The sequence below is a fragment of the Pirellulales bacterium genome (assembly GCA_033762255.1).
In the GTDB taxonomy this organism is placed as follows: domain Bacteria; phylum Planctomycetota; class Planctomycetia; order Pirellulales; family JALHPA01; genus JANRLT01.
On record JANRLT010000053.1, the window covers coordinates 1 to 57,671 of the forward strand.

General features: G+C 55.4%; 41 protein-coding genes and 1 tRNA gene. 20 read left to right on the plus strand and 22 right to left on the minus strand.

Annotation, left to right across the window (positions count from 1 at the left end):
• From SFX18_15170 to SFX18_15200, 7 genes are all read right to left on the minus strand, one after another.
• Positions 1-303: hypothetical protein (locus SFX18_15170; protein MDX1964492.1), on the minus strand; the 303-nt coding region annotated here is incomplete at its 3' end.
• An 88-nt stretch (positions 304-391) separates the two neighbouring features.
• The gene (gene pheT / locus SFX18_15175) at positions 392-2,431 is read right to left on the minus strand and encodes a phenylalanine--tRNA ligase subunit beta (protein MDX1964493.1); all 2,040 of its coding nucleotides are present in this window, start codon (positions 2,429-2,431) and stop codon (positions 392-394) included.
• A 342-nt stretch (positions 2,432-2,773) separates the two neighbouring features.
• Positions 2,774-3,505: a class I SAM-dependent methyltransferase gene (locus tag SFX18_15180; protein ID MDX1964494.1), complete on the minus strand. Its 732-nt coding sequence runs from the start codon at positions 3,503-3,505 to the stop codon at positions 2,774-2,776.
• A gap of 117 nt (positions 3,506-3,622) precedes the next feature.
• Positions 3,623-5,305 (minus strand): peptide MFS transporter, encoded by a 1,683-nt coding sequence (locus SFX18_15185; GenBank protein MDX1964495.1) that lies wholly within the window; start codon positions 5,303-5,305, stop codon positions 3,623-3,625.
• A gap of 162 nt (positions 5,306-5,467) precedes the next feature.
• The gene (locus SFX18_15190) at positions 5,468-6,751 is read right to left on the minus strand and encodes an endonuclease/exonuclease/phosphatase family protein (protein ID MDX1964496.1); all 1,284 of its coding nucleotides are present in this window, start codon (positions 6,749-6,751) and stop codon (positions 5,468-5,470) included.
• Between the two features lie 320 nt (positions 6,752-7,071).
• Positions 7,072-7,587, minus strand: coding sequence for a MogA/MoaB family molybdenum cofactor biosynthesis protein (locus tag SFX18_15195; GenBank protein ID MDX1964497.1), 516 nt, complete (start codon positions 7,585-7,587; stop codon positions 7,072-7,074).
• Between the two features lie 110 nt (positions 7,588-7,697).
• The gene (locus tag SFX18_15200; protein MDX1964498.1) at positions 7,698-8,825 is read right to left on the minus strand and encodes a hypothetical protein; all 1,128 of its coding nucleotides are present in this window, start codon (positions 8,823-8,825) and stop codon (positions 7,698-7,700) included.
• 324 nt (positions 8,826-9,149) lie between these two features.
• Here SFX18_15200 and SFX18_15205 point away from each other — a divergent pair, with 324 nt between their 5' ends.
• Positions 9,150-11,165: a tetratricopeptide repeat protein gene (locus SFX18_15205; protein ID MDX1964499.1), complete on the plus strand. Its 2,016-nt coding sequence runs from the start codon at positions 9,150-9,152 to the stop codon at positions 11,163-11,165.
• Here the strand turns inward: SFX18_15205 and SFX18_15210 are convergent.
• The 3 genes from SFX18_15210 to SFX18_15220 all read right to left on the minus strand — a co-directional run bounded on the left by SFX18_15210 (position 11,147) and on the right by SFX18_15220 (position 15,334).
• Positions 11,147-12,667 (minus strand): hypothetical protein, encoded by a 1,521-nt coding sequence (locus SFX18_15210; GenBank protein ID MDX1964500.1) that lies wholly within the window; start codon positions 12,665-12,667, stop codon positions 11,147-11,149. The two genes, SFX18_15205 and SFX18_15210, sit on opposite strands and share 19 nt — an antisense overlap.
• Before the next feature lie 69 nt (positions 12,668-12,736).
• Positions 12,737-14,290: a PEP-CTERM sorting domain-containing protein gene (locus SFX18_15215; GenBank protein MDX1964501.1), complete on the minus strand. Its 1,554-nt coding sequence runs from the start codon at positions 14,288-14,290 to the stop codon at positions 12,737-12,739.
• 675 nt (positions 14,291-14,965) lie between these two features.
• Positions 14,966-15,334: a hypothetical protein gene (locus SFX18_15220; protein ID MDX1964502.1), complete on the minus strand. Its 369-nt coding sequence runs from the start codon at positions 15,332-15,334 to the stop codon at positions 14,966-14,968.
• A gap of 230 nt (positions 15,335-15,564) precedes the next feature.
• Here SFX18_15220 and SFX18_15225 point away from each other — a divergent pair, with 230 nt between their 5' ends.
• Positions 15,565-15,756 carry a hypothetical protein gene (locus SFX18_15225; GenBank protein MDX1964503.1) on the plus strand — a complete coding sequence of 64 codons (192 nt, stop codon included), beginning with the start codon at positions 15,565-15,567 and terminating at the stop codon, positions 15,754-15,756.
• 819 nt (positions 15,757-16,575) lie between these two features.
• On the opposite strand, the gene SFX18_15230 is transcribed toward SFX18_15225, so the two are convergent.
• A complete protein-coding gene (locus tag SFX18_15230) occupies positions 16,576-17,562 on the minus strand; it encodes a pre-toxin TG domain-containing protein (GenBank protein MDX1964504.1) in 987 nt (328 codons plus the stop codon).
• A gap of 601 nt (positions 17,563-18,163) precedes the next feature.
• Positions 18,164-19,555 (minus strand): coproporphyrinogen-III oxidase family protein, encoded by a 1,392-nt coding sequence (locus tag SFX18_15235; GenBank protein MDX1964505.1) that lies wholly within the window; start codon positions 19,553-19,555, stop codon positions 18,164-18,166.
• Positions 19,556-19,848: 293 nt separating this feature from the next.
• On the opposite strand from SFX18_15235, the gene SFX18_15240 reads away from it, so the two are divergent.
• Entirely contained in the window at positions 19,849-20,895 is a 1,047-nt protein-coding gene (locus SFX18_15240) for a class I SAM-dependent methyltransferase (GenBank protein ID MDX1964506.1), read from the plus strand.
• A gap of 67 nt (positions 20,896-20,962) precedes the next feature.
• Complete coding sequence (locus SFX18_15245; GenBank protein MDX1964507.1) at positions 20,963-21,319, plus strand: hypothetical protein; 357 nt, start codon at positions 20,963-20,965, stop codon at positions 21,317-21,319.
• A gap of 218 nt (positions 21,320-21,537) precedes the next feature.
• Here SFX18_15245 and SFX18_15250 read toward each other — a convergent pair whose 3' ends face one another.
• Positions 21,538-21,798 (minus strand): addiction module protein, encoded by a 261-nt coding sequence (locus SFX18_15250; GenBank protein MDX1964508.1) that lies wholly within the window; start codon positions 21,796-21,798, stop codon positions 21,538-21,540.
• 634 nt (positions 21,799-22,432) lie between these two features.
• Here SFX18_15250 and ppdK point away from each other — a divergent pair.
• Positions 22,433-25,057, plus strand: a complete 2,625-nt coding sequence (gene ppdK, locus SFX18_15255; protein ID MDX1964509.1) for a pyruvate, phosphate dikinase — start codon at positions 22,433-22,435, stop codon at positions 25,055-25,057.
• A gap of 2,276 nt (positions 25,058-27,333) precedes the next feature.
• Here ppdK and SFX18_15260 read toward each other — a convergent pair.
• From SFX18_15260 to SFX18_15270, 3 genes are all read right to left on the minus strand, one after another.
• On the minus strand, positions 27,334-29,400 hold the full coding sequence (locus SFX18_15260; protein MDX1964510.1) for a helicase C-terminal domain-containing protein: 2,067 nt from the start codon (positions 29,398-29,400) through the stop codon (positions 27,334-27,336).
• Positions 29,401-30,099: 699 nt separating this feature from the next.
• Positions 30,100-31,407, minus strand: a complete 1,308-nt coding sequence (locus tag SFX18_15265; protein MDX1964511.1) for an NAD(P)/FAD-dependent oxidoreductase — start codon at positions 31,405-31,407, stop codon at positions 30,100-30,102.
• A gap of 715 nt (positions 31,408-32,122) precedes the next feature.
• Positions 32,123-32,195 (minus strand) — tRNA-Ala (locus tag SFX18_15270).
• Between the two features lie 976 nt (positions 32,196-33,171).
• On the opposite strand from SFX18_15270, the gene SFX18_15275 reads away from it, so the two are divergent.
• Both SFX18_15275 and SFX18_15280 read left to right on the plus strand, forming a co-directional pair.
• Complete coding sequence (locus tag SFX18_15275; protein ID MDX1964512.1) at positions 33,172-33,822, plus strand: sigma-70 family RNA polymerase sigma factor; 651 nt, start codon at positions 33,172-33,174, stop codon at positions 33,820-33,822.
• Between the two features lie 369 nt (positions 33,823-34,191).
• Entirely contained in the window at positions 34,192-35,892 is a 1,701-nt protein-coding gene (locus tag SFX18_15280; GenBank protein MDX1964513.1) for a serine/threonine-protein kinase, read from the plus strand.
• Between the two features lie 536 nt (positions 35,893-36,428).
• Here SFX18_15280 and SFX18_15285 read toward each other — a convergent pair.
• From SFX18_15285 to SFX18_15295, 3 genes are all read right to left on the minus strand, one after another.
• A complete protein-coding gene (locus SFX18_15285) occupies positions 36,429-36,728 on the minus strand; it encodes a hypothetical protein (GenBank protein ID MDX1964514.1) in 300 nt (99 codons plus the stop codon).
• Between the two features lie 186 nt (positions 36,729-36,914).
• Complete coding sequence (locus tag SFX18_15290) at positions 36,915-38,297, minus strand: acyclic terpene utilization AtuA family protein (protein MDX1964515.1); 1,383 nt, start codon at positions 38,295-38,297, stop codon at positions 36,915-36,917.
• 151 nt (positions 38,298-38,448) lie between these two features.
• Complete coding sequence (locus tag SFX18_15295) at positions 38,449-40,782, minus strand: serine/threonine protein kinase (GenBank protein MDX1964516.1); 2,334 nt, start codon at positions 40,780-40,782, stop codon at positions 38,449-38,451.
• 905 nt (positions 40,783-41,687) lie between these two features.
• On the opposite strand from SFX18_15295, the gene SFX18_15300 reads away from it, so the two are divergent.
• A complete protein-coding gene (locus tag SFX18_15300) occupies positions 41,688-42,728 on the plus strand; it encodes a WYL domain-containing protein (protein ID MDX1964517.1) in 1,041 nt (346 codons plus the stop codon).
• A gap of 328 nt (positions 42,729-43,056) precedes the next feature.
• On the opposite strand, the gene SFX18_15305 is transcribed toward SFX18_15300, so the two are convergent.
• Genes SFX18_15305 through SFX18_15315 form a run of 3 tightly spaced genes read right to left on the minus strand, consistent with a single transcriptional unit; the run spans position 43,057 to position 46,596 of the window.
• Complete coding sequence (locus SFX18_15305) at positions 43,057-44,538, minus strand: aminotransferase class III-fold pyridoxal phosphate-dependent enzyme (GenBank protein ID MDX1964518.1); 1,482 nt, start codon at positions 44,536-44,538, stop codon at positions 43,057-43,059.
• 15 nt (positions 44,539-44,553) lie between these two features.
• Positions 44,554-45,360 carry a metallophosphoesterase gene (locus SFX18_15310; protein MDX1964519.1) on the minus strand — a complete coding sequence of 269 codons (807 nt, stop codon included), beginning with the start codon at positions 45,358-45,360 and terminating at the stop codon, positions 44,554-44,556.
• 42 nt (positions 45,361-45,402) lie between these two features.
• Positions 45,403-46,596, minus strand: a complete 1,194-nt coding sequence (locus SFX18_15315) for a M20 family metallopeptidase (GenBank protein MDX1964520.1) — start codon at positions 46,594-46,596, stop codon at positions 45,403-45,405.
• 787 nt (positions 46,597-47,383) lie between these two features.
• Here SFX18_15315 and ndhC point away from each other — a divergent pair.
• From ndhC to nuoH, 12 genes are all read left to right on the plus strand, one after another.
• Positions 47,384-47,779, plus strand: a complete 396-nt coding sequence (ndhC, locus tag SFX18_15320) for an NADH-quinone oxidoreductase subunit A (protein MDX1964521.1) — start codon at positions 47,384-47,386, stop codon at positions 47,777-47,779.
• Positions 47,770-48,336, plus strand: coding sequence for an NADH-quinone oxidoreductase subunit NuoB (gene nuoB / locus SFX18_15325; protein MDX1964522.1), 567 nt, complete (start codon positions 47,770-47,772; stop codon positions 48,334-48,336). Before ndhC ends, nuoB begins: the two co-directional genes overlap by 10 nt.
• A 125-nt stretch (positions 48,337-48,461) precedes the next feature.
• Entirely contained in the window at positions 48,462-48,965 is a 504-nt protein-coding gene (locus SFX18_15330) for an NADH-quinone oxidoreductase subunit C (protein MDX1964523.1), read from the plus strand.
• Between the two features lie 83 nt (positions 48,966-49,048).
• Positions 49,049-49,414 (plus strand): four helix bundle protein, encoded by a 366-nt coding sequence (locus SFX18_15335; GenBank protein ID MDX1964524.1) that lies wholly within the window; start codon positions 49,049-49,051, stop codon positions 49,412-49,414.
• Between the two features lie 63 nt (positions 49,415-49,477).
• The gene (locus SFX18_15340) at positions 49,478-50,707 is read left to right on the plus strand and encodes an NADH-quinone oxidoreductase subunit D (protein ID MDX1964525.1); all 1,230 of its coding nucleotides are present in this window, start codon (positions 49,478-49,480) and stop codon (positions 50,705-50,707) included.
• 241 nt (positions 50,708-50,948) lie between these two features.
• Positions 50,949-51,470, plus strand: a complete 522-nt coding sequence (locus SFX18_15345) for a DUF3806 domain-containing protein (protein ID MDX1964526.1) — start codon at positions 50,949-50,951, stop codon at positions 51,468-51,470.
• A 242-nt stretch (positions 51,471-51,712) separates the two neighbouring features.
• Positions 51,713-52,231, plus strand: coding sequence for an NAD(P)H-dependent oxidoreductase subunit E (locus SFX18_15350; protein MDX1964527.1), 519 nt, complete (start codon positions 51,713-51,715; stop codon positions 52,229-52,231).
• Positions 52,232-52,277: 46 nt separating this feature from the next.
• Positions 52,278-53,627 carry an NADH-quinone oxidoreductase subunit NuoF gene (gene nuoF, locus SFX18_15355; protein MDX1964528.1) on the plus strand — a complete coding sequence of 450 codons (1,350 nt, stop codon included), beginning with the start codon at positions 52,278-52,280 and terminating at the stop codon, positions 53,625-53,627.
• Between the two features lie 35 nt (positions 53,628-53,662).
• Entirely contained in the window at positions 53,663-54,331 is a 669-nt protein-coding gene (locus tag SFX18_15360) for a nucleotidyl transferase AbiEii/AbiGii toxin family protein (GenBank protein ID MDX1964529.1), read from the plus strand.
• 64 nt (positions 54,332-54,395) lie between these two features.
• Complete coding sequence (locus SFX18_15365) at positions 54,396-56,051, plus strand: 2Fe-2S iron-sulfur cluster-binding protein (GenBank protein ID MDX1964530.1); 1,656 nt, start codon at positions 54,396-54,398, stop codon at positions 56,049-56,051.
• 70 nt (positions 56,052-56,121) lie between these two features.
• Positions 56,122-56,289, plus strand: a complete 168-nt coding sequence (locus SFX18_15370) for a DUF433 domain-containing protein (protein ID MDX1964531.1) — start codon at positions 56,122-56,124, stop codon at positions 56,287-56,289.
• A 109-nt stretch (positions 56,290-56,398) separates the two neighbouring features.
• Positions 56,399-57,637: an NADH-quinone oxidoreductase subunit NuoH gene (gene nuoH / locus SFX18_15375; GenBank protein ID MDX1964532.1), complete on the plus strand. Its 1,239-nt coding sequence runs from the start codon at positions 56,399-56,401 to the stop codon at positions 57,635-57,637.
• Positions 57,638-57,671 lie beyond the last annotated feature (34 nt).

The following is a 57,671-nucleotide window of genomic DNA, read 5'->3' on the forward strand; positions in this document are numbered from 1 at the left end:
CAAGCTGTGATAAAACAGCACATAGGTCCCTTTCCAGGTTTCGACCCAGGGTTGTTGTTTCATGCCCAGCACAAATAGCAAAAAGTTTGCCAGTCCGCTGACCAATAAGATACCGATGGAGGCCATGACGACTTTGGACCAGCGGGCCGCAAGACTTGCCTGCAATTCGCCGCGCTGTTCGACGGGGAGCGAACTCAACACCGGCACCAGCGCAAAGCGGGCATAAATCGCCCCCCCCGCCGCGGCAAAAGCCGCCAGCAGATGGAGAATCCGTAAAATCAAATTTACATAGTCAAATTGCATGTTCGTCATTGAAAAAATAGAGGAATCTGGCCCCGCCAACGACAATATCTTCCAGCATGATCCCGCTGTTTTCGCGGAAGAACGCTGGTCAAGTTCGCAATTCCGCCTGATGGCGGTCCTTACAGGCCGCGACCACCTGTTCACACACGGCGTCCGCCTCGCCACTGGTTAGAGTGGCAGTTTGACCGCGCAAGTGCAGGGAAAACAACAAACTTTTTAATCCCTGGCCCAGCTTGGTCGCATCGCGCCAGGTATCGCGGTATTCCAAGCGTTCCAGGTTTGGCCCGGCGTGGCCGCGGACCGTTCCCGCCACGTCATCCCAGCGGACACTTTCCGCCACCACCAAATTGATATCCCGCGATACACTAGGATACGGTGATAGCTCGCGCGCCGTGGGTATCAAAATGGCCGCGTCAATCAGGGGTGCCAACCGCAATTCCGCCACGGTTGTGGCGGACCGCAATTCGAACGACTTAAGCCCCGTTTTGCTGATTTCGCCCAGGACGCCCACGCGCATGGGTTGGCCGTCCGGACCTGCCAGAAATAACTCCGCCCCCCGTCCCGGAGCGAACAACGGGTCATTCCAGCTTTTTACCTGTAATAATAACCGTGGATTGAGTCGGGCTAGGCACGCCTCGATGAGTCCCTTTACTTCCAAAAAATCCCCGCCGCCGCAGAGGGCCAGCAGGAGTTCTTCTGCAGGTAGCGTGCGACCGTCCGCGGGTTGGGGCCAATAAACTTTGGCGGTTTCAAAAAGTTCGATTGTGGCGTTGGCCAATGATTCATTGATTCGTCGGGCAATGAGCAAGCTGGGAATAAGGCTGCGACGCAAGCGATCGGCCCGCCGCAGCACGGGCACGCCCGTTTGCAGGGGTTCCGCCGCACACCACGGGCTAAAGGCCTGGCTGGCGGCTTCCTCGACCGCGCTTAGGGTTAATGCCTCGTCAAAACCCGCCCCGACCAGCACTGTGCGTATTTTACTGATCACCCGATCCTGGGCTGTGCGGGCCGAAGGGACCAGCGGCACCGCGCGGTCCTCGGGGATTTTCTCGTATCCATAGATACGGGCGACTTCCTCGATCAAATCAATCTCGCGCGTCAGGTCCCGCCGCCAACTGGGGGGCGCAACCGTTAGCGCGGATTCCGAGTGCGAAATTTCCCGCAGACCCAGTTGGGTCAAAATTTGCCGGACGGTCGCGGTCGGTACATCGATCCCCAACACCCGGGGAATTTGAGCCAGCCGCAAGGTCACCGGCACAATCTCGGGATCGGTTGGTCCGACCGTAATGGCCCCTTCGGCCAATTCTCCTCCCGCCAGTTGCAGGATTAACTCGCAACAGCGGCGGCTGGCCCAATCCACCCCCGCCGGGTCGAGTCCCCGCTCAAACCGATAAGATGAATCGCTGCGCAGAGCCAAGGCACGTGATGTCGTCCGCACGCTCAGCGGATCAAAGAGCGCCGCTTCGATCAAGACCTCCGTGGTGCTGGGGGTGATTTCCGTTTCCGCTCCGCCCATGATCCCGGCGATAGCCACGGGTCGGTCCTGGTCGGCGATGACGCACATTTCCGGCGTCAGTTTATAGTTGAGGTGGTCGATGGCGGCGATGGTCTCTCCCGTGTTGGCCCGGCGCACGATGATTTGCCCGCCGCGCAATTTGGCCAAGTCAAAAGCATGCAGCGGTTGACCACACTCCATCAGCACAAAATTGGTGATGTCCACCAAATTATTGATGGACTTGATTCCCAAGGTGGCGAGACGCTCGACCAGCCAAGTGGGACTAGGCCCAACCTGGACTCCCCGGATTACCCGCGCGATATACCGGGGGCAGAGGTCGGGGGCTGCTAACTCCACCCGGGCCAAGGTCTTTAGGGGGGTTTTTCCCACGGGGAGTTGCGCCGCGGGAATCCGCAGGGATTGATTCCAAAGAACCGCGGCCTCGCGCGCCAGGCCAATATGTCCCAGGCAATCGGGACGATTGCTGGTAATTTCCAGGTCGACGGCAAAATCCTGACCGACTGGCGTGGAGGATTCGTGGTTGAAACCAGCCAGCATCATGCGGAGGGCAAAATCGGCGACGGAGACCCCTGGCTGGACGTAATCTTGCAGCCAGTTCCAGGAGAGAATCATGGGGGGAGAGGAAAATGAGGGATCATAGGGGGACCGCCAGCCATCACCAAAAGGGGCGGTCCATCCGCACGTAAAACCGTTAAGTATGGCGGGGGAAAGAAGTTCGGGCAAGCGGGTGGCCGTTACCCAGAAAATTTTCACAATCGAATACAAACAGTATTGAGCCGCTTCAAGGGAAAACTTGAAATACAGATCTCCATGAATTTATTGATTTTCGCTGATCAGCTATTGCATGAATTCCCTTTGATTAGTGCAGATCAGTCCAATCTGCCTCAGCAGTGTGCTAGGTATTTCAGTTGCGGGAAGATATGTCAATTCACTTAATGCAGTTCTTTTTGGCTTTTATTTTCCCCCCACCCAGGTCCAGTGCCGGTCGCTGGTAAGTTGCACTCCCGCGGGATCCTGGCCTAGGCTAGACACGATTTCCCGGACCTCGTCCAGGGTCAAGGCCGCGTGCAGCGAGTCGCGAAATAGCGCCGTCTGATGGGCGTTGCACCCGGCGGCGTACAGCGCGACCAGTTCATCGACCCGCGTGGCGGTATCGGGCCGGGCCAAATCCCGGATAAAAATGGTTCCATCGGGGCGGCATAGTCGCAGCGCTTCTTTGAGCAATCGCTCTGGTTGTGCCAAATGATGCACAATGCTATTGGACATTACCACGTCAAACATGGCGTCGGGATAAGCCAGATCCTTGCAATCCCCCTGTGAAAGCTGGATGCGTTCGCGCAGGCCCGCGATTTCGATATTGCGGATGGCGATGTGCAGCATGCTGACCGCGGCATCCACCGCCAACACCCGCGCGGGGGGGACTTGTTGACAAAGCAAAATAGGGATCCGCGCTGTGCCGGTCCCCAGGTCGATTACATCAAGCGTCGGGGCGGAAGGACTCCATTCGGGAGTTTCGCTGGTGGCAGCGGGTGAGTGCTCTGCCCCCGTTAGTAAACCCACCGCACCCACCTGCGCTAGCAAATCCGCGACAAACCGTTCATTCACCGCCCGATGGTCCATGGCGTCATAGTCCGCCGCATCGGCTGGCTGGTCCATCACCTCGGGTTCGAGCGTGCGGGAAAGCATGAATCAAAGTGAGAAGTATGAATGCAGAATGATGAATTCAAATACATATAAAAGCAGCACAGTCGCTTTGCTTATGATTGCAAAGAATTATTCGTAATTGGTAATTCGTAATAAACCTTACCCCTCTCCGCGCTTGCCCGCGATCCAATTTAAGAGTGGCGAAGCAATCAGCGTTAGCACGCCCATCCCCAGCGAGGTCACCACGAACAGCATAAAAAAGTCCGCTCGCCCGCCAAAGTTCCAGGGCATTTGAATTTCCCCTTTTTCAATCGCCTCCACTTGGGAAGCGATCAAACCCCCGACCAAATTCGCCACAAAGCTGGAGATAAACCAAATACCCATGAGGAGCGAGACAAAGCGCACGGGGGCCGCGCGACTCACGTACGATAAACCAGTTGGCGAAATAAATAATTCACCAATCGTGTGCAAAATATAACAGCCAATAAGCCAGCCCATGCCAGCTTGCACGCCGGGAGCGGCGGCGATGTTTCCCGCAATTACCATGAGCACAAAGCCCAATCCCAAAAATATCAAGCCAATGGCAATCTTCACGGCTTGCGTGGGATTCTTCTGGCGATAGCTAAGGTAACTCCAAAATACCGCCATAATGGGACTAAGCACAATGATAAAAAACGCATTGACCGATTGAAACCAAGTGGCCGGAACAGTCCAATTACCCCAACTAAACCATGTGGACATATCATTCCACATCCATTTCGCCCACGGCACAAACAAAGTGCGGTCGGTCTTTTCGTCGGTAAACACATTGATACTGCTCCCCGCTTGTTCAAAGGCGAGCCAGAAAAAGACATTGAGCACCATAAAGATAAAGATCGACGCGACGGGCCCGCGGTCTTCTGGTTCTTGTTGCCACACAAAGTTAGCCGCGGCCGCCAGGATCCCAATCACGACAGTGCCGATAATCAAACTCATGACTAGGGGATTCTGCTTTGTAAACTCCTGGACCTCTGTTTGGAAAGTATTGAAATATCCTTGGAAATAGGCATAGCCCACCATACCACTTACCAACACGGCCACCGGCACCCAAACCAGCGTTTCCCACATCCCGCGTCCCGGCGGGGGAAGTCCGACATCCCACAGATAATAAGGCCGCGCTGCCAGGTAAACCACCAATCCCAGGATCATCCCCACTGCCGCCGCGCCAAAGCCCCAGTGCCAGCCGACTGTTTCCCCCAGCGTACCGCACACAAACGCGCAAATGAACGCGCCTAGGTTGATCCCCATATAAAAGATCGAAAACGCGCTGTCGCGACGAGGGTCTTTTTCACTATATAACTGCCCCACCATGACGGACACGCATGGTTTAAAGTGTCCCGTGCCAATGACAATCAGTGCCAGCCCAAAGATGAAGATCGACATCCCCAGGTGGTTATGCGCCCAATCCCCCAAGCCGGAAATGCCCAAGACCACATGCCCCAAAGCGATCAGCCCTCCTCCCAGGACCATCGAGCGATGCGTGCCGATCAGCTTATCCGCAATCAACCCGCCAATGATGGGCACCAGATAGGCCAGTCCAGTGTACCAACCATACAGCGTACTCGCCTCAGCCTCGCTCCAACCCCTACCGGGATTAATCAAGCCGGAGGCATCGGGAACCATCTCTGTGCTGCGCTTCAGATACAGGACTAGCAACCCCCGCATCCCATAGTACGAAAACCGCTCCCACATCTCGACGACAAACAGCACGAACAGGCCCATTGGATGACCCAGGAACGTACCCGATTGTGCGGGTGCCAGAGGAGTCGCTTGTGGGCTTTGATAAGGATTGCTGGGTGGCATGCGGCGACAATCTTTTAGAACGGGGGAACACAAAACTTACCAACGGGACACACGCCCCTAACCCTTCAGAATCTATCGCATTTTCTCGCTTCCGGCCAGTTGCCTCTTGAAAAGAGAAGCATCATCCCCCCAAATATAGGCATTTTTAAGCCATCCGTCCTTTCAGCGAAGGGGAGCCAATGGCGAGCCGGTCCCAGGAAGTTGCGTTCCAACGCCGGGCGAACGGCCCCCTTCATAGATGCTGTATTCCGCCCAGACCGGCCGATGGTCCGACACGGCCAGCGCCGCATCCTCCGCCAGGCCAAATTCCGCCGCGTAATCCACCACCCCCCAGCGGCGGGTGTATTCCTCGGTCGCGATCACCGAATACACCAGATTATCGTACGTCCGGTTCCCCCGGGTGTTGGTCGGCACGCCCACGACCACCGGCGCATAACCGGGGACGCGTCCCAGCTCGCCCAGTTGCTTTTCGCTGGCGTTCAGATCGCCCAGCAGGATCACGTCGTCCTCGTTGCGGCCATCATTGCGCACCGCCTGCACCACCTGCGCGAGCGCGTTGACCTCTTGGGCCACTTCGTCCGGATCGGTGTGAATGTTAATCAGGGTAAAGGTAAACGCCAGTTGGGGGGGGGCGTTTCGCGCGCGAAAGCAACAGACCAGCGGTTCGCGGTGGAGTAAATCTTGCGGATCATTCACCGTGTAACTGGCGGCGCGGTCGATCTCCACCGTGGCCGTGTCAAAAATGAAGACATATTGTTCCTTGCTATTGGTCCGCCCCAACCGAGGGCCAATGACATAATCATAGGCGCGTCCTGCGGCATTCACCTCTTGCAGCAAGCGCGGAATGATCTCATCCGAGACGGAGCGCACCTCCTGGACCGCTACCACATCGAACCGCCGCAAGATTTCCGCCAGCACTCGCGTGATCGCGGGATTAGAAACTTTTTTTTCGCCTAGGACCTGAATATTAAACGAAGCGATCTTTAGTTTATCGCTAAAGCCGGGACCATAAGCCGGTTGAACGGCAGTACCGCCTGGCTGGGGCCAACCTGGTTGCGCGGCGGTTGGTTGATAGGGCGGAGGATAGTTGGGAAGCGGTTGGTTCTGCGAGTAAGCGTTATTGGGTTGCCCCGCGCCGGTCCAGTTGGGGAACATGGCGGGATTGGCGGGCGCCGCCTGACCCGTGGGATACTGAGCTTGTGGCAAATTGACCGGTACGGCGGCGGGGTTGCCCGAAGGCGGATAAAGCCCCCCATCCGTTGGACCGCCAGAGCCATAAGTTTGCGGGGATCCCGGCGGACTTCCGGGAAGATGGACACCGGTTGTGTTTTCCGCGGGGAGCGGAATATTTAACTTCTTATAAATGTCGTGCTTATACTTTTGCACGGCTTGCCAGCCGACAATCGCCACCACCGCGACCAGCAAATACGCCAGGGTTTTTTGCATCCACCCCTCCTTGGGCGACGCCATACAGCCAAAAGATAGCGCGCAAGATCAACCATGAATAAATATTGCCGCCGCGCGGGGGACCGCGCAAACCGCAAAAGCTGGTTAAGAATAGCGATCCCCAATTGCCAACACTAGAGCGACTGGCGGGTTAAAAATTGCAAATCAAGAACTGTATATTTTTGCAAGGTAAATATATGCTAGCTGCTAGCAAAAGTACTGTAAATTTATACCTTTAAGCTGTTTAAATATATACATTAAAGCTACTGCTAGCATGATTATGCTTTTTCAATTCATAATTCTAAATTTCTAATTCTTAATTAATCAACCCTCCCCGCTTCCCGTACTAAATGGCCCAGTTCGGGGAGGATCACTTGTTCCAGGGCTAGTTTTACCGCATGGGGGGAACCGGGCATCGTCAAGACGACCGTGCGGTCCGCCAAACCTCCCACCGCCCGGCTAAGCATGGCCGCCGCGCCAATCTGGGCGTAACTCAACTGGCGAAAGAGCTCCCCATAGCCAGGTAATTCCTTGGTCAATAAATCCCGCACGGTTTCGTACGTCTGGTCGCGTGGCGAAATGCCCGTCCCGCCGGTAATTAGAATCGCGGCAATGGCTGGATTGGCAATCCATGCCTCTAGCAGTGGCCGCATGGCGGTGGGTTCATCCTGCACAAGTTGCCGCTCCACCACCACATGTCCCGCGGCAGTCAAGAGTTCAACCAGTAGACCCCCGCCACGATCCGTCTCCAACGTGCGGGTGTCGCTGACGGTCAAAACAGCGCAGGGAACGGACTGCGGTGCGGCGGCGCGGTGCTGGTCAACAGTGGCGGACATAAAATTCCCAAATTGTAAACCCTGCACCCGCTTCTTTCCACTTTCCACTTTCCACTTTCCACCCTCCACTCTCTACCCTCCACTCTCTACCCTCCACTACCCACTACCCACTACCCACCATCCCCTCCTCCCCGCAGTTCCCCGCGCGGCTCGATCACCAGTAGCAAATCCACCCGTGCGGGACCCGTGGGGATTAACTGCTGCAGCGGCCCGGCCTCGACGGGCAGGGGGTTGGGGACCACGCCCAAGCCGACGATCAGGACTTGATCCGCGTTCCAGCGGAAGCGCTCATGCAGTTGTGCCTCGCACGTTTGGGGCACTTCCAGGCGGGCGGAGATCCCCCCGCCGTTTAGCGTGGGGATTTCCAGCGGTAGGGCGTGCATTTTTTCGATTTGTTGAATTTCGCAGCGGACGACCGCGTCCACGGTTTTACCATCCAGCGACAAAAGCGGCGTTACTTCTAATAAAAATCCCTCTTCCAACTTTCCTTGCACGGGAAGCATTCCAAACTGCCCGTTTAAGCCCGCTTGATAGCCAGTAATAAAACTGCGCGGCCGCTGCACCCGCGTGGCCAAGGGACGCCCGCTGGTGGTGAGCAAATGCGGGGGCGTGTGCTCGCGATAATCGGTACGTTGGCGGGCCTGCGCAACCAAGAGCGCGGCGTCTTCCTTCGCCACCACCCAGGCCTGGATTCCCGGCGAATCCGTGGCCAGGGGCCGGAGCAGGGTCCCCCCCTTGGCCCTCCAGGCGGGGCTATCCACCGACACCAGCCGCATCCCAAACGATTCCTTTGGCTTTACCGGATGCACAAACCGGTCCACGATTTCGTTCACTTGGGTTTGAATCGCCGGTGTGTGATACACCCGCAGCGTGCCGGCATCCGCGTTCAAAATACTCAGCACATCGCCATGCCAGGCCTCGTACCCGGTCTCGCGGAGGATCCATTCCACAATCGCCCGCTCCGGGTGGGGGACCGTGGCTAGCCGTTCGGTATAGGGTTTGATATTGTATTCCCGCCAGACCTGCCCCTGGGCGTTGGGCAGGGAGCCATCGCCAGCGCTGACCTGCGTCAGGGATTGCCGGGGAGCCGAGGAAAGCGTCTGCAAAGGTGCGGGGGCAACAGAATTGGAACCAGCGGAATCACGCAAGGGAGCGGGCGCCAAAGCGGAAGACATGGGCGTGCCGACATTGGCCGCTAAGGGGGCGGGTTGCGGGCTGGACGCGGAATTGGATGGCAACGGCGCGGGCTGGCGCGGGGGAGCTGGCGCAAGGGGGGACTGCGCGAACCCTGGACCTGCCAAACCCAGTGAACAGACCGTTGCCACGAGCCACGGATAAACAACGAACCCAGTCGGGCAAAGGGAAATTGTTCCTCGATCCATGCCCACACCTGAAACGAAAGGGGGAAATCGAATTGCGACTCGCACTCCGCGTAAGGGAGAGCGGGGGGAGATCTTACACTTTCGCCAAGTGGCCAACAACGGCAGTGGGTGCTAGCATGATGAGAGAAGTGGAAGCAAGTCCAGTTTGGCGCAACCCGCATTCAATGATTGCAGTTAATCATGCTCAGTCAAGTATTTAAATACAGCGCGATTTTCCTGTTGTCGCTCTGTTGTTCGTTGCCTGCCATGCGGGGAGAACTTTTTTGGGATGATGTCCCGTTAATCCGCGAAAATCCAGTCTTGCGCGATACGGCGGGACTGGCAAATATCTGGTTGGGGCGGGAAACGGTTGATTATTTTCCACTGACTTATACCGTGTGGTGGGTGTGCTATCAAATTTGGGGAGACTGGCCGATAGGTTACCACCTGTTTAATGGCCTGCTCTATGCCTTCGCTTGCTGTCTGATTTATCGCGGCCTAGTGTGCTGGAAAGGTACCCAACCTTGGTTTTTTGCCGCTTATTTTGCGGCGCATCCCCTGAATGTCGCCTCCGTGGCCTGGATCAGTGAAGGGAAAAATTGCGTCGCGTTGGTCTTATATATCTCGGCCTTAAACCAGTTGGCACGGGCCACCGGAACTTCCGGCCAAGCACGTTGGTGGTGGGCGGGTGTTTTGGCTGCTTTAGCGATGCTGGCCAAACCCTCCGCGGTAATGCTGCCCGTCGTGGGTTGGTTGCTCTGCGCCTGGAATGGCCTGGGACGCGACCGCCGCGTGCTGATTTGGACTGGTGGTTTAACGGCCTTTGCCTTGGTGGTCGCCTGGCTTACCATTCGCACCCAGGCGGATGAAAACTTTGCCCTCATCACCAGCGGCCCTGTCGAACGTGGGCAACGCGTCGGTTGGATCGCTTGGTGGTATCTGGGGAGGATGCTTGTTCCATTCTATCAACCACTGTTGGAAGAGCGCTGGGCCTTGGATTCCACCGACCCCGTAAATTGGCTTCCCTTGGCGGCGTGGCTTGGGTTGGTTATCGCATTATCGTTTTTTTGGCGATCGAATGCTTGGAGTCGCGCGCTGCTTTTATCCCTCACACTGATGCTAGTTAGCCTGTTTCCAGTATTGGGACTATTTGATATGCGATTTCAGCAGTACGCTCATGTCGCCGACCATTTGGGGCAATTGGGTTTGGTGGGGCTGGTGATTGGCTTGTCAGTCGGGTCCAAGGCGATTCTGAATTCCGTTACCGCCAAACTCCCCCGACTACTCTGGGCAGAATTATTTTTTAAGGGATTGCAGGCGTTTGCACTGGTGATACTAGCGAGCACATCCTGGCACCGAGCTGGCCTCTATGCCACGGAAGAACGCTTTTGGTCCGCCGCCGTTGCCCAGAATCCTTTGCAGGGACTGGCGCATTTTCATTTGGGCACGCTGTATGAGCGGCAAAAGAATTACGCGCTGGCCGCTGACCATTTCGAACTCGCATTGCAGTTGGAGCCGCTGTATCCGCCAGCCGCGCTCCGCTGGGGAGTGATGCTGTATCGGACGGGGAAATTAACGGCGGCCCGGCGGGAATTGCAAAAATACACCGCCCATACACCCGAGGCGGAAGCGTATTATTTGCTGGGGGAAATTGCCGCCCAGGAGCGGGATTGGCCCACCGCGATCCAAAATTACCAGTCGAGCGCAAAACTAAAATCCGATAATGCGGGTGTGTACTTTTCCTGGGCGATTGCCGAGCGAGAACAACAGTCCTGGCAGCAAGCGCGGGATTTGCTGCAAAAATCGCTGGAAATGGAAAAAAACGGACTAACGTATTTTGAGTTGGCGGAAGTTTACAAACGGACGGGGCGGTACGCTGAAAGCCTAAAATATTATGAACAGGCGTTAATATTACTGCCGGAACACCAAGCGGCATTAAATAATTTCGCCTGGCTACTATGCACATTACGTGATCCGGCACTGCGTGACCCCGCGCGGGCCGTGCAACTGGCGCAGCGGGGTGTGGCGGCTAGCCAGGGTCGCGATCCCAATATATTAGATACGTTGGCCACGGCGCATGCGGCGGCGGGAGACTGGAATTCCGCGCTTGCCACATGGGCGAGAGCGATTGCATTGTGCGAAGGACCGGAGTTAGCGCCGCTACGGATGGAGCTAGAGGCGAAACAGCGGGAGTGGTCTCAGCAAAAGCGGGAATAACGCCAGCGGCGAAAAGCGGCGACCGCCACGAGTCCGATGACACCGACAATGGCGCTAGGCTCTGGTATGGCCAGAATGTCGGAGTAAAGGAGGCCGTCGGTGCCGTCGGTGAAGGCAGCATAAAAATACGTCCGATTATTTTCGTCGATGCGCGCCAAGATATCGGGATTGATAAATGAGATTGTTCTCGATGTGCCATCCGGCAAATCCACCACATCCCCAGGTTTGGCTATCGTATGAAAGCTGCCATCGTTCAATCTGGCGACGAGTAGACCAAGATTTAGGTTTGCGGGATCATAAGTATAGCGAAATAGCACGTCTTGATCGTTGCTGATCGTAACGCCCCTGTGACTGATATACTTTTGGGTATGTTGCTCAAAGCCGGGCAGCGTAAAAGTGTGATCAAAGAGCTTTATGGTTGAACCATTTGCGTCTAACTTGTAGAAATAATATTCCCCTGAAATGTGATTGTTCGTAGGTTGATAGGCGGCAAAAAAGTTTTCGCCTCCAGCTTGATATGGATTGATTGTGTAATTTAATAGTTGTTTGGCGGGATCATCAGGCAATGTGGAAAAAGAGTAAATATCCCTATTTGTGTTGCTATTTAAATCATATTCTTCTCCGATGATCGTGCTTATACTATCATCACGTCGAAAGATACTTTGGATTTTCGAATTAGCGATCGTACGTGGATACAGTATAGATTCAGACGTGCCGAAAGGGCGAGTTTTCAACAAATGAATTGTATTGCTCAGGTCATTACGATACCACAAGCTAAATGTACTTGTGTTAAATGAAGTAGACACAGCAATATACTCGTGGTTCGATAGCATTTGAGAAAATGTCGCGGAATCAGTCTGAATCGCAGGATTATTTGTGTCAGTCAGTGGAAAAGAACTTGCAAATGTTTTTACCAAGGTGCCATCAGGATCTGCAAATCGCATTCTTTGTGATCCCGTGAGAAACTCGCGAAGAACTACCCAGTTTCTCTCAAATCGAGCATTTGAAATCCCGTTTACTATAGCATTATTTGGGGTCCCAGGGGCTGGATCGCCAATCTCTTGAAAAGTACGGAAATTCCCCGGTGTGCCAATGGTTAATTTGTTCTCCGCAAAGAAAATACTGGTTTCTTGAGTCGGATGCAAATGATACGAATTGGTGTTAGTAAAATATTGCGTGGTCACTAAGTCGATTTTGGAACCATCAGTAATATAGTAAAGGTCTAGAGGTTCTTGTGCTATAGATTGATTATTTTTATAGCCCAGTAAGAGAATTCCTTTCGACGAAAATACTATTCCTTGTGAACCAAATGAAGGGTGAGTGAACACCACCCCCGGAGTCCGGCCCGGTACCTGCATGCCGGTGTAGATTATGGGTTTGATCTCGCCGGCGGGACAGACTGTGGTACCTAAAATAATTAGAATTAACCAACTTGGAGTCATTGCCAAGCAGGTTCCAAGAATGGAGCTGCAAAGTCTGAGGTATGTGTTATGATCAAGCATTTGTAGTATCCTTGTTGAATGGTAGTTTGCTTCAGGAGCTTTTACGTGGAGAATAGACTGGTTGTGTTACTACCTTGCTTTTGGTTCGTCGATTTTTTTACGACGACAGCGAAAGAACACCCAACCGAGAGCCAAGCTGCCTCCGATCAAGCCCAGGTGAGCAGGTTCGGGCACGGCCAAAATATCGGAGTAGAGCAGGCCGTCGGTGCCGTCGGTGAATGTGACTTGAAAGTAAGCCCGATTCCACTGATCGATGCCAATCACTTTCACATGGTTCTTAACTGTGCGACTGGTCCCATCGGGAAGATCGACGACTTCGCCGGGGTTGGAAATGGTGACGAATGTCCCGTCACGTTTTCGGGCAACGACATAGGAATTGTTGGTAGCGGGATCATTATCCGTATCGTAACTGAATAGGATATCATTTTGATCCGATAAATGAAGATTAAAGGTATAGATATACTTAGTCGTATTTTGCTCGTGATTGGGATGCACAAAGTCATCACCAAAAATGCGGGTGAATGTTGCGTCCGAATTAAACGTATACACAGTGGCTTTGTCACGTTGACTAAACTTGGAAAAGCTAATCCATGTTGTATCATCATAAACGCTTTTATACATACCATATTGAGTCTGGCCAATCGGGATGCTCGAATCACCGGGCCAAGTACTGGTTAGGAATACATCCGTGGGGATTCGCGTGGATGTGTCATATGTCACCGTTTGTAAATTATTAGGTGTTGTGTAGAAATAATTGATCGTCTGGTTGGTTCGCAAGGCAGTGAACGCGGCTCGACTCGTGTCACTTCCGCTAGGTAGGCTACCAATTCGATAGTTTACGCCATCCAAATGATACCAAACCGAATTTTCTACCGAATCATAGGCGGTGTATTCCGTAGCCGAGAGCAGTCGAGTTCTAGAAGCACGATTCGTGTTAAACGCCGGGTTAAATGTATCGGTTATTGAGAAGGGGAATTGCGGTAACACAGATAATGTAGTTCCGCTTATGTCAGTCACTCGTGTACGGCCACCTGGGCTAAGTGTGGTTTTTTCAAAAAGTTCTAATTGGTTTTGCGTAATAAAATTTACCGCGGAAAACTCTGTCACCAAGTCATTACTTGGCGTGCCGTTGGCCGCCACACCCACTTGCTGGATATTGTTGAATGCTCCTGGTTTGCCAACGAATAAGTTGCCTTCTTTTGCATATACGATGTTTTCACCCTGAGGCTGCGCGGCATTATAAAACTGCTTAAAGCTAAATGCCGGCACATTCAGTCCAGTAGCCCGATTGTAATAAATCATTGCGTAATTATTAACCGGATCATTTGTGTAATAATTGCCTTGCAGCACGCCCAGACTGGAAAAATTAAAAAAGTTGGAAGTAAAATAGTATGGTGCAAACACCACCCCCGGTGCCAGACCCGGCACCTGCATGCCGGTGTAGATGATGGGCTTGATCTCGCCGGCAGTTGAATTGGTCGGCGTAAACAGGCCCAGGCAAATCAGGACCATCCCCCAGGCCAACATCCCACTTGCCAACTTGGGCCAGTGTGGCATGCGCCGAGGCAACATGCCAGAATGATGCAAGCCCAAACCGTTAATCGTAGTCAAAATCCGCCCCATAAATAATCCTTTGCTAAAAAAGTGCCCATGGCCATAGCAAGTCCGTACCGATTCACACCGTAGCGGGAAAACACTAACTCATCACGCCGCCAAGGAGATGTCGCTTTTACTATAGTAAAAAGCGACGGTAGGGAACCGCAGTAGCTTGCTCGCAAAGTGAATGAGAATTGCCCCGGGAGACCGAGGTAAACGACACCCGGGTCACATGAAATGCCGACACATAACTCTACTTAAACTAGACGGGCTTCCGACCAAATGCAATCAATATGACGGAAAATATGTGTTAGAAAATTGTTTGGCTTGTCCGGAGAGCACTTAAAAGGGGCGGTTTTCATGGTTTGGGGCAAGCCGCCGGGGTGGCACTAGCGAATTTTCCCCACATTATTCTAGCATTGCCCCATTCTTGCTGACAGCCATTTCGTTGCACCCCCACGAACAACCATAAACTTGGCCATTTTGTGAAACAGTCGTGTGCCACTGGTGGAACACCAGTGCCGAGACGGGAGTTTGATAAATTGAAACGGACAGGAATTCAGAACAAGTCGTGAGTAAGAATTCCTAAGCTATTGGGCATCGCACACCCTGTGGCAAACACTGGCAGAATGCCAGTGGCACACTCCGTCTTTTTCATAATGGCTAAGTCTGGTGCAAGGAAATGGAACAGGTAAGCAAAGGTCAGCACTGGTTGAAAATGGAAACTTCAACGGTGCCACCCGGCCGGTTGACTTCCAAAACACCGTCAGCGAACTGGATGAAACGAACAACTTGGCCATCGTCGAGCGCTCGGCTCTTGATGCGGTCGCCCAGTGAGCTTCGTCGAGCCCCTGATATCCACGCTTCGCCGCGACGCTCGTCGGGCCGATTGGCCAGCGGGCGTCGTGGTGTTTTTACTTTAGGCCGAATGCTTCCTGTTTTTAAGAAAGGGTCGTTTTCCAAGGAGGACAATAGCGGGTAGCCCAGGCAAAAAATCGGGTACCCAAGGAACTTGTTCCTTGGCCGCGCAGCGGTGGGAAGCATTTCTTCAAATATCTCCGCTGCGTCCATTCGGTTTCTTGTGCTGCGCACACCGGAACAAGTTTTAGAGCAACCCTCGATTGGCGGTAATTCCGCAAAAAATAAGAAAAGCTCCCCGTGCCAAACCCTTTACGAACCGATTCTCTGTTTTGGATTACTGTAACTGCTGTAGTGGCGTGTCCTTGGGGAGTTCGAGTCTGATTTGGTGGCAAAAACCGAAACAGACGGGTTACAAAACCTGCCCAGGCTAGTTAACAACGATGAATTACCACGAGGAGCGGCCGCACCAGGGAATCGGGATCGAGAATGAGCTTTTGATTCGCGCCAAGCAACCCGGACGGCCGAAGACCAAGTGTGGCAACCTGCGGGACGAGGCTGTTCCGCTGAACGATATCCGCTGCAAACAGCGGTTGGGAGGGTTGCTCAAAAGTTACAGCCGACACGCGGCGTGATGGACGCTGGTGGCAACCTGCAAGACGATCATCTTGGCGAAGAACAACTGCGTATCCCGCACGCGCCGAACGGGAAAATCCGTGCTTCACTGTGCGTGTGTAGCGGAATGTTTGCAAATTCTTCATGGGTTGGAAGTGAGTAACGGCGTTCACGCCTCGTCGGTCTTGCGATTTGTCAGATTCGATTGCGTCATTTTTGGGGTTACACTAATTTTGGCACAGGGCAGCGGCTCTTGTGCGCGGGAATGTTTGCAAATTCTTCATGGGTCGGCAGCGAGTAACGGCGTTCCCACCTCTTCAGGTTTACGATTTTTTAGATTCGATTGCGTCATTTTTGGGGTTGTACTAATTTTGGCACAGGGCGCGGCGATGTTTGCAAATATTTCTGCTCCATCCAGTGGGCTTCTTGTGCTATGCACACTGGAACAAGTTCCAGTGCTACCCAATTGGTGATTAGCTGGGCTACCCGCTAGCCAATGGGCGATAAGCTGGGCTACCCGCTCAGGACGCCACCCCTACTTGACTCATTTTGGCACAGGACGCCTAGCAAACGAAACTAAAAAAGTATCCTGAAGTTCCTCGCACGTGCAATTGATCAACTCAAAATGCATTAAATGATACCAATTTTCCGGATTGGGATCGCCATGTGCTAGACTTGACCCTTTAACCCTAACCGACTTTGTAGGATTGTGAACGATAGTGAGTATCTCGCCATCCATGATGCGATCCAATCCTTCTAAATACTCTACCCGGGCTGTAGCAGTTAACCATCGTCCAGGCTTTGCCCATACGCATTTTAAAGCGGCAGTTGGCATTTGGTCACAATGAATCCAAAGATTGTTGAAAACCTGTAAGTCTTCCAGTGATAATCTCGACTTCATTTTTGGAAATCCCCCAGCTGTTAGCGTTTTTGATTAGCTTCTGTGCCGCCTCGATTTCAGCAAGCAAATCAGCTTTTGGTTTACCGAACTCTTCAATCCACTTCTGATATCTGCCAGTACGACGTTGCGTATTATGAATAAACTCCTCAAAAACAGAAAATGTCGGAGCATTAGGACAAAGAATGATTTTGCCAAGTCCCTCACTACTACCTAGTGTACCAGGTCCGTTGGTTGAGAAAAGGTGCATGGCAGCATCTTCATCGTCCCAAATCTCTCCTCCACCTCCTCGCTTCTTTCCGGCATTAGATTCAAATGCCTTTTTCATCTGCTCATAGCGCCGCCTATCCATAGCTGGCAACTCGCCTTGGCCTTGACTAAGTAATCCCCTGTTTGGGACCACATCATCCGCTTTGGTCAACAATTTCTTTCCGCTTCTAACCACCCTCCCACTGACAAACGGTACAAAGCTGGCACCCGCGGTCAGCACCCGATCAAAAGTCGAGAGCTTTTCTCCGGTGCAAATGTCCACGCCGGTGATGACTTCCTGCCAATCCTTGGCGTCGCCCAGGCCCGGCACAAACCCGGCCGCGAAACTGGTCCAACCGGCCACCTCCTGCGTTTCTTGCCAGAATGCGCGGTCGCGCGCGGTCGCCCGGTTGGCGGACTCTTGCAAGCCTTGCATGTACTCGGCGTTCTCACCATCCATGTAGGAATAGAGTAAGCCGTCGGCGGCGATCCCCTGGCCATTGTATTGCTGCCGCAGGTCGCTCCAATTGTACTCGTCCAGCAGGGCATCTTGTTGCGACTTTAGTTCCTTGTAGCGATTGAGATTTTCGATGATGTGAATTTTATTGGCGTTGTACTCCTCCATCAGGCGATTGCGGTCCGCCGCGCTCAGGCAGCAAGCGGTTTGCAATTGCAGCATGATTTGGAGATTGCGTTCATGCCGTTCGGTGGTATACGTCACCAAGCCCGTAATATTTCTGTCGTGCGCGATAAAATCGGGTAGCCCAGGCAAAAAATCGGGTACCCAAGGAACTTGTTCCTTGGCCGCGCAGCGGTGGGAAGCATTTCTACAAATATTTCCGCTACATCCAGTGGGCTTCTTATGCTGCGCACACCGGAACAAGTTTAGTGCCATCCGCAATTGTAGCAGGCACCGTCCCTGGTGCCGTGATATCCCTTCGCCGGTGTGCGGCTTTGTAATCCAACATGACCAGCGTTCAGGGGGTTTGCACCCCAGGCTAGAATTCTTGCGCCGCTGCGCGGCTAAAGGAGAGAGGGGGGGGGTTGTGTACCCCGGGTAGTCGCTGCGCTCCAACCCGGGGCTAAGTGCTGTAACCGCTTCGCGGTAGAAAGGCAATTGATGCAAAAACCAAATACCAGTAACCAAAAACCAATCCGGCGAGTAAAACTCGCCGCTACGGGCTGATCGGCGATTGGAACTCGCCGCTACGGGCTGATGGGCGACGGCGTCGCCACCTCCAGTTTTCTCACATCCACGCCTCCGCCCGCTTTTCGCTCCTCTACGTGTACCGTACTCCTTGGTGTTGGGCCTCAAAGAACGCTGGCAGCAGACCGTCAACGCGTAGCAGGCCCGCGCGGGTGAGCCGTAAGATCGCGGTGTTTCGCGGATCAGGCCCCTCCCATTCCAAATACCCCTGCGCCGCGTAGTCCGCCCAGACGTCGGCCCATTCCTGGCGGATATCGACGCCAAATTTGGACTGAAAATAATTGGTATCCAGTTTACCCGTTTTCAGTTGCAAGATCATTTCCCGCACCAGCAACTGGTGTGGCGTGGGGGCCAAGCCACGGGCCAGTGGCAGACGTCCCTCGTTTAGGGCGCCTAGGTAGGGTCCCCATTCGGCTAGATTTTGATAATGGACATCGCTGACATGGCCAAAGCTGGCCACCCCCGTGGCTAACAAGTCGCTTCCCCGCCACAGATTATCCCGATAGCTAAATTTGACCCCGCGGCCGCGCTTGACCAGCGTATAAGCACTGCTGATGTCGTATCCCCCGGCGGTCAACTGTTCATAGGCGTACTCCATCCATGTCCGCTTGGTTGGCCAGTCCGCCACTGGTAATTCCACCTGGTTGCCCAAAATATCCTTGGAATAAACCGTGTTAAAGGGTAACTCCAGTTGGTAAATCGTGACGCTATCCGGACTAAGCGCCAGGGTGCGGGCAATGTTATCTTGCCAGTTTTCCCAGGTCTCTCCCACCATGCCGGCAATCAGATCAATATTCACGCTGGCAAATCCGGCGTTAACGATCCAGTCCCACGATTTGTAGACCTCGGCTGATAAATGCGCTCGCCCGTTTTCCTCGAGTACCGCATCGGAAAAATTCTCCACGCCCAGGCTCAGGCGGGTAACGCCCAACTCGCGCAGGGTTTTGATTTTTGGCTCGGACAGGGTTCCCGGTTCGCATTCAAAGGTGACTTCCTCGGCCTGGTCCCAATTGATATTAGCCCGCAACCGATCAACCAGCGACGTCAGTTGCTTGCCGGATAAAAACGATGGCGTCCCCCCGCCAAAGTAGACAAACCGGAAGGGCCGTTCCCCCATGACCGGCAGACGGCTAACTAATTCGATCTCGTGGGCCAGGCCCGCCACGTAATCCTCGACCTCGTGGGAGTTTTTATCGGTGTAAACGCGAAAATAGCAAAATTTGCACCGCTTGCGGCAAAAGGGAATATGCAAATACAGGCCCAGGGGGCGGAGCGAGTTGGCCGGCTGTGGTGCGGTGGTGACACCGTCCGGGGCGCTGGCGGTCGCCGGATTGCGGTTAGGGAGGGGCGGCGAATGGAGCGCGGCGGTGACGGCTGGCAGTTCTTCCGCCGTCCATTGGGAATACGGGGGATAATTGCTGATAAAATAACTGCCAACTTCGGTCTTTAGTGTGGCGGTGGACATAAGTTTGTAATTAGTAAAGTTCCCGCGGGGAAACAGGAGGGCGGAGGGAGGGCGCGCGGCAGTGATAGGTTATTTTAAACAGTTTGCCCGCTGAAACCAAATGTTGTTCCACTTGACGTTTGATAGATTCATTTTTAATAAGGGAGATTCCCGGCAAAGTTGGGGAGAATTTTTCAAATTTTGATATTACACCTGCGAAATCTTTAGCTAGGCTAAGGTAGAGGGTAGGGGCCAGCCGGGGGAAATTTTCCTCCATATTCCGGGTGTAAAAGTTCCTTGAACCCCTCCTTTGCTTGTCGGACACTTGCCGAGGTTTGTCCCCCGCCATCCTGCCGTTTCCCATTCCCTGTTCCCTACTATCGTACCAGTCCCGTCCGGCGGACGGGACCTACTCCCCATCCCTTACCGAGTATTCCGACGTGGCAGAAACACTTGATTGGCAAAATTTATTTACCCGCGAACCCCTAGCCGTGCAGCGGGGCGTTCCAGAATATGTGGCGGTGGATGATGACTATGCCGAAAACTTTGGCCGCCAATGGAATCTCTTTCGCGAGATACAGCTTGATTCGCTTTCCGGACAAAACGAATCCAGCACCCGCTTTTTTAATGAAACCGGCTGGCAATCCGAGTGGCTGGCCGGAAAGCTTTTGTTAGACATTGGTTGTGGCGCGGGACGCTTTGCCGAGATCGCCTGCCAGCATGGAGCGCGGGTGGTGGCGGTCGATTTATCCACCGCTGTTTACTCTTGCCAGGAAACGCTCTCGCGGTTTCCCGCCGATCAATACCGCGTCATCCGCGCCAGCCTGTTTGATCTTCCCCTGCGCCCCCAAGCGTTTGACGGCGTTTATAGTCTGGGTGTGTTACAACACACGCCCGATCCGCTGGGGGCGGTGCGGGCGATTGCCGAATTTGTCAAACCCGGGGGAGAACTGGCAACCTGGATCTACGAAAGCAAAGGGCGGGGTAACGCCCTGGGAAATCTCACGCCCAAGATGCTGCTTAGGCGATTTTTGATCCGGGGGTGGACTCCGGACGCGGTGCTCCGATTTTCGCGGTGGATGGTGGCGTTGGGCTTTCCGGTGGGCTGGGGGCTGAGTTGGTTGGGACGGCCGGGGGAGTTATTATCGCATGGGCTTCCCTACGCCGCGCGGCACCACCGGGGGAGGGGTGATTTGCGGCGACAATGGCTGTACTGTTTGATGGACACCATGGACTGGTACGGACCGACGTATGATTTGCCCCAAAGCGAAGCGGACGTTAGGCAGGCGATGAGCGCGGCGGGCCTGGGGGATATCCGGCGATTGCCGGCCAAGGGAATGGCGATCGTGGGGCGGCGATAGAGGGAGGCTAAGGGAAAAATGGGGGATCGACGGTTCGTTGCCAGCGAAATACAAAGGATAAAAACGCATGCTGGGCGATCTGAAAAATCCGCGTTGGATGTACTTGAAAGCAGTGCTCTTCGTCCTCATAGGCTTGATTGCGGCCACTTTATTATTACTGGAACATCCCAGTTGGTACACGGCGGGATTATTGCTAATAACGATTTGGGCATTTTGTCGGGCTTACTATTTTGCCTTCTATGTAATCGAAAAGTATATTGATCCGCGATTTCGCTTTGCGGGGTTGTGGTCGGTGCTGCGGTATTTATTAACTGAAAGGAAAGCGGATAGTCAAGCAAAAGAGATTATTGCAAAGAATCCGGGAGTCGAGACTTCCAATAATCGGGATGTCGACGGCTATGGGCAACCGCCAAAATTTCAATAACCTGTTGTGTATCGAAATGATAGTAGATCACATAAGGAAATTTTTGCATTCGCAACCAACGTACTCCTGCGATATCCGTAGCGGCAAGTTTTGTTAACATCAAAATTCTTTATATACATTCGCGAAATTCACTGTAAAATCGTTTACCAGTGGCATCACTAATATCTAGATAACACCGCAGGGCGGTAAGATATTCCTCCTCCGCCGCCTGATGCAATCTAACCTAATTTGTGCCCATAAATCATTTGCTCGGTTTTGGTTTGCACATCTTCCCAGCTCACCGTCGCCGCTTGGCCTGATTGTAATTCTTGCAATCGCACGACGGCAGTTTGCCGCCAAGCTGATTCAATCTCAAGAGTTTCCTCCGTCGAGCGCGGCTCGTCAGACAATTCAGTGGCCAACAGGGCATCGATTAACTGCGCTCGCTGATCGGCGGGCCACGTCGCCACACAATCCAATATTTCTTGATAAGTGGGCATGTTTGCGTGCATGGGACAAATCTTTGGCTAAGTTCCTGTTCGATGCTACTTATCTTGTGGTGCAAGATATACCAGTATCATTTCAATTTTAACAGCATTCTATGAAAGCGTACGATATCTTAGCCCATCAAACTAATTAACTTGACTAGAAACTCCGCTCCCCCCCGCAAATTTTACCCATTTTCACACCAGCGCGGCTTGACGGTTTCCCCACTCCCTTGCTAAATTCCAAGTCCATAGCTGGTAACGAGTTTGGTATGCACGAGGAGCATGTGGCCCACTTCGGTGATTTTTTTGCACCGGGGTCTCATCCACTTTCCCGGCCCCCCTTATTAGATTCTCCGGAGATCTTTTTAACTGCATAATACACAATGACTTACGGTTTTTCAAAAACTCGTCCAGTTGCTGGCTACTCGATATCCGTGGGTGTCTTAGCTAGGGAACTTCGTTAGGCTTTTAAGCTCAAAAGTTTGCCACGGACGCCACGTCACACCTTTTCCTCGACATTTTTTCACAGAAACTGATTTTCCCCCTCACAGGTAGCGCACACATGGCCAAAGTTGCCCTCAAGCCCGAAAAGTCCGCCAAATCCTCGAAATCCGATACCCCGGCCAAAGGGGACAAGCCCGCCAAAATGACCTACTACTTTGGCAAGACGCGGTGCGATGGCAAAGGGGACCAAAAATCGCTATTAGGGGGCAAGGGGGCCAATCTGGCGGATATGACCAGCATCGGCCTGCCGGTTCCACCGGGATTCACCATCACCACCGCCGTGTGCGACGCCTACTATAAAAGCGGCAAAAAGCTTCCCGCTGGACTCATGGATGACGTGAAAAAAGCGGTCTCCATGCTGGAAAAAGAACTGGGCAAGAAATTTGGCGATCCCAACCATCCCCTGCTGGTCTCGGTCCGTTCCGGCGCGGCGGCCAGCATGCCCGGCATGATGAACACCATTCTCAACCTGGGCCTCAATGACAAATCCGTCATTGGCCTCGCCCATGCGACCAATAACGACCGGTTTGCCTATGACAGCTACCGCCGCGTGATCAACATGTTTGGCGATGTGGTGGTCAATGTCGACCACGAGCATTTTGAACATGCCTTTGACAAGATCAAAAAGAAATACAACGCCAAGGCCGATACCGATGTGCCGACACAAGGGTTGGTGGAGCTGTGCAACGAGTACAAAAAAGTGTACGAGCAGCACCATGGCAAACCCTTTCCCCAGGATCCGCTGGTCCAACTGGAAATGGCGATCGAGGCGGTCTTTCGCAGTTGGATGCAACCCCGCGCGGTAAAGTACCGCCAGGTCGAGGGGATCACTGGCCTTTTGGGAACAGCGGTCAATATCCAATCGATGGTCTTTGGCAACATGGGGGACGACTGCGGCACGGGCGTGGCCTTTACCCGCAATCCCAGCACGGGCGAGAATAAATTTTACGGCGAGTTTTTGGTCAACGCCCAGGGGGAGGATGTGGTGGCGGGGATTCGCACGCCGCTGCCGGTCGATGACATGCCCAAGTGGAACAAAAAAATCCACGGGCAGCTCCTCGACATCAAAAAGATTTTGGAGACGCATTATAAGGACGTGCAGGATATCGAGTTCACCATTGAAAAGGGAACTTTGTATATGCTGCAAACGCGGAATGGCAAGCGGACCGGCCCCGCGGCGGTGCGGATCGCCTGCGAAATGGTTAAGGAAAAGCTGATCGACGAACCAACAGCCGTCAAACGCATTCCCGCGGCGGACCTGATTCAATTGTTGCTCCCCAGTTTTGACCCCGCCGCCAAAAAGAAAGCCACCGTTCTGACGACCGGCCTGCCAGCCTCTCCCGGCGCGGCTGTGGGTAAGCTGGCCTTTACCGCGGCCGAGGCGGTCGACCGGACCCATGCCGGTGAAAAAGTGATTTTGGTCCGCAAGGAAACCAATCCCGAGGACATCGATGGCATGCATTCCGCGGCGGGCATCTTGACCAGCACCGGCGGCATGACCAGCCATGCGGCGGTCGTCGCCCGCGGCTGGGGCCGCTGCTGCGTCGCCGGCGCGGGAGAAATCACCATCGACGAAAAAGCCCGGGTCATCGTGGTCAAAGGGAAAAAGCTGACCTTTAAGGACACGATTAGCATCGACGGCTCGACCGGCGAAGTCATGCTGGACGAGGTAGCCACCCAGGCGCCGAAGCTGTCGGGTGACTTTGGCACGGTGATGAAATGGGCGGACAAATACCGCACGCTGAAGATTCGGACCAATGCCGACACCCCCGCCGATGCCGAAAAGGCCCGGGAATTTGGAGCGGAAGGGATCGGCCTGTGCCGGACCGAGCATATGTTCTTTGAAGGGGACCGGATCAAGGCGATGCGCGAAATGATCCTGGCCGAACATCCCGAAGAACGCGAAGCCGCCCTGGCCAAGCTGCTACCGTTCCAACGGACCGACTTTGAGGGAATCTTTAAGGCGATGAAAGGCCTGCCGGTCACCATCCGCCTGCTGGATCCCCCGTTGCACGAATTTTTGCCCCAAGAGGAAAAAAGCCAAAAGGAAATGGCCGCGCTCTTGGGCGTCAGCCCCGCCAAGGTCAAACACCGCGTTCACCAACTGCACGAAATGAACCCCATGCTGGGCCATCGTGGCTGCCGCCTGGCGGTGACTTATCCGGAGATTTTGGTGATGCAGGTTACGGCCATTGTCGAGGCGACCATCAATTGCCGCAATAAAAACATCGACGCCCAGCCGGAGATCATGATTCCCCTGGTCGGGACCGAGAAAGAATTGGCGATGCTGCGACAATTGACAGAAGAAACCATCGAAAAGGTCGCCAAGGAGAAGAAGTACACGAAGAAACTGGATATCCCCGTGGGGACGATGATCGAAATCCCCCGCGCGGCCCTGACCGCCAACGAGATCGCCAATCAAGCGGACTTTTTCAGCTTTGGCACCAACGACCTGACGCAAATGACGTTCGGCTTTAGCCGAGACGACGTCAACACGTTTTTGCCGGATTACCTGCGCAACGAACTGCTGCTGGTCGATCCGTTCCAATCGCTCGATACCTCGGGCGTGGGCCAGTTGGTTGAAATGGCCGTGACCAAGGGTCGGGCCACCCGCGACGGGCTAAAATGCGGCATTTGCGGCGAGCACGGCGGGGACCCGGCGTCGATCCGCTTTTGCCACAAAGTAGGGCTGGATTATGTCAGTTGCTCGCCTTATCGCGTACCGATCGCCCGCCTGGCCGCCGCGCAGGCGGCACTGGGTAAGTAGTGTCAACAAAGCCGCCGCTGGCAGCGGCGGTGTGTGGCTGTAGGTCCCGTCCGCCGGACGGGACTGCGGTGCTTGGTATTTGGTTGCTGGTTTTTGGTTGCCGCGACGCGTAGCGGAGCGCGTGCCTCTACCGAAGAATTCATTCATCACGGAGGAGTGAGAGGAAAGACCGAGTTTTACGGAGAAAGCATTCTGTAGGAGGCGACTCTGTCGCCGAATATCCCGTAGCGGCGAGTTTTACTCGCCGTTTTGCCACGTCACGTCGGGTGGCGGGGGACTAGCTTGTGCAGCAATGTGGATCCAGGGGAGCGATATCTTTATAGCAAGCGTTTCAACCAAATTGCCTTTCAACCGCGCAGCGGTTGCGGCATTTAGCCCAAGGCTATTCAGCGCGTCCTGCAAGGTAATATCCCAAAGCCGCCGCTGGCAGCGGCGGTGTGCGGGACACGGGAAAAAACGTAGGAGGCGACTCCGTCGCCGAATGTACCGTACCGGCGAGTTTTACTCGCTGTTTTGGCTCTGTACCGGCGAGTTCCACTCGCCGTTCTGGACATTGGTTAGCCGCAACGCGTAGCGGAGCGCGGCATTTGGTTGAATGGATTAAAGCGTAGCGGTGTACTCTTACATTGGTCCCTCTTGCTTACAAAATTGCTCTCGATTCCCTCACGCAGGATTGACCTAAATCTAATTTTGTTGATTACTGTTTTTTACGACGGTAAGATACAAAATGTCGCTTTGTGGCTATCCTGGTTATTGCGAATATTCCGGCACAAAACGTGTGGAATGTAATCTTTTGCGGCGGAGGGTGCTTTGCGTGGTTACCTGTGCGAACGCTGCTCGCTTGCTTTTGAGATCGGTGGGTATCACTTTTGGTCGCTTGACGGGAAATGCGATCAAGTGGTATGCCGCGCATGCGGCACTATGCACCGCCTCACTGAGCAGCACGGACTCTGTCAAATCACGGCTTTATCCGGCCCGGTGTGGTCGCTGCCACTTGTCACTCGGATGACCGAGTTCGGGCACGAGTATACAGACTACGAATGGCCATTTACCGAGACTGATTGGCACCATGTAGGCCAGCACATCGGCGGCATCAAGGCGCTCGGGCAGTACAAGTGTAGCCACTGCGGGGCGGCAGGGCAAAAGCAGTCGCTAGAGTGGCCGCCGCACTCGGACGGGTTTTGGATTTCGTTCCGGGAAGTGTGCCCGCTGTGCGGCGGACCGATGCCGTTTTTGTTCGACTCAACAATTAACTAATCGCGTACGTCTTAACCATGCCACGAGATGCCGTTTCCTACGATGATGAGCAACAGCTTACAACATATATCTTTCACAATTACCCTAACCTTCTCACACCACTGGAAGCACAAATCTACAAAGCCCTGCTCGCGGAATCAAAGGCAACACACTCAAGCAATATGATTGCATCAATACTTCGACAGCGTTGGAGCGTGACTGCTTCTCCAGATGTAGTCAACGCGCTTGCTAATGGTCCGGATGAGTTTCGTAACCGTGTTCGCAAACGAATTATTGAGGAGTGCGCGGAACAAATAATCATCAGACGCTGTCCAAAATGTTCGCGTTTGGTCGCAACCCCCAAGGCACAACAGTGTTTGTGGTGTGGGCATGATTGGCATTGACTTCACTACTGGCCATTGATTTTCACAATTCCCATATAGCTTATACCCTTTACTCCTGCCTCGCCAGAAAGTTGTGTTCCCATTCTCTATACACTCAATGGGGAGAGGCCGGTGTTTTGACCCCCTCGGGGACGGAAGTCCTGGGCGGCGATCCTGTACAAATAAGCCACACTCGCGCCAAGGATTCCCGACCCCCATGAGCGCGTCAATTATACACCGCTCCGTCGGGGCTTAACGAGAGAGAAGGTCGCCAACCGTGGCCTTGGGTCCACGGCCACAATTCCCGCTCCGCTGCGCGGCTAGATGGGACAGGGGGGTGTTTTGTGTACCCCGGGTAGTTGCTGCGCTCCGACCCGGGGCTAAGTTCTGTAACCGTTTCGCAGTGGATACTATTGAACCAAAAACCAATATCTAAAAAGCAGAAACCTTAATGCCCACCCCCGTACCGCCGATGCCATCGGCGGCTTTGTGGGTCGTTGCCAAACACCAGCAACCAAATACCAACCGCCAAATAACGCGCTCCGCTGCGCGTCGCGGCTAACCAAATACCAGAAATGCACCCGGCGGAACACGACTATCCCCTGGCCCCTCACCCCTGAGTCCCGTCCGGCGGACAGGACCTACCCGCCAGCGAAACTACTGGATCCCGTACTCTTCCACTACCTTGTGGCAATCGGGGAGCGACTCGCTAAAGATTTTGCCGTAATGTTTCGTGTGCATCCGGGGATCCAGCACCACCACAATCCCCCGGTCGCTGCGCGTGCGAATCAGGCGGCCAAAGCCCTGCTTAAATTTCAGCACCGCCTCGGGCAGGCTATATTCGCTAAAGGGGTTCCCCCCCCGGGCCTTGATCGCCTCGGTGCGGGCCTCTAATAAAGGTTGGTCGGGGACGGCAAAGGGGAGTTTGGTGATGATCACGTTTTGCAGGGCTTCCCCCGGCACGTCGACCCCCTGCCAAAAACTGTCCGTCCCAAACAGCACCCCCCGCTCGGCGGACTTAAACTGATCCAACATTTGCCCCCGCGGGGTTCCCTCGGCCTGCGAAAACAGTCGATACTTCCCGCTCACCAGCCATGCATTTAGCCGGTTTGCCAGGTTTCGCAGCATGTCATAACTGGTAAACAGCACAAACGCCCGCCCCGCCGTCCGCGCAATATACCGCTGGATCATGGCGGCGCAGGCTTGTTCATACGCGGATTTGTCCGAAGGTTCGGGCATCCCCCGCAGCGTGATTAGCGTTGCTTGCTCGCGAAAGTTGAACGGACTGCCAAGTTGTTCCCCGCGACTGTCCGTCAGGCCGATCCGCCGCCGAAAATGGTCAAAACTGGCTTTCTTTCCCACGCCCAAGGTCGCGCTGGTGAGCACCACGGCGGGTCCATCGCTAAAGAGTTCTTCCCGCAGGATGGGTCCGACCTCGACCGGGGCGGCATGCAGCGCGATCCGGGGATAGCGGCGGCGGCTTTCTTGCTTTTCGATCCAATACGCCGCGTCCGGCAGCGACTGGTTCAGCCAGGTTTCCAATTGACCCGCCATCGCCAACAGCCGCTCGGCGGCGGAAACGTAATCCAGTTTTTCGCCGGGGGATTTTAGCGTTTCGGCGTGTTGCCGCACCATCCGCGATAAATTCAACAGCGCGGGGCTTAGCGGATTGGCCACAATCTCTTTTGTGCGGACGCGGCCATTAGCGCTTTTCCCGGATTGACTCCATTCCAGCAAATCGCCAAAAAACTCATCCGCCGCAAATCGGCATCGCTCGGTCGCCTGCTGCGCCGTCCCCAATTGCGCCGTGACCAACAATCCCTTATTCGTATGGGCGTTGTACAGTTTATTCAGCAGGTACTCGATTTGGCCCGAACTGACCGATAGGCCCAGGTGGTCGCCGGCGACCTGTTCCAGGGTGTGGGCCTCGTCAAAAATGACCAGTTGGTGGTCGGGAAGCAGTTTCGCCCCTTGCCGCCGCAGGGCCAAATCGCTGCAGTAAAGCGCGTGGTTGACGATGAGGATTTGGGCGTTCTGCATGCGTCGCCGGGCGGCAAAGTAAAAGCAATCTTTGTGCGTGGGACAGTTGCGGCCCAGGCAATTGCCGCTATCGCTGGCGACTTCGTCCCACACACCGGCCAGGGGGGTCTCGCCCAGATCGGCCTTGGAGCCGTCAGTGGTGGTTTTTGCCCAATCGGCGATTCGCCGCAATTGACTGTATTCCTCATCCGAGCTTAGCAAAGAGGTCGCGCGGGCCTGGGCGTTTTTCATCCGGCGCAGGCTCAGGTAATTGCCGCGCCCCTTGACCATGACGGCGGTAAACTCCAGGGGAATCACGGCCTTGAGCAGGGGCAAATCCTTGGACAGCAATTGTTCCTGCAGGGCGATGGTGTGCGTGCTGATGATCACGCGGCGGCGGGGGGCGGCATCCTCGCCGGGGTTGAGTGGCCCTGTGTCATCATCAGCGTCATACAGGTCGCGCGGATTGCGGCGGGGGGGAGGTTCGGGGGCGAGTTGATCCTGGCACACGGCCAGGATGGCCGGAACCAGATAGGCAAAGCTTTTGCCGACGCCGGTGCCGGCCTCGACCACCAGATGCTGCCGGGCGGCGATGGCCTCGGCCACGGCCGCCGCCATGCGCAGCTGCTCGGGCCGCTGTTCATAATTGGCCAACCGCGCGGCAACGCGTCCAGCAGGGCCTAGAATGTCCGCGGGGGTCAGCATGGAAAGGAGTGTTACTTTTGGGAAGGAAACGCCAGGGACCGAACAGAGTATAAGTGGGCATTTCTATTCTAAGCCATCCGCTTGCGGTTCTGTCAGCCCCCGCGAAGTTGACAAATGCCGTGAAATACGTTTTGGCCACGGATTTTCGCAGTTGAAACACGGATCATTCTGGATTCTGATCCGTGCAAATCCGTGTTTATCCGTGGCTACGTATTATATTAAATTCAATTTTGGCCACGGATTGGCACTGATGAAAAACGGTGCGGGCGGGGGTCGGGAGTCTGACGCGGTAAGCGCGTATTTGGCAAACGGGCTTGTTCGCGGAAGACTCCCGTCCCCCTACGCCTTGCTTGAGGGGGACGGGAGTCCTGGGCGAATCAAGCTGTATAGCGAAATGAGCTTGCACCGCCCACGACTCCCGACCCCTGCGCTACATGCTATTCAAGATATAAATCGGGCCTTTGGCCCTTCCAATAGTATCCACACTTGACCTAGGGCGACGCTGCGCTTGCCCTAGGCTGGGATAGGTTGGGCCTTTGGCCCGCAAAACATCAAACGCCTTTGGCCCGCAAGAAATTCACCAACGAAAATCTTTGCACACTGCGAAGATTTGAAAGGTTAGTAGTACGGATGATGCTAAATTCTGATCCGTGCACATCCGTGGCTAATACCATCCGTGGTGAATTCACTGCGGTGGCCCTAAGCCGATTCACCCGCCAGCCAGCCGGTGCTCCAGGCGGCTTGAAAGTTATATCCGCCAATCGGCCCATCCAAGTCGAGGATCTCCCCCGCAAAGTATAGCCCCGGAACCAGCTTGCTTTGCATCGTGCGGGAATCGACCTCGTTGAGCGGCACCCCGCCAGCGGTAACTTCCGCCTTGCCATAGCCCAGTGTGCCGTTCAGGGGGATGGGAAGTTGCTTTACCAATTTCGTCAACGATTGCCGCTCTGAGCGGGAGATTTCCGCCCCTTTTTTGTCCGGGGGAATCGCCGCCAATTGCAAAATCACTTCCTGAATCCGGCGGGGAAGTTCCGCCGGTAACAATTGCATGATCTGCTTTTTTCCCGCTTGAGCCAAGCGTCGGGTAAACTCCTCTTCCCACTCCGCCGGGGACGCGTCCGGCAACATATCCAGCTCCGCGCTCAGTTGACTGGGCCGCGCATGGGCGGAGACGACACGGCTAACGTCCAATGCCGCCGGACCCGTCAGGCCAAAATGGGCGAACAACAGCGATCCGCGTGTCGCGGCCAGTTTTTTGCCATTTTCCACGATCGCCAGCCCAACGCGCGGCAGCGTGATGCCGCGGAGATTGCGCACCCAGGGAAGGGACGTGGTCAGCGGCACCAGCGCGGGGTGAGTGGGGACCAGGGTGTGGCCCAGGCTGGCCGCCCAACGATAGCCGTCGCCGGTGGTGCCACTGCCGGGAAAGGAGAGTCCGCCGGTGGTCAGGATCACGCTGTGCGCGGCGAGGGTCCGTTTAGGTGTGGTAATGGTAAAGCGGGGGGGGCGGGGCGTGCTGTCGATAAGGCGGGGGAGGCCGGGAGGTAGTGAAGTAGCATGAACTTGGGACGAATCCGTGAACTTTTGCAACTCCAGGACTGGTTCTTGATAGGCGATGCTGGCACCGGCGGCCGTCGCCCGTGCGACCAGGGCGTCGCGCACATCGCGAGCGGAGTCGCTGACGGGAAAAATTTTGTTGGTATCCTCGACCTTGGTAGGGACGCCGCTGGCGTGAAAGAAATCCAGCGTGGCGCTGACATCCAGCGCGGCCAGCGGAGAGTGTAGGAATTTCCCTTGGGTGCCATAGGCCGCGATGATGCCGCGGTTGTCGGTGTTTTGGGTCAGGTTGCAACGCGTGCCGCCGGACATCAAGATTTTTACCCCGGCCTGGGGATTTTTTTCCAATAGCAGCACGGCCTTCCCCAAGCTGGCGGCGCGGCAGGCGGCAAACAGTCCGGCGGCCCCGGCCCCGATAATGATGATGTCCCAGCTTGGCGATGTTAACACAGGTATAAAAATGGGGGGTTAGTGCATAAGCGGGGTTTTCCCGCCAATGTACAATCCCCACCCTATAAATTAAAGTTGCCAGAGAGATGTCGTCAGGGAGTCATGCACCACCGCCGATGGGGATTCGTCCAGCGTTGGTGAGACATAGGTCGAGGTTTGTATCAAAGACAAAGATGCCGTTTAAGGAGTTGTCCCCAGTCCTGAAATCCGCAGCGTAGGGTTTACCGGCCAAATTTTTGGCGATTGGGCCTCGTGCCGACCACCTTTATAACACCCTTTGCATCAGGTGTGACGTTAATCGTCAATCGCCGTGGGCTGGTTCCGGCCCTTTGCTTCCTCGGGCCCGGTTTGGATCAAATGATCCTAGGGGAATCTATTTTAATATTAATCCTATTTACCGGGATAGTTGATCCAGTTTTACCCTCAGGTTGTGGCGCCGCAGCGCGGCAATCAGGGGAGCAGGGAAATTAATAAATTGTAATGGCCGGGAAAAGCGATAACTGCTAGCTAGTAAAAAACAGTTTGTCCCGCAAATCAAAGCGGCAAGAACCATGGGTGAGCGCCCAGTGGCTGATCGGCCCAACTTGAATCGATCGCTATGACAAAATGGACAAAATAACTGGTTTCGTCAATCAGCAGTCAATTGAGCTAGAAATAAAGGCATAATGCCTAAGTAGCAGTTGGTTCAAGCGTGTTTTATAACCAACTACCGCACTGGAGACGAAGGGGATCGAACCCTCAACCCCCGGCTTGCAAAGCCGGTGCTCTCCCAATTGAGCTACGTCCCCGAATGATTCCTGCGACCGGTTACTATCCAGACGCACTATTGTGAAAGAAGTTCGCCACTTCGTCAATTGGCAGGGAGGATTGCTGGGAATTACGAATTGAATGCAAAATTCCGCAATCTCCAATCCTACTCCTGGCTTTCCCTCTTTCCGACGCTCCGCTGCGCGTCGAGACTAACCGGATTCCACCCGCCACATCCCGTCCACCGGCGGACTCAGGTCCGCCGCTCGCCCTCTCCCTAACCCCTGACCCCGAACCCCTGACCTCTAACCGTTGGCCACGTCCCGTCCGGCGGACGGGACCTACTCCTTTTCCGCATCTCGCCACCTACGTGACACCTTTGTACAAAAAACAGCAAAAAAAATCTCCCCTAGGGCCTAAAATCGCCCTTGACCCCCCCGGCAGCTTCCCGTATCCTCCCCGCACACTTGAGCGGAGGACCACTCGGTGCCCCCGCCCCACAAATTATCACGAAATTCGCCGGTGGATGGGCCTGCACGGGATTGATGGGGAGACCCAGGCAATCTGCGGGCCGGCAAGCGAACCTAACGGCAAGGACGCTGTTAGCCGCTTTGCTTACAAAAACCGCGGGTTGGCCCCGGCCCCCGCGTTGAATTTACCGCGTCCGGTCGGGAAAAACCTTGTTTTTCCGCCGGATGCCCCAAGACAAGTGATCGCGCAAGGATGGGCGAACAGGGGATGTTCCGCCAGGACTTGCGCCGTCGAGCGACACACGCTCCCGGAAAACCACTGGAGTCCTCCGCCCCCCTGGGACCCTCGCTTTCCGGGAGCATTTTTTATTAAATGCAGAAGTCTGAATAATGAATGCCGAATTGCGGCGGGTTTTTCAATAAATTTCAGTGCCTGACGGGAAATATCCGGGATTTAGATTTAATTCTCCCCCGTTTTCTAAACGATGTCCCTCGATTAAGCTAAATGAACGATTCATTTACTTTATAGACCCACGGCACTTAAAAAATGTGGCCCGATAGCGACCAGACCCGCGAACTGCTGGCTCAGGCCAAAGCGGGGCAAAGCGCGGCAATCAACGACCTTTTGGATCGGCACCGCGTGGCGTTGCGGCGGATGATTGACCTGCGGATGGACAAAGTGGTCCAGCGACGGGTGGACGCCAGCGATATCGTGCAGGATGTGTTGGTGGAGGCAAATCGCCGCCTGCGGGACTACCTGGATAATCCCTCCCTGCCGTTTCATTTGTGGCTGCGTAATATGGCGCGGGACCGGTTGATTGACGCCCATCGCCGCCATCGAGGGGCGGCCCGGCGCAGCATCGACCGCGAGCAGCCGCTGGTCGTGGCCCGTTTTTTGGATCAATCGACGATGGACCTGGGGGCGGAAATCGCCGACCGCGAATTGACCCCCGCCGCCGCCGCCACCTGGCACGAATTGCAGCGCCGCTTTCAAGATGCCATCGACACCCTGGACGATCAGGACCGCGAGGTCGTGTTGATGCGGCACTTTGAGCACCTTTCCAATAGCGAAGTCGCCACCACGCTGGGGCTCAGCGAACCCGCCGCGGGGATGCGGTATTTACGCGCAATGCGCCGTCTGCGCGAAAAACTCGACGCCAAGCCGGAAGGCACTAACGCGCCGGGGGAAAGTGATTGAACCAAGCTTGAATTTCCCGCGCGGCTCAATACGCAACGCAGGTTGCGTGGTACCGGCTTCAGCCCGTAAATCAAGAGTTATACACTTTGTTGTAAGCAAGAATATGAATCAGGCCGTTGGCCCTTCGATTCATTTCTTTCCTTTTACCTAGGGCGACGCTGCGCTTGCCCTAGGCTGGAATAAGTTGGGCCGTTGGCCCACAAGTTTAAATGGCCGTTGGCCCACAAGGTGCAAACCCGTTTGCACGCAAGTATACACTACTCGACCTAAACCTCCCGCGTCCCACCTCCCGTCTCCCGCCTTACCAGTCCCGTCCGGCGGACGGGACCTACTCCCACCTCCCGCCTCCTTCTCCCACTCTCTCCCGTCATGCCTCCTTCTTCCGCCACTAGCGCCCCGCCAATCAACCCGGATCAGCGCGACGAGCTTTTGGCGGAACTCTTGGACCAAATGACCCAGCGGGCCAAGCTCGGCGAATCTCCCCAGATCGAACAACTTACCCAGCGGTATCCCGATCTGGCCCGCGACCTGCGCGAACTCTGGGCGGCGGTGATGATAGCCGACGCGGTGGGTGGCAGCACGCAAATGTTTGCCGCGGAACAGCGGAGCCAAGGATTGCCGGGGCAGCCGCGACAATTCACCGATTCCGGTTTTTTCAGCCAACCCCTCCCCTGCAAAATTGGCGATTTTGAACTGCTCTGCGAACTAGGGCGCGGGGGGATGGGCGTGGTTTATCAAGCCCGCCAAATCAGCCTGGACCGGATGGTCGCGTTAAAAATGGTGTTGCGCGGATCGAACGCGACTGCGGCGGATTTGGCCCGTTTTCGCGCGGAAGCCGAAGCCGTGGCCAAACTGGATCATCCGCATATTGTGCCGGTGTACGAGGTGGGGGAATTGCAGGGACAGCCCTACTTTAGCATGAAGTTTGTGGCGGGTACCACCCTTGCCCGCCAGCTAAACGATGGGCCGCTTCCCCCGCGCGAGGCGGCGGAAATTTTGGCGCCGATTTGCCGCGCGATCCACTTTGCCCATCAACAAGGATTATTGCACCGCGACTTAAAACCCTCAAATATTTTACTGGACCTCGAGGGTCGTTCGCATGTGACGGACTTTGGCCTGGCCAAGCGGATTACCGACGACGCCGCGCTCACCCATACCGGCGCGATTCTGGGAACGCCCAGCTATATGGCTCCAGAGCAAGCGGCTGGAAACAGGGGAGAGATAGGCCCGGCGAGCGATGTCTATTCGCTGGGAACGATCCTTTATGCCATGTTGACGGGCAGGCCGCCTTTTCAGGCGGCGACACCGCTGGACACGATTTTGCTTGTCCTGGAACAAGAGCCGCTCCCCCCCCGTTTATTGAACGCCAAGGCGGACCGCGATCTGGAACTCATTGCGCTCAAGGCCCTGCAAAAACCCCCGGAGCTACGCTACCCCACGGCCCTGGCCCTGGCCCAGGACCTAGAGGCCTATCTGGCGGGAGAAACCATCAGCGCCCGGAGCGGCGGCTTTTCCGAAGTCTTTATGCGCGTCTTTCGCGAGACGCACCACGCCACGGTCCTGCGCAATTGGGGACTCTTGTGGATGTGGCATAGCGTGGTGCTGCTGGCTATTTGCCTGGTGACCAATTGGCTGGCCTGGGAGCATGTCTCCCAGCGTTGGCCGTATTTGTTGTTATGGAGCGGCGGATTCTCTATCTGGGCGCCCATCTTTTGGGCGTTGCGTTATCGGACCGGGCCGGTCACCGCCATCGAACGGCAAATCGCGCATGTCTGGGGAGGCAGCGTCGTCGCCAGTATTTTACTCTTTGGCGTGGAGTATGTGCTGAACGAACCCGTCCTGAAACTTTCGCCCGTGCTGGCGCTGATTAGCGGCATGGTCTTTACGATCAAAGCCGGCATGCTTAGCGGCAAATTTTATATCCAGGCGACCGTCCTTTTTGCCACGGCGCTGATCATGGCCCGCTGGCCCGAATGGGGGCATACCATCTTTGGCCTGGTGTCGGCGGGATGCTTTTTTATTCCCGGCTGGCTGTACTATCACGAACGCTTGCGGGCCCAACTGGAATAGCCCAAGCGCGAGGCTTTGCCCGCTACCTAGGGGATTGGCGGATCAATTACTTTTGATTCATGTGGATGAATCGGGCCGATGGCCCTTCCAGAAAATATTTCCCATGAACTGCGCTTGCCCTAGGCTGGGATAGGTTGGGCCTTTGGCCCACAAAGGCTTAAACTCTTTTGGCTTATAAATGCTTTGGCAACAAAAAAAAGCATTGCGCGGTGGGGAGATTTGAAAGGTTATTAGTGCACCAACACCAGAATACAATAAAAAACACCGACAACGGAAATCCGCAGCCGGTGTTATCCCCTAATTGCTGGCCGGAGCTTTCTTGCGAAAGGTTAAATAACCGGACAGTCCCCCCGAACGCTAACTCTCTAATGATATTTCAAGCGGGAGAATTCATACAAACCTAATACTTTATTGACACAATTTTCATTTATGTCAAGCAATGGGTGAGTAATAAGCAGTTTTTATGGCGAATTCTGCGGAAATAGGCAAATAACAGCGATATACCATCATATTTGGGGTAATTACCGGCTCTGGACCTATAGCTCCAGTTCCATCAATGCCGTTCCTAACAATTTTCCCTGCGTGTCAATGCGGGGGGATTGGCTGGCTCCTCCCGCTAGCACATTCTCTAGGACAAAGTTTAACCCCTGCACGAGGGGCAATTCGTAACGCGTGACACGTGTCGCCTGCAAGCCCACAAAATACAAAGCCACGCGGGCCTCGGTCAGCTTTTGCCGTAATAGCGCATAGTCGGCAGGTTGCCGGGCCACCACACCGATATTGGCATGGTTTCCCTTGTCTCCGCTGCGGGCAATGGCAATTTCTTTAAGTTTCATGTGTGGCGCGGATTTTAGTTCCTAGTATTGACTCTTAAATCAGCTACGCTTAACGAATTTTCGCTGTTAGCAAATCCCTTGCGGGCCAATGGCACTTTAACCCTTATGGGCCAACGGCCCGATTCATCATCATTGGCCACAACGTCATCTGACATTCAATGCTATTACCCTTGACCTGCGGTGAAACTATTCTATCGCCCATTGTGAGGCGGATTTTACCTCTATGGTTGGTGTGCACAGGTCCTTGGGCACAAGGGTCGGCCAATAGGCGTAACAGGGGCGGACCTCGGGTTTGCCCGCGGCATAACCCGCCAGGCCCGCCGGTCCACTGGTAATCAGCGGGGCAAATTCCCGCGTAAATCGCTCTACAGCTTGGGGGGTATCGGCGGCGGCGGTAATGCGTAACACAACTTCCGGCGGGGTTGCCCCAGAAACGCCCCCCGGCACGCCCACCCCCGTCCCCAGGCATTCCACGTGGAATTGGCGTAATTTAGCTCCCGCTTTTTCCACGCGATGGCGTAGGATGTCCGCACAGGCCCGGGCTTTTGTTACACAATCCGGTCCCCAAACCAGCAATTGTCCCGTGGCGGTATAGCCCGCGGCGTAAGCCAGCGACACCTTGTAAAAATCGGTGGGTGGCGTGCCGCCGCAGCCGATCACGCCCACGCGGTCCGCGCCGCGGCGTTGCAATTCAACGGTGGCAAAGTTGGCACAGATGTCGGGGGTGAGGTAATTCGCCGGATCACCAATCTCGTATAGCAGTTGCGCGGCCACGGTGGTCGTGGTGACCGCGCCGCCGGTGCCGGGGGGTTTGGTGATGACGACATCGCCGTGGGCGTCCAGTTCGGCGACGGGGTAGCCGACATCGGCCAGGTTGATGTCTTGATATTCATCCAGATAACCGCCGGTGACCTGCGCGCCGCATTCAATCAGATGTCCAGCGACGGTGGCGGCGGCCAGGCGGGGCCAGTCGTCCCATTTCCAGCCAAATTCGTGCATCGCCGGGCCAACGCACAGAGAGGCATCCGCCACGCGGCCGGTGATGACAATTTGCGCCTCTTGGGCGAGCGCCGCGACGATAGGCTGCGCCCCTAGATACGCATTTGCCGCGACCAACGGGGCGGAAAGACTACTGAGTGGAGCGCCGGTGTCGAGATTGATAAAGGGGTTCCCTGCGGCCAGCAATTCTGGAATGCGCGGCAAGAGGTCGTCCCCGGCCATGAGTGCCAGCGTGGTGTTTCCCCGACCGGCGGCGTGCAGGACTTTTCCCGCCGCGCGCACGCAGGCCAGGGGATTGACCCCCCCGGCGTTCGTCACAATTTTTAGGTTTTCATGCTCAGGCCACGTGGGCAAGAGCGACGTCAGGACCGTGATAAAATCCGTCGCGTAGCCCGCTTGGGGGTTTTTTTGCTTGAGTCTGGCCAGGACCGACATGGTTAATTCGGCCAAATATTCTAGCGTCAGGTAATGCAGCGGCGCATCTCCGGCCTGAGACTGGGCCACGGTCAATCGCGGCGCGTCCAGGTTATCCCCCCAAAATCCAGCGGCATTGGCAATGCGGAGTGGCATGGGGGTATTTTACCGTGCTGGCCGGTTAGCGGGCTAGCGGAGGTTGCAAGAGACGAGAGATGGGAGGCGGGGGCAGCTCGTTGCGCTCGGTCTTCCACCACCCCATGCCGCAGAGGGACATTTGGTAGTCAACTCCATTCCTTCATTCCTCTCATTCTTCTTGCTCAAACACCGTGGTCCGGTCCAATCCCGCGGGGTGCGTGGCCGCCCCACCTTGGCCCGGTGAAGTCGGCGGCCGGGGATTTTGCTTGGTTGCGGCGCTAGCGCCCAGGGTTGTCGGTGCCGTGGCCGTCAAGGGCGTCCCGGGTGTTGATTTTGGCAGCGGATGTTGCTCGGTCATGACGGAGTTGGCCGATGAATCCCCCTCCGTCGATTGTCCCTGACCCCGATCATGGCGGCTCCACCACGCTTCGGCGTCCTCGGTCGTCCAGATGGCGGGGACGCGGTCCAGTAAACCCGCCAGATCGCGCGCAGTTTGCGGTCGTTTGGACCGGCTTTTTTCCAGGCAAGCCAATATGGCATACTCCAGCTCGTGCGAAATGGCCCGCCCCGCCCGCGCACCCGGAGACACCGGCACTGCGGTTAAATGCTGCTGGCACAGTTCGCCCAGCGTTTTTGCCTGAAACACGGTTTGCCCCGTTAAGAGAAAATATCCCACAGCGCCGACGGCGTACAGGTCGCTGCAGGCATCGACCGCGGCGGGCGTTTGGATCGCCTCGGGGGACATGTACAGCGGTGTGCCGGACATTTCTCCCCGCCCCCCGCGCCCCGCGCCTGGTTCCTCAACCGTTTTGACCAGGCCAAAGTCCAGCACCTTGACCACGTCCGGCTCTCCTCCGCGACGATTTAGCATGATATTTGCCGGTTTAATGTCGCGGTGCACCAGCCCCTGGCTATGGGCTTCAAACAATGACGCGCAGACCTGCTTTAAGATTAGCGCCACCCGCCCTTCGGGTTGCGGTCCATATTGGTCCACCAGCGCCTGCAGGTTGATTCCATCCAGAAACTCCATCGCGTAATAAAAAATTCCCTCCGGCGTCCGGCCAAAATCATAAATTGCGATCGTATGCGGATTGTTCAACTGGCATGTGATCTGCACCTCGCGCTCAAAACGGGCGATCGCCTCTTCGGTCACGCTGGCCACATCCAACATTTTTATCGCCGTGGGACGACGCAACATGGCGTGTTGGCCGCGGTATACCACGCCCATAGCTCCAGAGCCAAGCTTGTCCAGCAGGCGATACTGGCCTAATTGCTTGGCCTCCATTGCGGCGGATTGGGCTTGTTTACGCAACCGCGAGACAATGACGGTAAAGACAAAAATCGCAACCGCGCCGATCGCCAAAAGCGCGTACAGCGCGTTAAATGTCCAATTTAGGATAGAAAGCGGGCGATACGCCTCGGCGGAATTGACCTCGGTAATCAGGCCCAGGTTATACTTTGGCAGCCAGGTCCAGGCCCCGACTGACGGCACACCGCGGTAATTGCGATACCCATCCAGGTTGATTCCCTTTTCACCGCTGATCGCCTGCGCGGCGGGATAGGTTAGGGGCAGCTCGCGCCGGCGGAGCTCGGGACGAAAGCCCGTCGTCAAGTCGCCACCGGGATCGCGCACTTGCACGGTCAATAGCGAGCGGGCGTCGTCGATGTCGGGTAATAAGCCTAATTGTATGAGTTCTTCGTCAAAGCGGCCGTTAGAGACCATATATCCTTGCGCATTAATCGCATAGGATTCCCCCGTATCGCCCAAGCGACCTTGTTGCAAAATATCGGTAAATTCGTCTTCCGGGCGGATGCGCAACGCCAGCACGGCGATGGTTTGCAAATTTTCGTCGATGATTGGCGCGCTCACAAACATGGTGGGCGTCCCGGTGCGCAATCTTCCCTGCCTATCTTTTAATAACACCACACTGCCAAACGGTGGCGAAACTGTTGTTTGGCCAGTTAGGGCGGGAGACAAAAATTTCTCGTAGTCGGGAATCCTTTGCCCAATCAGGCCTGGCGTATGGGCCGCAATAATTTGCAAATTTTGATCCGCCACGACATAGCCCGCGTACCCATGCGGGGCCAGCATATGATCCAGGGCCTGTGCCAACTGGCGGCGGATTTGCGCGGCGGAGGTCTCATCCGCGTCTCTGGGCGATGCGACTGTCGGCGCGGGGTCATCACCCGCTGCGGGGGGCTGGTCCCGCATTTCCACCAGCTTTGCCACCAGTTGCCGTACCGTCGCCTGATTTGCCAGCGTCTGTGCGTTGGCTTCTTGTGCCCGCAGCCATTTCTCCAGCATGGTCTGTTGCACATTTAAGACCGTGGTCAGCCCCGATTGCAAATTGTGCCGCATCGTGCCGCGGATCAAGCTGCTCACCGTATAGCCAATCACCCCCAATAACAGCACCGCCAGAATCGGCCATATCCACAATTGACGCTTGAGCAGCACCCCTGTGCGAGCCAGGCTGCGCCCCACCAGGGATTGGCCAAAGGTCATGTGGGCGTGAGCCGCTTCTTCCCCAGGGCGAGTACGTCCGAACCAGGAAGCCAGCCAATTCCACATATATGCAGCGTCAAGTAACGGTAAACGAACAAAAGGGGTCTCAAACACCAAACATTGATAGTAATTGGGAAAAAACGGGGGAACAAGCGCGCGGGATGGGGCGAAGTCGATTGGTATAAAAATTTTTAGGCCCTATTTGGACAAAAGACTTGACAGAAAATATACGTTAGTACACCATAGCGGTCGGACTGCCAAAAAATCAAACGCGGCAGCGCCCGAGGGATGACCGTCAAATGTGATTTGGTGGAGTAGATGTTGGTTATTGTTCCACTGGAAACTTTGGAAAAGGCGGGCTTCCTCCGTTTTTTCCCGCGTATGAATCAGGCCGTTGGCCATTGTAGTGTGTTGCTTGCCGTTTTCTTACGGAGAGGAGGCATTTGCCCGGTGCCGCGTTATCCCGCCACCACGTTTTACCCAGGCAGAGACTGAGCGGGCCTATGGTTTGAGAAAAATCACATGCTTGTAGCGCACAGAGGCATGAACATGCAGGAATTTTAACTCAAGGCGTGGAATTTTGGTATTTCTCGCGCCGCTGGCCAGCGGGGCGTGACGTTCGGCGTCGGGTTATCGACAACGCACGGCAAGCAGGATCCCTCAAAAAAATTCTCCCGGGAGGCCATGTTTTCAAAATTTTTTTAATAAACCACGAAAAATGCGGAAAAAAATGATTATGAACATTTGTCACGTTGGACATAAGCTGGGCAACCACCTGTGTTATGATCTTTTCCCTCAGCCACGGAGAAGCCCCGGGGCAGGGCTTTTCCGGGGATGACACATTTTTGACAATCTGTTGGACCAATGCGTCTTTTCAACTTTTGTCTGAGTGGGAGTTTCGCCGTATGACGACGAAGGGCAGCGTCGACCCGCCGCTTCTGCGCCAATGGAAGCTGTTGCGCCTGCTGGGTGCCAGCCGACTGGGACGTACCGTCCGAGAATTGGCCGCGGACGCCAGTGTAAGCGAGAAAACGGTTCGCCGCGACTTGCTTACACTGGCGCAGGCGGGATTTCCTTTGACTGAAAAAACCGCCGACCACGGCAAAAAACTGTGGCGCATCGAGTCCCGCGCCGGCGTCCCGGAATTTCGCATCACCTTTGACGAAGCCCTGGGCCTGTATCTGGCCCAACGGATGTTGGCCCCGCTGGCCGGTAGCGGTTTTTGGGAATCGGCCGAAAGCGCCCTCCAAAAAATCCGCGTCATGCTGGGGGATACCGCACTGCGCTACCTCGAACAGATGTCCGACGCGGTGCATGTAACCCGCCGCGGCGGCAACTACGCCCACAAGGCGGCCCTGATCGACGAGTTATTGCAAGGCCTGGAAGATCGCCAAGTGGTGTGGCTAACGTACCGTTCGCAACAAGCGACCGAGCCGGTCACGTATGATGTGCATCCTTATGGTTTGACCTGCCACCGGGGGGCGTTATATCTGATTGGTTTTGCCCCGCAGCACAACTCCATCCGCACCTGGAAGATCGACCGCATCGAAAAGGTGGAACGGGATGTCATGCCCTTTACCCGCCCCCGGGACTTTAACATGGAGGACCACCTAGCGGGGAGCTTTGGCGTGTACCAGGAACATGCCCCGGTGCGGGTCGAGATTCGCTTTTTTCGCGAAGTCGCCCGCTATGTCCAGGAAACCCGCTGGCACGAAAGCCAGTCGCTTACCCCCCAGGCGGACGGCACGCTCTTGGCCACGTTCGACCTGACCAGCACGGCCGAGATCAAGCAATGGGCACTCAGTTTTGGCTCCCAGGCGGAGATTCTTGCTCCGGAGGAACTCCGCGCCGCGGTCAAGAAAGAGATTGAGACGCTGGCACAGCGGTATAGCGGAGCGGTGCACAAGCCGAAACCCCGTAGTAGGCACCGTCCCGGCGCCGTGTAAAAGTTAAGCCACGACGCACAACGTGTTTTTCCGTACCGGCGAGTAAAACTCGCCGCCGCGGGCAAAATGGTCGCGGCGTCCCGCAGAATCACCCCCGGCGGCAACAGGGTCCGCGGAGCCTGGTACACCCAGAGGTGGAATTGGCACCCCTGGGTCAGAAACGACCGCAGGGTCCGGTTGTTCATCACACGGACTGTGATGAGGACAATGTTGTCCTCTCACTCCGTGAGAGGATACTGCGAGGGACAATTAACGGACTGTAAATTTATGACAAAATAGGAACTCTATCGGTAGTTCATCACAGGGACTGTGATGATTACATTTTTCATCACACGGAGTGTGTTGAGGACAATGCCGCTGACACTTCCGCTGCCGCAATGGCCAAAATCTCCACCATCTGTTCCATTTCCGCCCGGGTGGTCACATACGGCGGCGCTAATTGAAATGTGTCACCCCGGACGCGGCTGATTAAACCTCGTTCACGCGCGGCCCGTAACAACCGCTTTCCAAACCGCAGCTCAGGCGCAAATGGCGTATGGTCGCTGGTTAGCTCCCCTTGTGCATTGACAATCCCCCGCCGAGCCACGAACTCTACTCCCGCCAACAAACCCGCCGTGCGAATCTGGCCCACGTGCGCGTGCCCGGCAAATTTGGAACAAAGTAGCGATTGCAGTTCCTCGGCCAATTGCGCCGCGCGGGGGATCAATTGCTCGCGTTCAAGAAGCTCTAGATTGGCCAGCGCCACCGCGCAGCCCACCGGATGGGCGGAGGCCGTGACCGCGTGCCACCAGGCTTGATCCGGCGGAGCGGAGTGAATCTGTTCGGCCAGCAGCGGGCTCATTCCCATCCCGCCCAAGGGAAAATAGCCGCTGGTGATCCCCTTGGCCAGACAGACCATGTCGGGCGTGGCGCGTGCGTGCTGGACGGCCAACCAATGGTGGGAATGTTCAACGGTTGCCGTGCGGCCAAAACCGGTAATGACTTCATCGGCAATCCACAAGAGCTGGTAACGGTCACAAAGCTCTCGCACGCCATTCCAGTAACTCGGGTAAGGGACGTGGGTTCCTCCGGCTGCCCAGATCGGTTCGGCTAGGATTGCCGCCAGTTGACCGGGGCCGATCCGCACAATGGCCTGTTCGAGTTGTTTCAAATCTTGTGCGACGCATGGCGCGATATGCGCGGATGAGCCATCTTCGCCAAAAGGATCGACTGGTGGGTCGGAATACGTCACGTGCCATTCGGGCCGCGCGGGAGCGAATAGAATGTGCATTCCCGGCAACGTGGGGGCAAACATCGTCTGATAGGCGGCGCTGGCCGTCGCGCTGGCCGTGGCCAGCGATGTCCCATGATAAGCCTTGTCAAAGCATAAAAATTGCGTTTTGTCCGGATGGCCCAGCCGTCGCCAATAGTACCGCGCAGTTTTCAGGGCCGTCTCGACCGCCTCGTTCCCCCCGGTGGTAAAGAAAAACCGCCAATCAGGTAACTTGAGCAACTGTTGCAGGTGTTCCGCCAGTTCGATGGCCCGGGGATGCGTGGCCCCGCAAAAACTGCTGCAAAACGCCAATTCCCGCATTTGCAGCGCGGCCGCGGCGGCCAGTTCCTCCCGCCCATGACCGACCAGCACATTCCATAGGCCCGACAGTCCGTCCAGATACCCGCGACCGTCGCTGTCATAAAGCGTGGTCCCCGCTCCGCGCAGCCAGACCATTCCCTTGGCGGCCAGCTCGGCTTGATGTTGGGAATGGATCAGCGCGGCTTGATCACGGGCGAGGTATTCGAGTTTAGCGGCGGGCGGCGTTTCCCGGGGCATATCGAGCAAGACCGGTTACCACCCTTCCAGATTAAGCATTTTGCAAATGGTCGGCGCGCCGTACCGCGCCCCGCCGGTCATGATGTGCAAATTTGGCAGGGGGCGGCATTCGCCCGGACTATGGGTGTGGCCGCACAGCACGGTAAACAAATGTTGTGGATGTTCGGCGGCGACTTCCAGCAGCGCCTCGCCCATAGCCAGGCAGGTAAAGTGGGGCGCCCATTCATCATCCGAGAGCGTCCCCTCGTGCCAACAGGCTTCGCGCAGCGGAGGGTAATGCGTGGCTACCAGAATATGCCCCGCCATCCGGCAGGCTAGCGGAAGTTGTGTCCGCAAGTGCTCGGCGCCTTCGAGGCCTAATTGCCGCAAGATAGGCCAGCGCGATAGTTTTGTATGGCCGCTTAATTCGGCGATCAGCTTGTAGTCATTCATCATGACCATCGAACGTTCATAATCTCCGACCCGGCCATCGGCCCAACCATCATGGCCGACCAGGGCCACACGGGGAGTCAAGGCCACCGGTTGGGCCAGGCTGGTTAAGTATTGCAATCGTGGCAGCCGCGTGGATAGTTCTGTGGCCGCGGCCCGAATCTCGCGAATGGAACCGCCGTAGTAATCGTGATTTCCCAGGACATAGTAAATGGGCTGCTTCCAACTGCGGCCCAACCATTCTAGCAGGGGGATCACCTCGTGGGCTTCACTAAAGTCCCCGGTGATAACAAACGCATCGGGCCGCTGCCGCTCCACCTGATTGAAAAACCATTCAATCCGATCAGCGGGTAAAAAGTTCAGATGCAGATCAGTCAACCAGGCCAAGCGCATGGAAATTTTATAGCTTTCTTGTTAGTTAAATACGTACGAGTATCACGACCCAAAGTCGCGCACAAACTGGTACACAATCTCGCTAGCCAGGTCCAATTGATCCACGCTGACCCATTCGTCCGCGGTATGCGCCTGCGCGATGCTTCCGGGACCAAACACCACCGTGGGGACCAAATGCCCAAAGGCCGCGGCGTCGGTGCCGTAGCTAACACCCTGGATTTGGGGCTTGGCGCGTAACGTCCGTTGCACGGTCGCCGCCAGGCCGCGCGCCAAGGGGCCATTGATTTTATCCGACAACCCCGCGCTTTGCATAAATGGCGGCTCATGCAGCACATGCCCCGGATCAAAGGCCTGTCGGGTGATCCATTCGACCACTTGTTGATACGCGGCCAAGGGGTCGTCGCCGGGCAGGATGCGCCGGTCAAGTTCCAACACGCATTCATCCGGCACTGTATTGACGCTGACTCCACCGTGGATCGTCCCCGCGCTCAACGATGGCCGGCCGCATAATGGATGCTGACCTAGCGTGGGCACCACATCATGCTGGTAACGCTTTAACGCCCAGAGGATCGGCCCCATGCGGTAGATGGCGTTATCTCCTAGCTCCGGCAGGGAGCTATGCGCCGCCCGGCCGGTGGTTTTTACCCGCCAGCGGACCACACCCCGGTGGGCCACGACAATATTCAGCTCGGTTGGCTCGGTGACAATAACCGCATCGGGACAACGGGGCAAAACGTCGGGGCGGGTTTTGGTCCAGAGTTCAACCAGGCCCTTGGCCCCGGTAAAGCCGTATTCCTCATTGACGGTGCAGGCCAGCACGACCGTGGGGCGGATGGCGGGCTGTTCCCGTATTAGGCGTTCCAGCACCGCCAGCAGAGTGGCCATCCCACCTTTGATGTCGCAGGCCCCGCGGCCATGCAGGCGGCCATTTTTTACCACGGGCCGCCAGGGGTCGATGGTCATGCCGCTGACGGGGACGGTGTCTTGATGCGCTTCTAAAAGGAGTAGCTTACCCCCTTGCGTGGGTTCCTGGCTCCCCGGGATCACAGTAAGAAAGTTGTCCCGCAAAGGGGCGATTGGCTGTCGCAGCCACTGCAAACCGTGACTTTGGGCGAAATTTTGCAGATAATCGGTTAGTCGATGCTCAAAATACTCCTCACCGGATGATTCGCCACCCATGGGATTTACACTGGGGATGGCGACCAAATCACGGGCATATTCCAAGACATGAGACATTTAATCATGGTTTGCGGGTTGCCGCAGATGAGCGTTTTAACTTTTTCGTGTAATGCAAGTCTATCGTGTCCTGAATTAATGGGCAATTACTCGTGAAACTGCCAATAATCGCATAACATTTGAGTTTTTTTGCGATTTACCGCAATCTGCAATGGGGACGCTTTACATTCTTTGTGGATCAACTAGTATGAAAAGTGAGGCGGGTCAAACCGCATCGCCCTTTGCAAGTTCCTGCCCCACTTGCAAGGGGTTTTTTTATGCACGGTTTTCATATAGCCCGTTGCCATTCGCCGATCGTCAGCATTTATGCACGTGATGATAGGTCGAAAGCAAATTAATTTTACTTATTGCAATGAGCTGGCGAGAAGGATGATTCTTACTCAAATGACCTTTATGTAACATCTTTAGCCGCAAAGAGTGGACATATTTATCTAAATTACGGCTGTTTCGCGTTAGTCTCATTTTGTGGCAAGAATCAACTCTTACGCTAGAATTCTGCGGTCGCTTGACGCAACTCTTGGAAAAGCATTAGGATACAAGCGATTTACATTGGCCGTCCCCGACGACTGCTTTCCAGGTCCGGGAGCCTATTTTCCCTGTGTCGTCGCATTTTTTTGTTGCGGGAGACATTGTGACAAGATTCACAAAGTAACCCAAGGCTCAGTGGAAAGATGCGCGCGGATCCCTTTTGATCTGGAACGGCATTCGTGGCTCGTGCCGATTGTGACTTTGTGATTTTATCAATGACCTTCCCGGACCTTCCCGCCTATCGTGTGATGACCTGATCATGGAGCAGATCCTCCCTATTTTTTTGTTTATTGTGATTGCGGCGGGATTGGCCGTGTCCATGTTAACGGTCGGCAGTTTGGTCGGTCCCGCGCGTAACAGCCGAATGAAGGAGATGCCCTATGAAAGCGGCATGGATCCAATTCATGACACGCGGCGACGATTTGATATTCACTTTCATTTGGTGGCCATCGCGTTTTTAATTTTTGACGTGGAATTGCTCTTTTTGTATCCCTGGGCGGTAGCCAGCCGCAACCCGGCGGGAATTCCTTTGGCGGTGGAAAATGGCTGGGTCGAGAGCCGGGGGTTGGTCTTTGGCGAAGTCATGGTTTTTATTGCCTTATTAACGCTGGGATTTGTCTATGCCTGGCGCAAGGGGGTGTTCCGATGGCGCTAGAGTTACCGGAAAATGTGGTCATTAGCAAACTAGATGCCCTGGCCAGTTGGTGTCGCAAGAACAGCCTGTGGCCGATGCCCTTTGCCACGGCCTGCTGCGGCATCGAACTGATGGCGACCGGCGCCAGCAAGCACGATTTGGCCCGGTTTGGAGCGGAGGTTTTTCGGTTTAGCCCACGCCAGTGCGATCTGATGATCGTGGCGGGAAGGGTCGTCATGAAAATGCTGCCCGTCCTGCAGCGTATTTGGTCGCAAATGCACGAACCGAAATGGTGCATCAGCATGGGGGCCTGCGCCAGCACGGGAGGGGTGTTTGACACCTACAGCGTAGTTCAAGGGATCGACCGTTTTTTGCCGGTCGACATGTACGTCCCCGGCTGTCCCCCCCGCCCGGAACAATTGATTCAGTCGATTATTGATTTACAGGACAAAATCCAGCGCGAGGGGACGATTAGCGGACGGGAATTTACCACCGCCGCGCGTCAACAGCCCAAGCGGGCACTGGTTGAGGTGGCCGCCGCCTCGCAACTGGACAGTGCGCGGAATCCAGTTTTTTAATGAGAGGCCGGTCGGGGGCAGGGCGGTTTGGGTAGAGGCGCTAGCCCGACAACGGGAAAAGTCCCGCTCCACGGAGAAGGCCGGGCTTTCCATTTAATTGTAGAACTTTTCTGATGGTAAACACGATGCCTATGGCCAGTCCGGGGACGATAACCGCATTAACAGCCAAATTTCCCCTGGTGATTAAAAGCGAGTTTCGCGGCGAAACCCGGGTGGTTTTGCCCGTGGAGCAATTGCTAGAGATCATGGGTTTTTTGAAAGGGGAATTGGGTTTTGACTATTTGGTCGACATTACTTGCGTGGATTATTTGAACTATCGCGACGCACGCGACCGCTTTGGCCTGGTGTATTTACTCAGTAATATTAGCGCCAACGAGCGATTAACGGCGCGGGTGTACCTGAACGAGCCAAATTTGACCGTCCCCAGCGTGGTGCCATTGTGGGAGGGGGCGAATTGGCTGGAACGAGAAGTTTATGACATGTTCGGGATTGTGTTTGACGGGCATCCGGACTTGCGGCGGATTCTTTGTCCCGAGGAGTTCACGGCCTACCCCCTGAGAAAAGATTATCCCATGCAGGGTCGCGGAGAGCGGCACAACTTTATGCGCTTGGGACGGGATGAAACCTGAGGGGAATGCAGAAGTAAAAATGCAGAATGCAGAATTTTTGAAGCAGACTTATTTCCAGTTTTAGATTCATGCGAGCAACAATCATGCAAAAATCGACTCAAAACCATGATTTGCAAGTCCGCACCAAGCACTTGGCTTTGCGGATTATGACGCTATATACCGCACTTCCTAAAACCACGATCGCTGATGTGTTAGGCAAGCAAGTTTTACGCAGCGGCACATCCGTGGGCGCGCAATTTCGCGAGGCGTGCCGCGCTCGCAGTCGGGCGGAATTTGTAAGCAAGCTTAATAGCTCTCTGCAGGAATTGGATGAAACCGGATATTGGTTGGAATTGTTAGTGGAGGGCAAAATTGTCAAAGAAACGAAATTGTCCTTATTGATTCAAGAAGTGGAGGAATTGACCGCCATCTTTGTGAAATCGATAAAAACCGCGAAATACACCAGTTAAGTTACCTTTACTTGTATTTCTTCGCCATTCTGCATTCATCATTCATCATTCTGCATTTGCCCCATGCCTTCCCTTGCCACGCCTCCCGCGACCCAAAACCTGGCCCATGACGAGCCGGTGGATTATTTGTGGACCTTGAATTTTGGGCCACAGCATCCGGCGACGCATACCACGTTGCGATTGGTCATCAAGCTGGATGGCGAGCGCGTGGTGGACGCCATGCCGGATATCGGCTATTTGCATTCCGGGTTTGAAAAGATTGGCGAGCACCTGGACTACAATCAGTATGTGACCATCACCGATCGGATGAATTACATTTCACCGGTGGCGAATGGAATCGCGTGGCATAGCGCGGTCGAAAAACTGCTGGGAATCGAGATCACCCCCCGCTGCCGCTACATTCGCACGATTCTGGCGGAATTGGCGCGGATCAGCGATCATTTGCTATGCAACGGCGCGGTGGGGTTGGACACGGGGGCGTTCACGTTTTTCTTGTACGCGTTTAACCAACGCGAAGTGATCTACGATATCCAGGAAACGCTCTCCGGCCAACGTTTTCATCCCAGTTACACCCGGGTGGGTGGTTTGATGTACGATATGACCCCCCTGGTTGTGGAAAAAATTCGCAAGTTTTGCCGCGAGTTTCCCAAAACCCTGGAGGACATGGAAAAGCTGCTCAATCGCAACAAGATTTTTCATGATCGCACGCGCGGCGTGGGCGTGCTGACCAAGGAGCAGGCGATTAATCGCAGCGCCAGCGGACCAATCGCGCGGGCCAGCGGCGTGACCCGGGACCTGCGCAAGGACGAACCGTATTTGGCGTATCCGGATTTTGATTTTAAAATATGCTGCGCGACGGCGGGGGACTGCTTTAGCCGCTACTTGGTTCGGATGGCCGAGATGCGGGAGAGCCTGCGGATTATCAAAGCCGCCATTGAAAATATTCCCCCCGGCCCCCACAGCGTGGCCCCGGGCGAACGCACGACTTTACCCGAGAAACGCATGGTGTACTCCACCATCGAGGGGACGATCTCGCATTTTGAGTTGGTCATGAGCAACCGCGGCTTTGAAGTTCCGCGGGAGGAAGTTTACGCGGCCAACGAGACGGCGAACGGCGAATTGGGCTTTTATATCTCAGGGGACGGTACCGATGTCGCCTACCGGGCGCGCACCCGACCCCCCAGCTACATCCACTTTGCCATGTTTCCCCATTTGATCCGGGGTCATACGTTGTCCGACATCGTGGCGGTGCTGGGCAGTTTGAACATCATCGCGGCGGAACTGGATCGGTAGTATATCATGGTCAAAATTGAAGGCAGTTCGCCGCTTGAAAAATTTGAAAAACGATTCTTCAAAAATGAATCGCATCATGTTGTGTTTAGTTTGTACGCAAGAAGCATTCAATCAACGGACATATTAGAATTCTGTCAAGACTATGTGGAGTGTGTTGATTACTGGAGAGAAGGATTGTGTCAAGTTTAGCCAAAAGTGAGTGCCAGTTCACAATAACAGATTGTTAGCCGAGTTCGCGCGTATGAAGATTTGCACGCTTACATCGACACTACTGATTATGGGATTCCTCAGCTTGCTCGGTTGCTCGAAACTCAACGACGCGCCGCAGGAACAGCAGAAGGTGTCGGCATTGTCACAGGCAGACGTTGAGCGCCTCGACAAGCAGCGAGCCATCATCACGCAATTTGTGGCGGACGAGGATTCGAGAGCCAAATATCAGAAGGTCGCAGGCAAGCTCGGCACTTTACAAGCGATTCTCAACCAGAAGGAGTTCCAGCCGTCACAAACCTACGAGCTTCAGTGTATGGGCGCAGTTCTCGGAGACGCATTTGTTCAGGAGATGGGGATGGAGTGGGTCATGGTCGAGGACGAGCATGGCACTGACCCAGCAGTGCGATTGCCAGGCACGACCATTATCATTTTCCCGCTCACGATGATTTCCAAGCGAGTCGAGCGGGGCGAGACTTTTGACGTTTTCGACCTATTCAACGGAATTGCAGACAAGATTGATCAGCTCAAGAAGACAGCAGATAAAACAAAATGAAGGAGTAGGCTAACAAGGGCGCTGCAGCGATCCGCCACCCCGCTGCGCAGGCGGGCGGTTAAGATAATTTGGCCGTGCGTGTTGCAGCCGACCGGGCGTTTCCAGCGGCGGTCACTGAGCTTGGGCGTTGATTGTGAGTACCTACCTTATTGAGTGTGAAAACCTACATGAAAAAAATGAGATAAATTTTGCCGTCGCATTTTGCTTTCGATCTATTACTTGCTGAATTAGAGTTCCGATTTATGTCGAACACAGACTTTCAACTCCTCACCCCCGACATGGTCGCCGCCATCACGGCCTTGTTTCCGCGCTATCCCAACAAACGCGCGGTCACGCTGCCGGCCATCCATATCGTCAACGACCAGCTCCGCTACGTCCCCCCCCGCGCCGTGGTCGAGATCGCCCAGGTGCTGGAACTCGCCCCCGCCGAAGTCCAGGACACCCTCTCCTTTTACGGCATCTTCAAGCAGGACCAGCCCCACGGACTGACCCGCGCGTGGGTGTGTCGCTCGGTCAGTTGCATGCTGCGCGGCGGCTACGACATCCTCGACCATTTGTGCCACCGCGCGGGCGTTCACCCCGGAGAATGCACACCCGATGGCAAACTGACCGTCGAATTCTCCGAATGCCTGGGCGCTTGTGAATACGCTCCCTGCATGCTTGCTAACCAAGACTTGCACAAGGATGTCACCCCCGAAAAAATCGACAGCTTTTTGGACCAACTTGGTGTTGCCGCCCAGCCGCCAGCCGCACACGCCTAAGTTCACGTACAACTAATGCCATTCCATACCATTATTAATCCGTCTTATGCCAAAATTTGAACCAGTTCTCATGGCCAATATGGGCCTACCCGATAGCCACACGCTGGCGGTGTATGAGTCCCGCGGCGGGTACGGGGCCTTGCGCAAGGCCATCCAGGAATTATCTCCTGAACAAGTGGTGGAAACCGTCAAAGCCAGCGGCCTGCGCGGGCGGGGCGGAGCGGGATTTCCCACCGGACTTAAATGGACCTTTTTGCCCAAGAATCACCCCGGGCCGATCTATTTATTGATCAATGCCGATGAAAGCGAGCCGGGGACGTTTAATAATCGGTATTTGATGGAACTTGACCCGCATCAGGTGATCGAGGGAACAATCCTCAGTTGCTACGCGACAAAGGCCACAACCGCCTACATTTACTTGCGGTACGAGTATCCGCTTTGTTGGCAGCGGCTGCAAAGCGCGCTGGATGAATGCTACGCCAAGGGGTATCTGGGCAAGAACATCCTGGGGAGCGAATTCTCGCTGGATATTTATTTGCACAAGGGGGCGGGTGCCTACATCTGTGGCGAGGAGACGGGGTTGATTGAATCGCTCGAGGGAAAACGGGCGTGGCCACGAATCAAGCCCCCATTTCCCGCGATCGAGGGGGTCTTTCGCAAACCGACGGTCGTTAATAATGTCGAAACCGTCGCTTGCGTTACACACATTATCAATCGCGGGGTGGACTGGTTTAAATCGATCGGTGTGCCCGCCAATCCTAATGTTAAAAACGACGCCGGCAGCTATGGACCAAAGCTGTATTGCCTGAGCGGACATATTAATAAACCCGGCTGTTACGAAGCCCCGCTGGGAATCACCTGCCGCGAACTGATTGACGAATATGGCGGCGGCATCTGGAAAGGACGCAAGGGCAAGGCCGCCATTCCCGGCGGAATCAGTATGGGCATCCTCAGCGAGCCGGAATTTGACACCCCGCTCGACTTTGGCTCCTTGGGTAAGGTGGGCTGCCTGGGCCTGGGGACCGCCGCTGTGGTCGTCATGGATGAAACCACGTCGATGGTGGACTTTTTGCACAATAGCTGCCAGTTTTTTAAACACGAAAGTTGCGGCCAATGCACTCCCTGTCGCGAGGGGACCGCCTGGGGGATGGGCATGCTGTCGCGGATCAAAGCGGGCCAGGGACGACTGCGGGATTTGGATTTGCTACTGGAAATTGGCGACACCATTGGCATCACACACGGAACAACGATTTGCGGATTGTCGGACGGGGCGGCCTGGCCGATTAAAAACGCGATTCGCAAATTCAAAGGAGAGTTCGAGGATTACATCAAACGCACCAACCCCCGTGGTTACGCCGAGACCCAGCCCGTGCCAGCCCTCGCGCTGGCGCATTAGTAAGTTAAAGATTAATTATTTGTTAGGGATGATTCATGTCTGTCACATTGACAAATCGATTGAACTTGGCCACCACCGACACAATATTACGTGAGTTAACCACCATGACACGTGATATTGTATCTGGCGGTGATCCTACCCTGACCGCATTTCGTGAGCAAGCGGAGGTGTTGGGCGCGAATCCGGTCATCGTGGGCGGAGTGGCCGTGATTCATCATGGCTACCGGCGCACAACAGAAGACAGGGATGTTTTGTTGCTTCATCGAGAGGCAGAGGCCTTGGCTAATCACCTGATGGATGCACCTAATTGGGAAAGAGTGGAAATACGGCAATACGCATTTCTTTATCATCCCACGGGAATTCATGTGGATTTTTTAGTTTCCGGACACTTGATGCAGCTAGGCCGTCCCTATTTTTTTCCTGGTACGCATCAAATCGATGTTTCCGGTGAGGTTGCGGGGATTCCGGTGATTGGATTACAGGATTTGATTTGGCTCAAGCTGGTGGCGGGTAGAATGCAAGATTTGGCTGATATTATGGAACTTTGCAAACGTCATTTACCCAACATCGACATAGCACGTATCCTGCAGTACTTGCAAAAGGAAGACGATGATTTACGTGAGAAATTGCTTGATATTATCAATCGAGTGCCGATAGAACTGGCGGGGGAAAAACGTCTGGGACAAGATCATCCCGAAAGCTGATGTATCTCCAGTTCTTACCATCGCCTAATTTGCTTCTTACTTCACCAATACTCAACAGCTATTTATGGGTACGATCCTCATCGACAATATCGAAGTTCCCGTCGCCGACCATGAGCGGCTGAATGGCATTCAGGCCGCCGCCCGCGCGGGGGTGGAGATACCGCATTATTGCTGGCATCCCGGCCTGTCCGTGGTGGCTAGTTGCCGCATGTGCCTGGTCGAGACCGGCGCAAAGGACCCCGCCACCGGCAAGATCACCATGCTGCCGCGCGTCGTCCCCGCCTGCCAAACACCGGCCAAGGATGGCACGGTCTTTATCACCAATAGCGACAAGGTGAAGCAGTACCGCGCTATGGTCGAAGAAGACCTGCTCATCGACCATCCCATCGACTGCCCCATTTGCGACAAGGCCGGCGAGTGCCTGCTGCAAGATTATTATTTTGCGCATGGCCAGCCCGAACGTCGTGCGGACCTCCGCCCCTTTACCAGCCGCCGCAAGGAAATGGGGGACACGGTGACCCTGTTTATCGACCGTTGCGTCATGTGCACGCGGTGCGTGCGCTTTACCCGCGAAGTCAGCGGCACCAGCGAACTGATGGTTATCAACCGCGGCAGCCACGAGGAAATCGACGTCTTTGACGGTTTCCCCTTGGATAACAAATTGTCGGGAAATGTGGTCGACCTGTGCCCCGTTGGGGCCTTGGGTGACCGGGACTTTTTGTACAAGCAGCGCGTCTGGTTCATGAAAAAGCACAACGGCGTCTGCGCTACCTGCGCCACCGGCTGTTCCATTACTATCGAGGAAAACCAGGATTCCGTCTTTCGGCTAAAGCCGCGCGAAAATCTGGAAATCAATAAATGGTGGATGTGCGACGAGGGTCGTTACAATTATGGTTACATCCACCAACCGGACCGCTTGAATGGACCGAAACGCCGCAAGGAAAAAGGGTACAACGCCCAGGATCTATTAAATATCGAATGGTCCGACGTGCCGCGCATGGTCACCGCCGACATCCGGGCGGAGTTAGCCGGCGGAGGACGCCTGGCAATGGTCATTTCCCCCTTTCAAACAGTGGAAGAAGCCTACCTGCTGTGCCAACTGGCCCGGTCCTTCGATCCGCAGGCCATCTTGGCCCTGGGCCCGGTTCCGGTTGTCGGCCAGGATGAAACTTTCCCCGGCGGGTTCACCATCCGGGCCGAAAAATGCCCCAATCGCCGCGGGGTAGAGGCGGTCCTGGCCCATTACGGCCCCATTTTGCCCTGGAACGACTTTTTGACCAAAATTCGCGGCGCCGCCAACGGCGAATCCTTGCGGGTGCTCTGGGTGGCTGGCGGATACCAACACCCGTGGATTGATGCCACGACGGCAGGGGCCTTTGCCCAGACTCCTTTGGTGATCACGCAGGATTTATTTGAATCTCCGCTGTCGGCCTATACGACTTACCAGCTTCCCGGCGGCGGTTATGCCGAACGGGCGGGTTCCTACGTCAATTACAACCAGCGCTTGCAGTCCTTTTCCTGGGCGGTGCGCCCGCCAGCGGGCTGCAAGGTCGAAGGGCACGTCGCCTGGAGCCTGTTGGGTCGACAGGGGCTGTACAATGCGGGGGCCATTTTGCAAGAATTAGCGGCGGAGATTCCCGCGTTTAGCGCGGTGACGGGCCTGAACCCCATTCCGCCGCAGGGGGTTGATTTACGAGTCAACCAATTGGCCGCGGTATAAAAATTTGACAAACTAACCGCTGTTGCCGTATACCCGCACAACTATTACAGAGTATTGACGCATTTTTACCATGAGTACCGACCTACCCAACACCCCCCGGATCGATAAGGAGCACATTGTGATGACTCCCGGTGTGTGCGGGGGGAAACCGCGCATCGCGGGGACGCGGATCAAGGTGCAATATGTACGTCAAAAGAACATTGGCTTGTCGGCACCTAACATGGAAAAAAAGATATGAATGACGCGATATCATCACACGGAGTGTGATGACCACATTGTTTTCCTCTCACTCCGTGAGAGGATTATCAAGACTTTTCCCCGCCTCCTTTCCTCCGACACTGTTTCCCATGTCACCCGACCTCATCGCCGCTCTCGTAAAAATCGCCCTGTTGATCGGGGGGTTGATGACGGCCGCCGCGTACCTGGTCCTCTTGGAACGTTGGATCGCCGCCTGGGTGCAAGACCGCAAAGGCCCCAACCGCGTGGGTATTCCCCTGACCGATATAAAACTCTTTGGTCTGGGACAGCCCTTGGCCGATGGCCTCAAATTCATTTTCAAAGAGGAATACACCCCCGCCCATGTCGATAAGGCCCTCTTTGTCCTGGCTCCGCTGGTGATCCTAGCCGCAGCCTTGGCCATCTTTGCCGTGATCCCTTTTGGCAGCGTCGTGCCCGACTTTGACATCTGGGGGTATAAATTTACCGGCGACGCGGTCAATCTGGTTGTCGCCCCCGGCGTCGATGTGGGCCTGATCTATGTCTTTGCCCTTTCCAGCATCGCCGTGTATGGCGTCATCCTGGGGGGTTGGTCCAGCAATAACAAATACAGCTTTATCGGCGGGTTGCGCAGCAGCGCCCAGTTGATCGCCTATGAAATTCCCATGGGCCTGGGGATCCTAGGGATTGTCCTCTCCACCGGGTCGCTGCGGTTGGACGCGATTATTGGCAGCCAGGCGCAAAGCGGCTGGTGGAACGCCATGACGCAGCCCCTGGGCCTCTTGGTATTTACGGTCGCCGCCTTTGCCGAGGCGGCGCGGCTGCCGTTTGACCTGCCGGAGGCTGAACAAGAACTCATCGGCGGCTACCACACCGAATACGCCGGCATGAAGTTGATTTTGTTCCTCATCGCCGAATTTTTGCACATGATCACGGCGGCGCTGCTGATTGTGATCTTGTTTTTTGGCGGATGGCATTTTTGGGGGCTGACCGGGGCGGACGACCAGGTGACCTGGTTGGGCGCGCTGTTGCGGATCTTTGTCCTGGTGACAAAGTTTATGCTGGTGGTGCTGTTTTTTATGCTCGTCCGCTGGAGCTGGCCCCGCTTTCGCTTTGATCAACTAATGTCCCTGGCCTGGAAAGTCATGCTGCCGCTGGGCCTGTTAAATTTGGCCACAATGGCCATATTGGTCGAGCTAGAGGCCAATGGCACATTACCCGTTGGGAGTCAGGGAACATTTGCCCTGGTCGGCTGGGGGGTCATGCTGGTCGGCTGGATTGGTTCGGCCCTGGTTGCTCCCTTGCAAACCGATAATCGTCCCCGCCCCGGAGCAGGCGGCTTGTTGGAACCAGAAAGACTCCTGGCCTAATCCTCCCCACTATCCACTATCCACTACCCACTAT

What these genes read in the sequence shown, in the direction of transcription:
- SFX18_15330 (MDX1964523.1), top strand. Translation starts at nt 48,462, where the DNA reads ATGCCTATGGCCAGTCCGGGGACGATAACCGCATTAACAGCCAAATTT.
- SFX18_15285 (MDX1964514.1), bottom strand. Translation starts at nt 36,728, where the DNA reads ATGAAACTTAAAGAAATTGCCATTGCCCGCAGCGGAGACAAGGGAAAC.
- SFX18_15335 (MDX1964524.1), top strand. Translation starts at nt 49,049, where the DNA reads ATGCAAAAATCGACTCAAAACCATGATTTGCAAGTCCGCACCAAGCAC.
- SFX18_15360 (MDX1964529.1), top strand. Translation starts at nt 53,663, where the DNA reads ATGTCTGTCACATTGACAAATCGATTGAACTTGGCCACCACCGACACA.
- pheT (MDX1964493.1), bottom strand. Translation starts at nt 2,431, where the DNA reads ATGATTCTCTCCTGGAACTGGCTGCAAGATTACGTCCAGCCAGGGGTC.
- SFX18_15235 (MDX1964505.1), bottom strand. Translation starts at nt 19,555, where the DNA reads ATGTCCACCGCCACACTAAAGACCGAAGTTGGCAGTTATTTTATCAGC.
- ppdK (MDX1964509.1), top strand. Translation starts at nt 22,433, where the DNA reads ATGACCTACTACTTTGGCAAGACGCGGTGCGATGGCAAAGGGGACCAA.
- nuoB (MDX1964522.1), top strand. Translation starts at nt 47,770, where the DNA reads ATGGCGCTAGAGTTACCGGAAAATGTGGTCATTAGCAAACTAGATGCC.
- SFX18_15215 (MDX1964501.1), bottom strand. Translation starts at nt 14,290, where the DNA reads ATGGGGCGGATTTTGACTACGATTAACGGTTTGGGCTTGCATCATTCT.
- SFX18_15370 (MDX1964531.1), top strand. Translation starts at nt 56,122, where the DNA reads ATGAGTACCGACCTACCCAACACCCCCCGGATCGATAAGGAGCACATT.
- SFX18_15185 (MDX1964495.1), bottom strand. Translation starts at nt 5,305, where the DNA reads ATGCCACCCAGCAATCCTTATCAAAGCCCACAAGCGACTCCTCTGGCA.
- SFX18_15210 (MDX1964500.1), bottom strand. Translation starts at nt 12,667, where the DNA reads ATGCTTGATCATAACACATACCTCAGACTTTGCAGCTCCATTCTTGGA.
- SFX18_15365 (MDX1964530.1), top strand. Translation starts at nt 54,396, where the DNA reads ATGGGTACGATCCTCATCGACAATATCGAAGTTCCCGTCGCCGACCAT.
- SFX18_15220 (MDX1964502.1), bottom strand. Translation starts at nt 15,334, where the DNA reads ATGGACGCAGCGGAGATATTTGAAGAAATGCTTCCCACCGCTGCGCGG.
- SFX18_15275 (MDX1964512.1), top strand. Translation starts at nt 33,172, where the DNA reads ATGTGGCCCGATAGCGACCAGACCCGCGAACTGCTGGCTCAGGCCAAA.
- SFX18_15305 (MDX1964518.1), bottom strand. Translation starts at nt 44,538, where the DNA reads ATGCCCCGGGAAACGCCGCCCGCCGCTAAACTCGAATACCTCGCCCGT.
- SFX18_15350 (MDX1964527.1), top strand. Translation starts at nt 51,713, where the DNA reads ATGTCGAACACAGACTTTCAACTCCTCACCCCCGACATGGTCGCCGCC.
- SFX18_15290 (MDX1964515.1), bottom strand. Translation starts at nt 38,297, where the DNA reads ATGCCACTCCGCATTGCCAATGCCGCTGGATTTTGGGGGGATAACCTG.
- SFX18_15245 (MDX1964507.1), top strand. Translation starts at nt 20,963, where the DNA reads ATGCTGGGCGATCTGAAAAATCCGCGTTGGATGTACTTGAAAGCAGTG.
- SFX18_15180 (MDX1964494.1), bottom strand. Translation starts at nt 3,505, where the DNA reads ATGCTTTCCCGCACGCTCGAACCCGAGGTGATGGACCAGCCAGCCGAT.
- SFX18_15190 (MDX1964496.1), bottom strand. Translation starts at nt 6,751, where the DNA reads ATGCAAAAAACCCTGGCGTATTTGCTGGTCGCGGTGGTGGCGATTGTC.
- SFX18_15195 (MDX1964497.1), bottom strand. Translation starts at nt 7,587, where the DNA reads ATGTCCGCCACTGTTGACCAGCACCGCGCCGCCGCACCGCAGTCCGTT.
- SFX18_15280 (MDX1964513.1), top strand. Translation starts at nt 34,192, where the DNA reads ATGCCTCCTTCTTCCGCCACTAGCGCCCCGCCAATCAACCCGGATCAG.
- SFX18_15250 (MDX1964508.1), bottom strand. Translation starts at nt 21,798, where the DNA reads ATGCCCACTTATCAAGAAATATTGGATTGTGTGGCGACGTGGCCCGCC.
- nuoF (MDX1964528.1), top strand. Translation starts at nt 52,278, where the DNA reads ATGCCAAAATTTGAACCAGTTCTCATGGCCAATATGGGCCTACCCGAT.
- ndhC (MDX1964521.1), top strand. Translation starts at nt 47,384, where the DNA reads ATGGAGCAGATCCTCCCTATTTTTTTGTTTATTGTGATTGCGGCGGGA.
- SFX18_15260 (MDX1964510.1), bottom strand. Translation starts at nt 29,400, where the DNA reads ATGCTGACCCCCGCGGACATTCTAGGCCCTGCTGGACGCGTTGCCGCG.
- SFX18_15310 (MDX1964519.1), bottom strand. Translation starts at nt 45,360, where the DNA reads ATGCGCTTGGCCTGGTTGACTGATCTGCATCTGAACTTTTTACCCGCT.
- SFX18_15295 (MDX1964516.1), bottom strand. Translation starts at nt 40,782, where the DNA reads ATGACCTTTGGCCAATCCCTGGTGGGGCGCAGCCTGGCTCGCACAGGG.
- SFX18_15205 (MDX1964499.1), top strand. Translation starts at nt 9,150, where the DNA reads ATGCTCAGTCAAGTATTTAAATACAGCGCGATTTTCCTGTTGTCGCTC.
- SFX18_15340 (MDX1964525.1), top strand. Translation starts at nt 49,478, where the DNA reads ATGCCTTCCCTTGCCACGCCTCCCGCGACCCAAAACCTGGCCCATGAC.
- nuoH (MDX1964532.1), top strand. Translation starts at nt 56,399, where the DNA reads ATGTCACCCGACCTCATCGCCGCTCTCGTAAAAATCGCCCTGTTGATC.
- SFX18_15345 (MDX1964526.1), top strand. Translation starts at nt 50,949, where the DNA reads ATGAAGATTTGCACGCTTACATCGACACTACTGATTATGGGATTCCTC.
- SFX18_15225 (MDX1964503.1), top strand. Translation starts at nt 15,565, where the DNA reads ATGAATTACCACGAGGAGCGGCCGCACCAGGGAATCGGGATCGAGAAT.
- SFX18_15230 (MDX1964504.1), bottom strand. Translation starts at nt 17,562, where the DNA reads ATGCTGCAATTGCAAACCGCTTGCTGCCTGAGCGCGGCGGACCGCAAT.
- SFX18_15300 (MDX1964517.1), top strand. Translation starts at nt 41,688, where the DNA reads ATGACGACGAAGGGCAGCGTCGACCCGCCGCTTCTGCGCCAATGGAAG.
- SFX18_15315 (MDX1964520.1), bottom strand. Translation starts at nt 46,596, where the DNA reads ATGTCTCATGTCTTGGAATATGCCCGTGATTTGGTCGCCATCCCCAGT.